General features: G+C 63.6%; 60 protein-coding genes (1 of these 60 cut by a window edge). 21 read left to right on the top strand and 39 right to left on the bottom strand.

Translation table 11 applies throughout. From position 1 onward, the window contains the following. The 4 genes from LB526_RS10520 to LB526_RS10505 form a co-directional block, all read right to left on the bottom strand. Positions 1 to 159, bottom strand: partial view of a DoxX family protein gene (locus tag LB526_RS10520; protein ID WP_224627552.1) — the 5' portion only. Its footprint begins 324 nt before the window's first position; the window shows 159 of its 483 coding nt (coding positions 1-159); its start codon is at positions 157 to 159; the stop codon falls past the left edge of the window. 174 nt (positions 160 to 333) lie between these two features. Continuing rightward, positions 334 to 795, bottom strand: coding sequence for a tetratricopeptide repeat protein (locus LB526_RS10515; RefSeq protein WP_224627551.1), 462 nt, complete (start codon positions 793 to 795; stop codon positions 334 to 336). Between the two features lie 36 nt (positions 796 to 831). Then, positions 832 to 1803, bottom strand: a complete 972-nt coding sequence (locus LB526_RS10510) for an MBL fold metallo-hydrolase (protein ID WP_224627550.1) — start codon at positions 1801 to 1803, stop codon at positions 832 to 834. 303 nt (positions 1804 to 2106) lie between these two features. Then, on the bottom strand, positions 2107 to 2328 hold the full coding sequence (locus tag LB526_RS10505; RefSeq protein WP_224605391.1) for a DUF680 domain-containing protein: 222 nt from the start codon (positions 2326 to 2328) through the stop codon (positions 2107 to 2109). 422 nt (positions 2329 to 2750) lie between these two features. Here LB526_RS10505 and LB526_RS10500 point away from each other — a divergent pair, with 422 nt between their 5' ends. Together LB526_RS10500 and LB526_RS10495 are read left to right on the top strand one after the other, a co-directional pair. Next, on the top strand, positions 2751 to 5288 hold the full coding sequence (locus LB526_RS10500; RefSeq protein ID WP_224627775.1) for an EAL domain-containing protein: 2538 nt from the start codon (positions 2751 to 2753) through the stop codon (positions 5286 to 5288). Between the two features lie 182 nt (positions 5289 to 5470). Next, positions 5471 to 6466 (top strand): transporter, encoded by a 996-nt coding sequence (locus LB526_RS10495; RefSeq protein WP_224627549.1) that lies wholly within the window; start codon positions 5471 to 5473, stop codon positions 6464 to 6466. A gap of 4 nt (positions 6467 to 6470) precedes the next feature. Here the strand turns inward: LB526_RS10495 and LB526_RS10490 are convergent, their stop codons facing one another. The 9 genes from LB526_RS10490 to cysS form a co-directional block, all read right to left on the bottom strand. Beyond that, positions 6471 to 7157 carry a glutathione S-transferase gene (locus LB526_RS10490; protein WP_224627547.1) on the bottom strand — a complete coding sequence of 229 codons (687 nt, stop codon included), beginning with the start codon at positions 7155 to 7157 and terminating at the stop codon, positions 6471 to 6473. Between the two features lie 62 nt (positions 7158 to 7219). Further along, positions 7220 to 8149: an EamA family transporter RarD gene (gene rarD, locus LB526_RS10485; RefSeq protein ID WP_224627545.1), complete on the bottom strand. Its 930-nt coding sequence runs from the start codon at positions 8147 to 8149 to the stop codon at positions 7220 to 7222. A 311-nt stretch (positions 8150 to 8460) separates the two neighbouring features. Further along, complete coding sequence (gene cimA / locus LB526_RS10480) at positions 8461 to 10077, bottom strand: citramalate synthase (protein WP_224627543.1); 1617 nt, start codon at positions 10075 to 10077, stop codon at positions 8461 to 8463. A 52-nt stretch (positions 10078 to 10129) separates the two neighbouring features. Continuing rightward, positions 10130 to 11095 carry a prolyl aminopeptidase gene (gene pip, locus LB526_RS10475; protein ID WP_224627540.1) on the bottom strand — a complete coding sequence of 322 codons (966 nt, stop codon included), beginning with the start codon at positions 11093 to 11095 and terminating at the stop codon, positions 10130 to 10132. Then, on the bottom strand, positions 11092 to 11568 hold the full coding sequence (locus LB526_RS10470; protein ID WP_224627539.1) for a GFA family protein: 477 nt from the start codon (positions 11566 to 11568) through the stop codon (positions 11092 to 11094). Before LB526_RS10470 ends, pip begins: the two co-directional genes overlap by 4 nt. Further along, positions 11565 to 12056 carry a GFA family protein gene (locus tag LB526_RS10465; protein ID WP_224627538.1) on the bottom strand — a complete coding sequence of 164 codons (492 nt, stop codon included), beginning with the start codon at positions 12054 to 12056 and terminating at the stop codon, positions 11565 to 11567. Before LB526_RS10465 ends, LB526_RS10470 begins: the two co-directional genes overlap by 4 nt. Before the next feature lie 21 nt (positions 12057 to 12077). Beyond that, positions 12078 to 12464 carry a VOC family protein gene (locus LB526_RS10460; protein WP_224627537.1) on the bottom strand — a complete coding sequence of 129 codons (387 nt, stop codon included), beginning with the start codon at positions 12462 to 12464 and terminating at the stop codon, positions 12078 to 12080. Beyond that, the gene (locus LB526_RS10455; protein ID WP_224627536.1) at positions 12461 to 12859 is read right to left on the bottom strand and encodes an endonuclease domain-containing protein; all 399 of its coding nucleotides are present in this window, start codon (positions 12857 to 12859) and stop codon (positions 12461 to 12463) included. Before LB526_RS10455 ends, LB526_RS10460 begins: the two co-directional genes overlap by 4 nt. A gap of 274 nt (positions 12860 to 13133) precedes the next feature. Further along, complete coding sequence (cysS, locus tag LB526_RS10450) at positions 13134 to 14585, bottom strand: cysteine--tRNA ligase (RefSeq protein WP_224627535.1); 1452 nt, start codon at positions 14583 to 14585, stop codon at positions 13134 to 13136. Between the two features lie 391 nt (positions 14586 to 14976). Here cysS and LB526_RS10445 point away from each other — a divergent pair, with 391 nt between their 5' ends. Next, positions 14977 to 15132, top strand: a complete 156-nt coding sequence (locus LB526_RS10445; RefSeq protein WP_095766957.1) for a hypothetical protein — start codon at positions 14977 to 14979, stop codon at positions 15130 to 15132. A 170-nt stretch (positions 15133 to 15302) separates the two neighbouring features. On the opposite strand, the gene LB526_RS10440 is transcribed toward LB526_RS10445, so the two are convergent. Beyond that, positions 15303 to 16004 carry an SOS response-associated peptidase gene (locus LB526_RS10440; RefSeq protein WP_224627534.1) on the bottom strand — a complete coding sequence of 234 codons (702 nt, stop codon included), beginning with the start codon at positions 16002 to 16004 and terminating at the stop codon, positions 15303 to 15305. A gap of 116 nt (positions 16005 to 16120) precedes the next feature. On the opposite strand from LB526_RS10440, the gene LB526_RS10435 reads away from it, so the two are divergent. The 4 genes from LB526_RS10435 to LB526_RS10420 all read left to right on the top strand — a co-directional run bounded on the left by LB526_RS10435 (position 16121) and on the right by LB526_RS10420 (position 18519). Then, positions 16121 to 16546, top strand: a complete 426-nt coding sequence (locus tag LB526_RS10435; RefSeq protein WP_140842471.1) for an NUDIX hydrolase — start codon at positions 16121 to 16123, stop codon at positions 16544 to 16546. A gap of 71 nt (positions 16547 to 16617) precedes the next feature. Then, on the top strand, positions 16618 to 16995 hold the full coding sequence (locus LB526_RS10430; RefSeq protein WP_224607704.1) for a TIGR02301 family protein: 378 nt from the start codon (positions 16618 to 16620) through the stop codon (positions 16993 to 16995). 354 nt (positions 16996 to 17349) lie between these two features. Then, positions 17350 to 17607 (top strand): hypothetical protein, encoded by a 258-nt coding sequence (locus LB526_RS10425; RefSeq protein ID WP_040984202.1) that lies wholly within the window; start codon positions 17350 to 17352, stop codon positions 17605 to 17607. Positions 17608 to 17730: 123 nt separating this feature from the next. Further along, positions 17731 to 18519: a hypothetical protein gene (locus tag LB526_RS10420; RefSeq protein WP_224525117.1), complete on the top strand. Its 789-nt coding sequence runs from the start codon at positions 17731 to 17733 to the stop codon at positions 18517 to 18519. A gap of 122 nt (positions 18520 to 18641) precedes the next feature. Here LB526_RS10420 and LB526_RS10415 read toward each other — a convergent pair whose 3' ends face one another. Together LB526_RS10415 and LB526_RS10410 are read right to left on the bottom strand one after the other, a co-directional pair. Next, on the bottom strand, positions 18642 to 18866 hold the full coding sequence (locus tag LB526_RS10415) for a hypothetical protein (RefSeq protein ID WP_224627773.1): 225 nt from the start codon (positions 18864 to 18866) through the stop codon (positions 18642 to 18644). Positions 18867 to 18916: 50 nt separating this feature from the next. Continuing rightward, positions 18917 to 20248, bottom strand: coding sequence for a dihydroorotase (locus LB526_RS10410; RefSeq protein ID WP_224607420.1), 1332 nt, complete (start codon positions 20246 to 20248; stop codon positions 18917 to 18919). Positions 20249 to 20333: 85 nt separating this feature from the next. On the opposite strand from LB526_RS10410, the gene LB526_RS10405 reads away from it, so the two are divergent. From LB526_RS10405 to LB526_RS10395, 3 genes are all read left to right on the top strand, one after another. Further along, positions 20334 to 21197 (top strand): YgfZ/GcvT domain-containing protein, encoded by an 864-nt coding sequence (locus LB526_RS10405; protein WP_224627533.1) that lies wholly within the window; start codon positions 20334 to 20336, stop codon positions 21195 to 21197. Further along, positions 21197 to 21835 (top strand): YfbR-like 5'-deoxynucleotidase, encoded by a 639-nt coding sequence (locus tag LB526_RS10400; protein ID WP_140842479.1) that lies wholly within the window; start codon positions 21197 to 21199, stop codon positions 21833 to 21835. The genes LB526_RS10405 and LB526_RS10400 overlap by 1 nt, the downstream gene beginning before the upstream one ends. Positions 21836 to 21901: 66 nt before the next feature. Then, a complete protein-coding gene (locus tag LB526_RS10395) occupies positions 21902 to 24037 on the top strand; it encodes a putative bifunctional diguanylate cyclase/phosphodiesterase (RefSeq protein ID WP_224627532.1) in 2136 nt (711 codons plus the stop codon). 13 nt (positions 24038 to 24050) lie between these two features. Here the strand turns inward: LB526_RS10395 and LB526_RS10390 are convergent, their stop codons facing one another. Further along, the gene (locus tag LB526_RS10390; RefSeq protein WP_318013262.1) at positions 24051 to 24941 is read right to left on the bottom strand and encodes a fatty acid desaturase family protein; all 891 of its coding nucleotides are present in this window, start codon (positions 24939 to 24941) and stop codon (positions 24051 to 24053) included. On the opposite strand from LB526_RS10390, the gene LB526_RS10385 reads away from it, so the two are divergent. Beyond that, entirely contained in the window at positions 24940 to 25458 is a 519-nt protein-coding gene (locus LB526_RS10385) for a hypothetical protein (protein WP_224627530.1), read from the top strand. The genes LB526_RS10390 and LB526_RS10385 overlap by 2 nt on opposite strands. Here the strand turns inward: LB526_RS10385 and LB526_RS10380 are convergent. The 6 genes from LB526_RS10380 to LB526_RS10355 all read right to left on the bottom strand — a co-directional run bounded on the left by LB526_RS10380 (position 25443) and on the right by LB526_RS10355 (position 30733). Beyond that, complete coding sequence (locus tag LB526_RS10380) at positions 25443 to 26078, bottom strand: hypothetical protein (protein WP_140842485.1); 636 nt, start codon at positions 26076 to 26078, stop codon at positions 25443 to 25445. The genes LB526_RS10385 and LB526_RS10380 overlap by 16 nt on opposite strands. Positions 26079 to 26189: 111 nt before the next feature. Further along, positions 26190 to 26462, bottom strand: coding sequence for a DUF3303 domain-containing protein (locus LB526_RS10375; RefSeq protein ID WP_224627528.1), 273 nt, complete (start codon positions 26460 to 26462; stop codon positions 26190 to 26192). Positions 26463 to 26649: 187 nt separating this feature from the next. Next, complete coding sequence (locus LB526_RS10370) at positions 26650 to 28113, bottom strand: RimK family protein (protein ID WP_224525143.1); 1464 nt, start codon at positions 28111 to 28113, stop codon at positions 26650 to 26652. Between the two features lie 4 nt (positions 28114 to 28117). Continuing rightward, complete coding sequence (locus LB526_RS10365; RefSeq protein ID WP_224627526.1) at positions 28118 to 29215, bottom strand: GNAT family N-acetyltransferase/peptidase C39 family protein; 1098 nt, start codon at positions 29213 to 29215, stop codon at positions 28118 to 28120. A 208-nt stretch (positions 29216 to 29423) separates the two neighbouring features. Then, positions 29424 to 30218, bottom strand: a complete 795-nt coding sequence (locus LB526_RS10360) for an anti-sigma factor family protein (RefSeq protein WP_224627525.1) — start codon at positions 30216 to 30218, stop codon at positions 29424 to 29426. Then, positions 30215 to 30733, bottom strand: a complete 519-nt coding sequence (locus LB526_RS10355) for an RNA polymerase sigma factor (protein WP_224525150.1) — start codon at positions 30731 to 30733, stop codon at positions 30215 to 30217. Before LB526_RS10355 ends, LB526_RS10360 begins: the two co-directional genes overlap by 4 nt. Before the next feature lie 212 nt (positions 30734 to 30945). Between LB526_RS10355 and LB526_RS10350 the strand changes: the two genes are divergently transcribed. Together LB526_RS10350 and LB526_RS10345 are read left to right on the top strand one after the other, a co-directional pair. Continuing rightward, positions 30946 to 31197, top strand: coding sequence for a prevent-host-death protein (locus LB526_RS10350; protein ID WP_224525153.1), 252 nt, complete (start codon positions 30946 to 30948; stop codon positions 31195 to 31197). Then, a complete protein-coding gene (locus LB526_RS10345) occupies positions 31190 to 31585 on the top strand; it encodes a hypothetical protein (protein ID WP_224627524.1) in 396 nt (131 codons plus the stop codon). The genes LB526_RS10350 and LB526_RS10345 overlap by 8 nt, the downstream gene beginning before the upstream one ends. Positions 31586 to 31613: 28 nt before the next feature. Here LB526_RS10345 and LB526_RS10340 read toward each other — a convergent pair whose 3' ends face one another. Continuing rightward, a complete protein-coding gene (locus LB526_RS10340; RefSeq protein WP_224627523.1) occupies positions 31614 to 34382 on the bottom strand; it encodes a DUF2339 domain-containing protein in 2769 nt (922 codons plus the stop codon). Between the two features lie 348 nt (positions 34383 to 34730). Between LB526_RS10340 and LB526_RS10335 the strand changes: the two genes are divergently transcribed. Continuing rightward, positions 34731 to 35195 (top strand): NUDIX domain-containing protein, encoded by a 465-nt coding sequence (locus LB526_RS10335; RefSeq protein ID WP_224525159.1) that lies wholly within the window; start codon positions 34731 to 34733, stop codon positions 35193 to 35195. 12 nt (positions 35196 to 35207) lie between these two features. Here the strand turns inward: LB526_RS10335 and recO are convergent, their stop codons facing one another. Then, positions 35208 to 35966, bottom strand: a complete 759-nt coding sequence (gene recO, locus LB526_RS10330; RefSeq protein ID WP_224525160.1) for a DNA repair protein RecO — start codon at positions 35964 to 35966, stop codon at positions 35208 to 35210. Between the two features lie 97 nt (positions 35967 to 36063). Here recO and LB526_RS10325 point away from each other — a divergent pair, with 97 nt between their 5' ends. Continuing rightward, on the top strand, positions 36064 to 36342 hold the full coding sequence (locus LB526_RS10325; RefSeq protein WP_224525163.1) for a DUF1778 domain-containing protein: 279 nt from the start codon (positions 36064 to 36066) through the stop codon (positions 36340 to 36342). Next, the gene (locus tag LB526_RS10320) at positions 36339 to 36866 is read left to right on the top strand and encodes a GNAT family N-acetyltransferase (protein WP_224525165.1); all 528 of its coding nucleotides are present in this window, start codon (positions 36339 to 36341) and stop codon (positions 36864 to 36866) included. The genes LB526_RS10325 and LB526_RS10320 overlap by 4 nt, the downstream gene beginning before the upstream one ends. Here LB526_RS10320 and LB526_RS10315 read toward each other — a convergent pair. The 6 genes from LB526_RS10315 to LB526_RS10290 form a co-directional block, all read right to left on the bottom strand. After that, a complete protein-coding gene (locus LB526_RS10315; protein ID WP_224525169.1) occupies positions 36858 to 37763 on the bottom strand; it encodes an aminoglycoside phosphotransferase family protein in 906 nt (301 codons plus the stop codon). The two genes, LB526_RS10320 and LB526_RS10315, sit on opposite strands and share 9 nt — an antisense overlap. Before the next feature lie 40 nt (positions 37764 to 37803). Then, positions 37804 to 38736, bottom strand: a complete 933-nt coding sequence (era, locus tag LB526_RS10310; protein WP_224525172.1) for a GTPase Era — start codon at positions 38734 to 38736, stop codon at positions 37804 to 37806. Then, positions 38721 to 39455, bottom strand: a complete 735-nt coding sequence (gene rnc / locus LB526_RS10305) for a ribonuclease III (RefSeq protein WP_411909030.1) — start codon at positions 39453 to 39455, stop codon at positions 38721 to 38723. The genes era and rnc overlap by 16 nt, the downstream gene beginning before the upstream one ends. Further along, on the bottom strand, positions 39442 to 40191 hold the full coding sequence (lepB, locus tag LB526_RS10300; protein WP_095766934.1) for a signal peptidase I: 750 nt from the start codon (positions 40189 to 40191) through the stop codon (positions 39442 to 39444). Before lepB ends, rnc begins: the two co-directional genes overlap by 14 nt. Positions 40192 to 40270: 79 nt before the next feature. After that, a complete protein-coding gene (gene acpS, locus LB526_RS10295) occupies positions 40271 to 40684 on the bottom strand; it encodes a holo-ACP synthase (protein ID WP_041009542.1) in 414 nt (137 codons plus the stop codon). Continuing rightward, positions 40681 to 41268, bottom strand: coding sequence for a DUF2062 domain-containing protein (locus LB526_RS10290; protein ID WP_095766933.1), 588 nt, complete (start codon positions 41266 to 41268; stop codon positions 40681 to 40683). The genes acpS and LB526_RS10290 overlap by 4 nt, the downstream gene beginning before the upstream one ends. Positions 41269 to 41479: 211 nt before the next feature. Here LB526_RS10290 and LB526_RS10285 point away from each other — a divergent pair, with 211 nt between their 5' ends. Further along, complete coding sequence (locus LB526_RS10285; protein ID WP_224627522.1) at positions 41480 to 41707, top strand: hypothetical protein; 228 nt, start codon at positions 41480 to 41482, stop codon at positions 41705 to 41707. Here LB526_RS10285 and LB526_RS10280 read toward each other — a convergent pair. The 4 genes from LB526_RS10280 to rpoZ all read right to left on the bottom strand — a co-directional run bounded on the left by LB526_RS10280 (position 41685) and on the right by rpoZ (position 45544). Then, positions 41685 to 42068 (bottom strand): VOC family protein, encoded by a 384-nt coding sequence (locus LB526_RS10280; protein ID WP_224525178.1) that lies wholly within the window; start codon positions 42066 to 42068, stop codon positions 41685 to 41687. The genes LB526_RS10285 and LB526_RS10280 overlap by 23 nt on opposite strands. 75 nt (positions 42069 to 42143) lie before the next feature. Further along, positions 42144 to 42722: an orotate phosphoribosyltransferase gene (pyrE, locus tag LB526_RS10275; protein WP_224525179.1), complete on the bottom strand. Its 579-nt coding sequence runs from the start codon at positions 42720 to 42722 to the stop codon at positions 42144 to 42146. Positions 42723 to 42786: 64 nt separating this feature from the next. Then, positions 42787 to 45018: a RelA/SpoT family protein gene (locus LB526_RS10270; protein ID WP_095766930.1), complete on the bottom strand. Its 2232-nt coding sequence runs from the start codon at positions 45016 to 45018 to the stop codon at positions 42787 to 42789. Positions 45019 to 45142: 124 nt separating this feature from the next. After that, positions 45143 to 45544 (bottom strand): DNA-directed RNA polymerase subunit omega, encoded by a 402-nt coding sequence (gene rpoZ / locus LB526_RS10265; RefSeq protein ID WP_095766929.1) that lies wholly within the window; start codon positions 45542 to 45544, stop codon positions 45143 to 45145. 304 nt (positions 45545 to 45848) lie between these two features. Here rpoZ and LB526_RS10260 point away from each other — a divergent pair, with 304 nt between their 5' ends. Further along, positions 45849 to 46430: an NYN domain-containing protein gene (locus tag LB526_RS10260; RefSeq protein ID WP_095766928.1), complete on the top strand. Its 582-nt coding sequence runs from the start codon at positions 45849 to 45851 to the stop codon at positions 46428 to 46430. Then, a complete protein-coding gene (locus LB526_RS10255; protein ID WP_411909024.1) occupies positions 46427 to 47098 on the top strand; it encodes a uracil-DNA glycosylase in 672 nt (223 codons plus the stop codon). The genes LB526_RS10260 and LB526_RS10255 overlap by 4 nt, the downstream gene beginning before the upstream one ends. A gap of 33 nt (positions 47099 to 47131) precedes the next feature. Here the strand turns inward: LB526_RS10255 and LB526_RS10250 are convergent, their stop codons facing one another. Then, the gene (locus LB526_RS10250; protein WP_224525181.1) at positions 47132 to 47605 is read right to left on the bottom strand and encodes an Lrp/AsnC ligand binding domain-containing protein; all 474 of its coding nucleotides are present in this window, start codon (positions 47603 to 47605) and stop codon (positions 47132 to 47134) included. Positions 47606 to 47749: 144 nt separating this feature from the next. Between LB526_RS10250 and LB526_RS10245 the strand changes: the two genes are divergently transcribed. Continuing rightward, on the top strand, positions 47750 to 48679 hold the full coding sequence (locus tag LB526_RS10245) for a DMT family transporter (RefSeq protein WP_224627521.1): 930 nt from the start codon (positions 47750 to 47752) through the stop codon (positions 48677 to 48679). A gap of 38 nt (positions 48680 to 48717) precedes the next feature. On the opposite strand, the gene LB526_RS10240 is transcribed toward LB526_RS10245, so the two are convergent. The 3 genes from LB526_RS10240 to dapA form a co-directional block, all read right to left on the bottom strand. Beyond that, complete coding sequence (locus tag LB526_RS10240) at positions 48718 to 49434, bottom strand: GH25 family lysozyme (protein WP_411967389.1); 717 nt, start codon at positions 49432 to 49434, stop codon at positions 48718 to 48720. Between the two features lie 86 nt (positions 49435 to 49520). Then, on the bottom strand, positions 49521 to 50000 hold the full coding sequence (smpB, locus tag LB526_RS10235) for an SsrA-binding protein SmpB (RefSeq protein ID WP_112095724.1): 480 nt from the start codon (positions 49998 to 50000) through the stop codon (positions 49521 to 49523). 246 nt (positions 50001 to 50246) lie between these two features. Next, on the bottom strand, positions 50247 to 51128 hold the full coding sequence (dapA, locus tag LB526_RS10230; RefSeq protein ID WP_224605217.1) for a 4-hydroxy-tetrahydrodipicolinate synthase: 882 nt from the start codon (positions 51126 to 51128) through the stop codon (positions 50247 to 50249). Positions 51129 to 51593: 465 nt separating this feature from the next. On the opposite strand from dapA, the gene LB526_RS10225 reads away from it, so the two are divergent. Continuing rightward, entirely contained in the window at positions 51594 to 53627 is a 2034-nt protein-coding gene (locus LB526_RS10225) for a lytic transglycosylase domain-containing protein (RefSeq protein WP_224627519.1), read from the top strand. Positions 53628 to 53725: the final 98 nt, after the last annotated feature.

Below are 53725 nucleotides of genomic sequence, written 5' to 3'. Positions count from 1 at the left end.
CGTGCCGACGCCGAGCGCGGCCATCGCCTTCTCAGCGCCCTCGAAATGGGTCGCCAGCTGCAGGCCTTCATGCACGAAGATCAGCGACAGCAGCAGCCGGCCGGCAAGCAGGACGACGTCGCTGGCGTGAAGTTTTTCGGCAAGTCTGATCGGTGTCATAGTCGGCTCCAGTCTTTGGAAACAGGCAGTTTGGAAAATGGGCGGTCGCCCGCGTCCATGCAGGTGCGCTTGAGATTGAAAGATCGGAGCCGGCGCGAGGGAGAGGAACGCCGGCTCCGGTTTTCGGGCGCTACCGCCGTGGCGCCCAAAAGGTGGCGAGCTCTTGCGAGCCGCCTATTTCGTCACCTTGGTGGCGATCGCCTGCTTGAGGTCGGCAAGCTCCTCGCAGCCGGCCGGACAGAGCTTTTGCAGCGAGGCGAGCTGCTCGTTGGCCTTGGCTATGTCGCCGGTCTCGACATAGAGCTCGCCCAGATATTCATGCGCCGCCTTGTGGTCGGGCTGAAGCTCCAGCGCCTTGGTGTAGTAGGTGAGCGAGGTCTGGTAGTCCCCGGTCTTGCGCAGCGTGAAGCCGAGCAGGTTGTAGACGTCGGCCTGCTGCGTGTCCTGCGCGAGGTCGCGCAGGTCGGCCAGCGCGCTTTGATAGTCCTTGGCCTCGATCTTGGCTTTCACCGCCGTCAGGTCCGGCGCGTCGGCGCCTTCGATGTCGTCCACGGCATAGGCCGGAACGGCGATGGCGATCGGGGCCGCCGTCAAGACCGCAATGGCACCGAGCACCGCGAAAAGTGCGTGTTTCATTGTAGCTGTCGCTTTCTGTTCAAGATCCGATTCAAATCAGATCTGGGTTGGGGTGAAGGCGTAGGCATTGCCGTCCTTGACGAAGCTGCCTGTGCCGGGGAACGGGAAGTGGGAGCCGCAGATGCGGACATTGTCGGCAATTACCTGGTCGATGATCCGGTGGCGCGTGGCGATCGCCATCGGCCCGTCCTGGTCGTAGGCGCCCTGCCATTCGGGATGCGGGGCGAGCAGCGCCGGCACGTACATGGTGTCGGCCGAGACGAGGAACTGCTCGGAGCCGCCATCGACATGGTAGACGGAATGGCCGGGCGTGTGGCCGGGCGCCGCCATGAGGCGGATGCCGGGCACCACTTCAGTGCCGTCGTCGACCAGCTTCCAGTTCTTCCATTTCGGGAAGTTCTCGGCGATGCGCTTGCCCGCGGGCTTGCGGCCCTCGGGCAGCTTGGCCAGCCGGCTCGGATCGATCCACCAATTATACTCGGTGGCGTTGACGATCAGCTCGGCATTCGGGAACACCGGATCGTTGGTGCCCTTTTCCATCAGGCCCCAGACATGGTCCGGATGGAAATGCGAGATCATGATGGTGTCGATCGCCTTGTAGTCGATGCCGGCCGCCTTCATGTTGGCCGGCAGATGCGTGGCGTTGGCCTGCCATTGGCCGACGCCGGAGCCGGCGTCCATCATGATGGTGCGGCCGTTCATCTTGAGCACCACGACGGTGAGCGGGATCGGCATGAACTCGGTGGTCAGTCCCGCCTTGGCGAGTGCCGCCTTGGTGTCGTCGATCGACACGTCCTTGATGAAGGCCGGGTCGTGCGGCTTGCGCCAGATGCCGTCATAGATCGCGGTGACTTCGAGTGAGCCGACCTTGTATTTGTAGAAGCCGACCAGCGGCTCGACCGGGGTTTCGGCGTAAGCCGCGGGCGCGAATTCCAGCTTGCCGGCAATGCCGAAGGCGGCAGCGGCGGCGGCGGATCCCAGCACCATGCGACGCGTCATGTTGAACATCGGAAATCTCCTCTAATGGCTGCGGGTTGTTTCAGGTTTCAGGCGGTAGTCCATTGGTTTGCCGCATGTCGTTGTCCCAAAACCGCTGCGCACTTTTGGGCGACATGCAGGGAATGGCGGAGGGCCCGGTGCTGCCCTCCGCCGAGACTGCGGAAACCGGCGCCGGCCGGTCCGACTGAAGACCGACCGGCGCCGAGGAGATCAGGACTTGTGGTTTTCCGACCCGGCGAGGCGTGCCTTCCCCGCCGCGATCAGAACCCTTCGCCCCGGGCTCCGGAGCGAGGACCTTTCGGTCCCGCCGGCTCAGTGACGCCAAATGCCCTGGCCGGGCTCTTCCGCAGCAATCCTGGCCGCCGGCTTCGTGACGTGGCGGGCCATTTCGGGCCTCGCGATGGAGGCGGTGGTGGTGGTGTCGACGACGGCAGCCTGCTGGCCGCCATTCGTCCAGGAGAAGTGGTCGCTGCCGGCAAAGGCGCTGCCGGTGACAACCAGGATGGCGACTGCGGCAAAGGCGGTTCTGTTCATGTGCGTATTCCTTCCGGGTAGGTTGATGCGTGCCTTGGGAGGATGGCCCTCGCTACAGCCAAGACCCGGAAGGCCCGGGCTTTATTCCCCGGGGGCGGAAAGAATTTTTTGGAGGCAACGGAAGATCGCGATTTTTGCGCGATGAACGGCCCGGTTAGCCGGCGTTAATCATGGCTTGAGTTTGTTGGCTCAAGGCAAGCCTCCAGGCCGCGAATGGCGCAACTTGAGGCGGGCATGGAAGTTCTAATTTAAGCACTTTCCTTTAACTCCGATCGATGGCGCATCGTCCTCCGATCGACGGAGCGTCGCCCAGGAAAGCTATTCGGGTTGAATTGACCGCGACAAATTTCAACATCGGTCGTATCAGGCAGGCCGTTTTCTCTTCCGCCAACGTGCCGGCGGCGATTGCCTTCGTCGTGCTCATGATCTGCGCGATCTTCGTCGACCAGCAGAACAAAACGGTTTCCGATCAACTCACGCGCGCCGACGTCCTCTACAAGGTCAACATCATCCGCGCCAAGCTGGAAGGAAACATCAACGGCAATCTCCAGCTGGTTCAGGGCCTCGTCTCGGCCATCGTCACCGAGCCCTATATGGGGCAGCAGAGATTTGCCTCCCTCGCTGCCAATCTCTTCAAGCAGAAATCGCAGCTGCGCAACATTGGCGGCGCGCCGGATCTCGTCATTTCGCTGATGTATCCGATGGAGGGCAACGAGAAGGCGATCGGGCTCGACTACCGCAAGAACGAGGCGCAACGCTTGGCGGCGCTTAGGGCGCGCGACCAGCGCATATCGGTACTAGCCGGTCCCGTCGACCTCAGGCAGGGCGGGCGCGCCTTCATCGGCCGGATCCCTGTCTTCGTGCCGACAGCGGGGGGCGGCGATCGCTTCTGGGGCCTTGTCTCGGCGGCTATCGACATCGATCGGCTCTACGCCGCAAGCGGCCTCACCGATCCCGGTCTCGACATAGATGTGGCGCTTACCGGAAAGGATGCGCTTGGCGGTGGCGGCCAGCGCTTCTTTGGTGGCGCCGACATCGTCAAGAACAATCCGGTGACGGCAGAAGTGCAGCTGCCGTTCGGTTCCTGGCAGATATCGGCAATCCCCAAGGGCGGTTGGCCGACCGTGCCGAAGAACGAGCGGGTCTTGCAGGCGCTCATGGCGCTCGCCGCTGTGCTGGTGGTGCTGCCCATCCTGGTGGCCGGACGGCTGTTCGGCGAAAGGCAGAAAAACTATGCCGAATTGAGGCGCCTGTCCGGGAGGCTGGAACTGGCTCTGGAGGCTTCGGGCATCGGCGTGTGGGAGCAAGACCTCGTCACCGACGAGCTGCTGTGGGACGATCGCGTCAATGAGATCTACAGCAAGCCCGCGGATGGGAAGCCGCGCGGCTACGACGACTGGGCACTGGCGATCCACCCCGAGGATATCGCGCGGGCACAGCGCGAGTTCGACCTTGCCGTGGCTGCAAAAGGTCCCTACTCGTCGCAGTATCGACTGCTTCGCCCAGACGGCACCGTCCGCCATGTGCGGGCGCGTGCAAGCTACTTCCAGGACAGCGACGGCACGCCGAAGATGGTCGGGGCCGAATGGGACGTGACCAGCGACGTTCTGCTCAACGAGAATCTGGTGCGTGAACGGCAATTGTCGGAATCGAAGAATGCCGAACTCAAGACCGCCAAGGCGCGCATCGAGCATGTTGCGCTGCACGATTCATTAACAGGCCTGCCCAATCGCCGTTACCTCGACGAGATGCTGGCCAATTCGCCCGAGGATCGCACTGCGCTGCTGCATCTCGACCTCGACCGCTTCAAGCACATCAACGACACGCTCGGCCATGCGGCAGGCGATGCCATGCTCATGCATGCCTCGAAGGTCATCAAAGCCAACGTCCGCGCAGGCGACTTCGTGGCGCGCATCGGCGGGGACGAGTTCGTTGTGGTGTGCCAAGGGCGCGATGACAATGAGCTCGCCGCGCTCGCGGACCGTATCATCGAAGAGATGCGCCAGCCGGTCGACTATAAAGGCCACCAATGCCGGTTCGGGGTCAGCATCGGGATTGCGGCGCTTAGCGGCGTCGATGCAAAGCAGCTGCTGGTCAACGCCGATCTCGCGCTCTATCGAGCCAAGAGCCGCGGTCGCAATCGTTATGAGTTCTTCAACGAAGAGCTGCAGAGCGAGATCGTCAGGACCAAGCAGACCGCGGACGAGATCCTGGGCGGGCTGGAGCGCAACGAATTCATCGCTTACTACCAACCACAGTTCGATGCGAAGACCCTCGAGATCGTCGGCGTCGAGGCGCTGGCTCGCTGGCGCCATCCAAGACGCGGCATCCTCGCCCCCGACATCTTCCTCAAAGTGGCCGAGGAATTGAATGTGGTCTCGCTGATCGACCGCACGATTCTCGAACAAACGCTGCAGAATTTCCAGCGCTGGTCGCGCGACGGTCTCAACATCCCGCGCTTTTCCGTCAACGTCTCGGCACGAAGGCTGGAGGACAAAGACCTGATCAACGGCCTGCGCAAGCTGCCGATCAAGGAAGAAACCGTCTCATTCGAGCTCGTGGAATCGATTTTCCTGGACGAAAATGACGAGCTTGTCGCTTGGAACATCGAGCACATCAAGGAACTCGGGATCGACATCGAGATCGACGATTTCGGCACGGGCCATGCATCCGTCGTCAGCCTGCTCAAACTGCAACCGAGCCGTCTCAAGATCGACCGGCAGCTCGTCACGCCGATAACCGGCTCGGCGGCGCAGCGGCGGCTGGTATCGTCAATCATCGAGATCGGCAAATCGCTCGGCATCGGCGTCGTGGCGGAAGGCGTCGAGACGATGGAACATGCGCGCATCCTGAAGGACCTCGGCTGCGACATCCTGCAAGGCTACGCATTCGGGCGCCCGATGGACGCAAAATCCTTCAGGACCTTCGCCATATCGCGCAAATGGCTGGCCACGGCATAGCGGATGATGCGAGCTGCCGTTGACAGCACCGCCGCCGGCCGCGCGGGTTGTCAGCAACAGCCCTGTCGAGAGTGACAGCAGCTGTAGTCATCGAACTGTCACACCAGGCGGCAACCTCCATGGTAGGTTTGCCGTGGCCGCCCCCGGCGACCCCGACCGCATCAAGAGCCGGCGAAGCCGCCATGAACATCGCCCTCCCCGCCGAAGGCATCGACCTCTCGCCCTATTTTCCGGACGAGCACGGGCTGTTCTTCATCTACCATTTCAAGGCCGATGGAAGCCGCACCAAGGATCCAGCGGAGGCGCATTGGAGCTGGCGCAGCTACCAGATCACCGACATGCGCGCCCGCCAGGAGATCGGCGCCGAGCAGGCCCTGCCGGCGCCGGTGCGCGATGCCTTCCTGTCGCCCAGCCATGGCTGCCAGATCGATTTCGAGGACGACTTCCTCTACGGCGACCTGCCCGACCTCAGGCACGATTTCGCCGAGGCGCGCGGGCTCACCCATTTCCGCTTCGCCTTCAACGACAGGATGCTGATCGGCGCCCGCAAGCAGCCGCTGGAATCGGTCGACAAGATCCGCAAGCTGGTGGAGAGCGGCGCGCGAAAATTCCGCACGCCGGCCGAGCTGATCGAGGCGGTGATGGGCCAGTCGCTCGACGGTATGTCGGCCGAGCTCGACAAGATGGGCGACACGCTCGACGGCATCGAGGACCGCATCGTGTGCGATGCATGGCACAATGAGCGCCAGGCGCTGGTCGACGCGCGCCGGCAGTTGGTGCTGATCCACCGGCAGATGGCGACGCTCACCAGCCTCTTTCGCCATCTCGACCATTCGCATCGCAACGAACTGCCCGACCCCATCAACGACATGGCGACCAGGCTCTCGCACCGGGCGCACACTCTGCATCACGACGGCGAGCAGTTGCAGGCGCGCACGCGCCTGTTGCAGGACGAGCTGATGGCCAAGCTGACCGAGCAGTCGAACCAGCTGCTCTACATCCTCTCCGTCATGACGGCGGTGCTGTTGCCGATGACCATCATCTCCGGGCTGTTCGGCATGAATGTCGGCGGATTGCCGCTGGTCGGCACACCGCTGGGATTCTGGGTGGTGACGGCGATCTCGGTCGTCATCGCCGGCATCATCTATATGTTCGTGCGACGGCTGGGGCGCGTGTAGCGCTTCAGGCGGTCGCCCGCAAATCCTCGACGATGGTGCCGGCGGCCTGGACTTCGGCTTCGTGGCCGGGCTCGCGCCACGTCTCGGCAAGTCCGGCCGCGTACCATTCGCGCATGGCCGGCAGGTCGAGCAGCCGCCGCGGATAGTTAGCCGCTTCGCCTTCGAAAGTCAGGCCATAGGACTGCGCCCTGAATGCAATCGGAGCAAAGAAGGCATCGACGGCACCAAAACGGTCGCCGGCCAGGAAAGGTCCGCCGAAACGCGCAAGGCCGTAGTTCCACAAATCTCCCATGCGGAAGATGTCTTGCTTCAGCGCGCCGGACATCGGCAATGGCGCGACGCGCACGCCGCAGCTCATCGGGCAGTCATTGCGCATCGCGGTGAAGCTCGAATGCATCTCGGCGGCGGCCGAGCGCGCCCACGCGCGCGCCTTCGCCTCCGCCGGCCACACGCCCTGGTGGCGTTCGGCCAGGTATTCGACGATCGAGAGCGAATCCCAGACCGCCCAGCCGTCATCGATAAGGCAGGGCACCCGGCCGTTGGGCGAGAATTGTCGGTAGAGATCGAAACTCGATCCGCTCGGGAACGGCGCCAACCGCTCCTCGAAGGGAATGTCGAGGACGCGCATCAGCAACCACGGCCGCAGCGACCAGGACGAATAGTTCTTGTTGCCGATATGCAGAACGTACATCAGTCCCCTGCCCTGTTTGATGCAACCCTAGACGGAAAACTGTCTCGAACTTTCCCTGGAAGCTACTTTATCGCGGGCTCCGGCTGGCGGACCTCGCGGCCCCTGAACATCGACCATGAATACATCGCCAGCGCCGTCCAGATCAGCGCGAAGGCTATGGCCTGGGTGGTGCCGAACGGTTCATCGAAGATCAGCACGGCGATCAGGAAGACCATGGTCGGCGCGATATATTGCATGATGCCGATGGTGGACAGGCGCAGCAGCCTGGCGCCGAAGGCAAAGAGCAGCAGCGGCACTGCGGTGACCGGACCGCAGCCGATCAGCAAGGCCGCGTCGGCACCCGTGCTGGAGATGAAATGATCCTGGCCGGTGGCGATCAGGTAGACGATGTAGCAAAGCGCCGGCACCGACAGCAAAAGCACTTCGAGCAGGAAGCCCTGGCTCGGGCCGATCGGCAGCGTCTTGCGGAAAAAACCGTAGGCGGCAAAGGAGAAGGCGAGCGCCAGCGATACCCATGGCAATTTGCCGGCCTCGACTGTGAGCACCGTCACCGCGATCGTGGCGAGCGCCACCGCGGCGATCTGCAGCCTGTCGAGCCGTTCGCCGAGCAGAACGGCGCCGACGACGACGCTGACCAGCGGGTTGATGTAATAGCCGAGCGCCGTCTCGACGGTGCGGTCGACCGCGATCGCCCAGACATAGATGCCCCAGTTGATCGAGATCAGCACCGCCGTCAGCGCCGCCATGGCAAGGCTTTTCGGCGAGCGGATCGCCGCCTTGAAGTCGGCGGTGCGGCCGGCCCAGATGAGCACCGCCGCGGCGATCGGCACCGACCAGACGACGCGGTTGGCGATCACCTCGGCAAGCGGCAGATGCGCCACCGCCTTCATGTAGAAGGGCAAGAGCCCCCAAAGGAAATAGGCGCCAAGCGCCAGGAGGAAGCCGTGGCGGCCCTTGGCGTCTTGATCGAGATCGGCTGTAGCGGTGACCATGGCCCAACGCTATGGCCCAGCGGACCGCCCAAGACCATCACAAAATTATGATGGATCAATGGAGTTTTGGTGATGGTTCAAGGAAGTCGCAGTTCCTCGCCCCACGGAGTGGGGAGAGGTGGCCCGGCGAAGCCGGGACGGAGAGGGGTCAGCGCCGCGGCTGACAATCACCGCTTCGGGTAAGCATTCTGGTGACCAACCTCGCGCCCTCTCTTGCATTGACTCTGGCTTCGCGAAGGTCGCCCCCTCTCCGTCCCGGCTGCGCCGGGACACCTCTCCCCCACCTTGTGGGGGCGAGGAAGGGCGGCGGCCTACTCCGCCGCCACCAGTCCCGCCATCTCGCGGTTCTTCATCAGCTTGTAGACGATCGAATCCATCAGCGCCTGGAAGGAGGCGTCGATGATGTTTTCCGACACGCCGACCGTCCACCAGCGGGCTCCAGTGGAATCGTGCGATTCGACGAGGACGCGAGTGATGGCCTCGGTGCCGCCGTTGAGGATGCGCACTTTGAAGTCGGCGAGCTCGAGGTCGACGATCTCGCTCTGGTACTTGCCGAGATCCTTGCGCAGCGCGATGTCGAGCGCGTTGACCGGACCGTGGCCTTCGGCCACCGACATCTTCTCCTCGCCGTCGACCTCGACCTTCACGATCGCCTCGGAGACGGTCTTCAGATTGCCGTTGGCGTCGAAGCGGCGCTCGACCATGCAGCGGAAGGAGGTGACGTTGAAGAACTCCGGCAGGCCGTGCAGCATCTTGCGGGCAAGCAGCTCGAACGAGGCGTCGGCTCCCTCATAGGCATAGCCCTCAGCCTCGCGCTCCTTGACCACTGCAATCAGCGCGTCGAGCCGGTGATCGTCCTTCGGCACGTCGATGCCGCGCCGCTTCAGCTCGGCGAGGAAATTGGCCTTGCCGCCCTGGTCCGAGACCATGACGCGACGGCGGTTGCCGACGGCTTCCGGCGGCACATGCTCATAGGTCGCCGGCTCCTTGGCCAGGGCCGAGGCGTGGATACCGGCCTTGGTGGCGAAGGCGGAGGAGCCGACATAGGGTGCCTGCGCTTCCGGCGCCCGGTTGAGCAATTCGTCGAAGGCGCGGGAGAGCCTGGAGATTCCGGTCAGCGCCTCGGTCGAAATGCCGGTTTCGAAACGATCGGCGAAGGCGGGCTTCAGCGAAAGCGTCGGGATGATGGAGATGAGATTGGCGTTGCCGCAGCGCTCGCCGATGCCGTTCAGCGTGCCCTGGATCTGACGCACGCCGGCTTCGACGGCGGCGAGGGAATTCGCCACCGCCTGGCCGGTGTCGTCATGGGCATGGATGCCGAGATGATCGCCCGGGATGCCGCCGGCGATGACCTTTTCGACGATGGCACGTACTTCCGAAGGCTGCGTGCCGCCATTGGTGTCGCACAGCACCACCCAGCGCGCGCCGGCATCGTAGGCGGTTTTGGCGCAGGCCAGCGCGTAATCCGGATTGGCCTTGAAGCCGTCGAAGAAATGCTCGCAGTCGACCATGGCCTCCTTGGCCGAAGCGACCGCCGCCTCGACCGAGGCCTTGATCGATTCCAGATTCTCCTCGTTGGTGCAGCCGAGCGCAACGCGCACATGATAGTCCCAGCTCTTGGCGACGAAGCAGATGGCGTCCGACTTCGACTGCACCAGCGCCGCCAGCCCCGGGTCGTTGGAAGCCGAGACCCCTGCCCGCTTGGTCATGCCGAAGGCGACGAATTTCGCGCTCTCAGTCCGTTTCTTCTGGAAGAAGGTCGTGTCGGTCGGGTTGGCGCCCGGATAGCCGCCCTCGACATAGTCGATGCCGAAGTCGTCGAGCAGCTTGGCAATCGCGATCTTGTCCTCGACGGAAAAATCGATGCCCGGCGTCTGCTGGCCGTCGCGAAGGGTCGTGTCGAAGAGGTAAAGGCGTTGCTTGGTCATGGCTGTAGCTCGAAAGGCTGCGATCCTTCGCAGTGGAGAGCGACGTGCATCACTATTTCCCCGCGAACCGATCCGTCGCCCGGATCAGCCGGTCCAGAATCCCGGGCTCCGAATAGGCGTGGCCTGCCCCCTCGATGAGGTGGAAATCCGCCTTCGGCCAGACCTTGTGCAGCGCCCAGGCATATTTCGCCGGGCACGGCATGTCATAGCGGCCGTGGACAATGGTGCCGGGGATGTCCTTCAGCTTCCAGGCGTCGCGCAAAAGCTGCCCCTCCTCCAGCCAGCCGGCATGGACGAAATAGTGGTTCTCGATACGGGCGAAGGCGATCGCATAGTCGTCCTGGGCGAACGGGTCGCTGGTCTCGGGCTCGGGAAGCAGCGTGATCGTCTCGCCTTCCCAAATGCTCCAGGCGCGGGCAGCTTCCACTTGCGCCTTGCGGTCGGACCCGACTAACCGCCTGCGATAGGCGGCCATCATGTCGCCGCGCTCGGCCTCCGGGATCGGGGCCAGGAAGCGCTCCCATTTGTCGGGAAACATCTCTGAGACGCCGAACTGATAATACCATTCGAGCTCGGCGCGGGTCAGCGTGTAGATGCCGCGCACGACGAGCTCGCTGACACGCTCGGGATGCGTCTCGGAGTAGGCGAGCGCCAGCGTCGAGCCCCAGGAGCCGCCGAAGACAAGCCATTTGTCGAAGCCAGCCATCTCGCGCAGGCGCTCGATATCGGCGACGAGGTGCCAGGTGGTGTTCGCCTCCAGCGAGGCGTTGGGTGTCGACTTGCCGCAACCGCGCTGGTCGAACAGGATGACGTCATAGAGTTTCGGGTCGAACAGGCGCCGGTGTTTCGGCGAGATGGTACCGCCCGGGCCGCCATGCAGGAACACGGCGGGTTTGGCGCCCTTGGTGCCGCAGCGCTCCCAATAGACGGTGTGGCCGTCGCCGACGTCGAGCATGCCGGAATCGAACGGCTCGATCTCGGGGTAGAGCGTACGCAAGGAACCGCTGTGGATCGTCATAGTTTCAAGCCCTGCTGCGGCCAGTTGGCCGTCTCGTGGTCGGGATGCTGGAAAGAGATGATCTGTTCCTGCCGCCGATAGAAGTCGGGGTCGTCAAGGATCGGCGCCTCGAAGATCTTTTCCACCCAAGGCAGGCGAACCGCGTAATTCACCTGGATCTGCGGCGCGAGGTCGGAGCGGTCGTCGAAAGCGCCGATGGCGATCTCCAGCGAGCCGGGCTGGCGATAGGTCAGCGGCGTGCCGCAGCGGGCGCAGAAGCCGCGGTCGATGTTGACCGAGGACTGAAAGTAGCTCGGCTCCTCATGGGTCCACTCGACGCCGTCCTTCGGCACCGTCACCAGCGCGCCGAAGAAATTGCCGAACTGTTTCTGGCACATGCGGCAATGGCAGATGGACGGGCGCCCGAGCTTGCCGTGGACGCGGAAACGTACGGCGCCGCACTGGCAGCCGCCTGTTCGAATTTGGTCGGTCATGGTCTTTCCTCCGGCGGCCATTGGTCGGTGTCGTGATCGGGATGCTGATAGGAGACGAGCTCGGCCAGGTAAGGCGCAGACGCGATATCGGCCATCGTGTCCTCGGACGGCAGTTTGGGGATGGCGTCGACATAGGGAAGCTTTGCTTCGATGCCCCACTGGATGGTGGGCGCGATGCCGGTCGGATCATCGAAGGCGGCGATCGCCAGTGCTGTGCCATCCGGTGCCTCGAAAGTCAGCGGCGTTCCGCATTCGGCGCAGAAGCCGCGCCAGACGGCGTTGGACGAGCGGAAGCGCTTCGGCTCGCCGCGCGTCCAGTCGAGCGCGGCGCCGCGCACCGAGACCAGCGGCAGATAGAAATTGCCGCTCGCCTTCTGGCACATGCGGCAATGGCAGACAGAAGCGTCACCTAGCGCGCCCTCGACGCGGAAGCGCACGGCGCCGCACTGGCAGCCGCCTGTATAGACCGGCCGGTTGTCGAGGCTCATCGCTCACTCCTGATCATCGGCTTACTCCGCATCATGGCAGACCGCCTCGACATTGTTGCCGTCGGGATCGAAGACGAAGGCGCCGTAATAATTGGGATGGTAGTGCGGCCTCAGGCCCGGCCCACCATTGTCCTTGCCGCCTGCGGCAAGCGCTGCCGCATGGAAAGCGTCGACCTCGGCGCGGCTGCGGGCGGTGAAGGCGACATGCTGGGTGGATTTGGGCTTGTCCGTGCTATCGCTCAGCCAGAACACCGGCCGGTCACGGCCATAGCCGCCAACCTTGGCGCCGCCGGTATATTCTTCCGGCACCATGTAAAGCAGCGAAGCCCCCAGCGGCGCCATCGCCTTGTCGTAGAAGGACTTAGACTTTTCGAAGTCGGAGACATTGATGCCGAGATGATCGATCACGGGACGAGCTCCTCCGTTTGTGGCGCGGGTGCATCGGCCAGGCCGGCCACGATGACGATGTGCTGGCAGGCATTGTCGATATCGCGGATCACGTCGTCGTTCCAGAAGCGCAGGATGGTCCAGCCGCTTGCGCTTAGATATGCACTTCTTGCCTCGTCATATCGTGAGTGTTCCGCATCGGCATGCTGGCTGCCGTCTACCTCGACTATGAGTCGATGCGCTGAACATGCGAAGTCAACAATGTAAGGTCCAATCGGCACCTGCCGTCGAAAGCTCATGCCCATCAAGCGATGCGCGCGCAACTCGTTCCAGAGCTTCAGCTCCGCATCGGTCATCGCGCGGCGCATGGACTTGGCGTTCTTGCGCTGACGGGATGGAACGCGGTCGTGGCCCATGTTCAGACCGCCTTCCGCTGGAGATTAGCGAAACCGGACGCGTCGGCTAATCTCCCCCCTTGCGGGGGAGATGTCCGGCAGGACAGAGGGGGGTGCTGTCCCGCCAGCATGGCCGCAACTCGGGAGTGCTGCGCTCTCAGAAGATGGTTGTCGCCAAAGCGAGCAAGCTGAGGCGCTGGCGTTCCTTCACACCCCCCTCTGTCCTGCCGGACATCTCCCCCGCAAGGGGGGAGATTGGCCGTCGCCGACGCTTTCGCCAACCCCGCAAGGTCGCTCACCTCTTGATCTCCCAGGTCGTCACGCGCTCGCCGGTAACCGGATCCTTGCCGTCCTTCAGCTGCACGCCCTGCGCCAGGAGCTCGTTGCGGATTCGATCACCCTCGGCCCAGTTCTTGGCAGCGATAAACTTCAGCCGATCGGCGATCGCCTTGGCGATCGCTTCCTCGTCCACCTTGGCCGCGCCCGTATCGAAGCCGAGGAAGGCCAGCGCAGTCTTCAGCGAAGCGGCGGCAGTATTCTCATTGGCACCGGTGTGCTCAACCGCCTCGCCGGCGAGCTGCGTCAGCCGCTGGAAGGCAGTGTAGGTGGCGAGGTCGTCCGACAGCGCTTCCACCACCTCGGCCGGCAATTCTTCTGCCGCCACAGGCGCGAGGTCTGCGGCGCGCTTCCATTTGCGCAGCGTGTTTTCGGCTTCCTCCAGCTTGCGCACGGAGAAGTCGATCGGCTCGCGGTAATGCGTCATCAGCATCGCCAGCCTGAGCACCTCGCCCGGCCAGGCGCGGCTGCCGAAAGTGTCGGTCTCCAGCAGCTCATGGATCGAGAAGAAATTGCCGAGGCTCTTCGACATCTTCTGACCTTCGACCTGCAGGAAGCCGTTGTGCATCCACACATTGGCCATGACCTTGGTACCGTGGGCGCAGCGCGACTGGGCAATCTCGTTCTCGTGGTGCGGGAAGATCAGGTCCAAGCCGCCGCCATGGATGTCGAAGACCTCGCCAAGATAGGCGGCCGACATGGCCGAGCATTCGATGTGCCAGCCGGGCCGGCCCCTGCCCCACGGGCTCTCCCAGCCGGGCTCTTCCGGGCTCGACAGTTTCCACAGCACGAAATCGCCGGGGTTCTTCTTGTGCGCGTCGACAGCGATGCGCGCGCCAGCCTGCTGCTCGTCGAGATTGCGCTTCGAGAGCTCGCCATAGTCCGGCATCGAGGCGGTGTCGAACAGCACCTCGCCGCCGGCGACATAGGCGTGGCCGCGCTCGATCAGCTGCCGGATCAGCGACAGCATGTCGGCCTTGCCGTCGGCGCGCGGCGCGACGAACTCGGTCGCACGCGGCTCGTAGGTGGGCTCAAGGCAACCGAGTGCGGCGACATCCTTGTGGTACTGATCGGCGGTCTTTTCGGTGACCTTGCGGATCGCGTCGTTGAGCGACAGCTTTCCGGCCGCGATGTCGCCGCCGAAGTCGCGCAGCGCCCTGGCATTTATCTTGTCGTCGACATCCGTGATGTTGCGCACATACGTGACATGGCTTTCGCCGTAGAGATGGCGCAACAGACGGAAGAGCACGTCGAAGACGATCGCCGGACGCGCATTGCCGATATGGGCAAAGTCGTAGACGGTCGGGCCGCAGACATACATGCGCACGTTGTGCGGATCGATCGGAACGAAAAGTTCCTTCGCCCGCGTCAGCGTGTTGTAGAGGCTGAGGCCCTTCGATGCGTCCGACATGCGGTCCCGGTCCTTAATTTGGGTTCACTGGAACCAGCTCTGCGCCGACGGCGCAAATCAGGCTCCAGCCTGCTGGCCGGGGCGTTTTTTCCGATCTGGGGAAAGATGAGGCGAAAACGTCCGGACCAGCGCGAAGCTAGCCAATAATGCAAATGCCACAAATGGCGAAAGACGTTTTCATGGGCGGCTTTATCGCGCCGGCGGGTGTTGCCGTCAAGTCGCTCCGCTCAGGAAAGATGTCGTTGGGTCACAGGTAAAGACAGGCCGAAACATTTTATTAAACATGTCGGCACAGTGATGAAACATTCGCCGACTAGACCGCCAGAAGTCACGATTTGGTCGGAATCAGCCGACAAACGCTGAACACGAAACCGTTATCAGGGAGAGAATCATGGCTCGCACCAAGCAGGAACAGGACCGACAAACGCAGCCGGCTCTCGCCAGCCACTACCGCGCGATCGGCCCGGCGGCCATCGTCGCAGCGCTTCTTCACACCGCGAAGAAGAAGAAGCCGACGCAGAAGATCGTCTCGCCGCGCGCCGCCTGACAAGAACGACCGGCACGGTCCCCGATCATGGGGACGCCGGCGATGAGGGCGCAAACAAGCGCCCTGGAGATGAAGGCCCCAAAGCAGCCTCTCGAGGCGAGCAGCCTTCGCTAAAAGAGCGTCATTTGGTTTTCGTCCGCGCCGGGCTTCTGGCGCCTGGGCTTCTCGGCCTATGGCCCGACGACGCCCCGTTCCTGAATCTCCGGCCCGGTGTTGGCGACCTTGTTGACCAGGTCTGAAACCGCAATCGCCTCGAAGAAATCGGGCTCGGCAGGTTTCAGCAGATCGAGCACGTCGCGCGGCTCCTGCGTGCGGCAATCGAGCCAGCGGGCGAAGTCGCACTCCTCGATCACCACGGGCATGCGGTCGTGGATATGGGCGATGCCGGCATTGGCCTCGGTCGTGATGATCGCACCGGTGTCCATCTCGGAACCGCCAGGTTCGGAGTAAGTCTCGATCAGGCCGGCGAAGGCAATCACCCCACCTCGCTTCGGCCGGATCCAGTAAGGCTGGCCCTTCTTGCCGCCCGACTGCTGCCATTCGTAAAAGCCGGAGGCCGGCACCAGAGCACGGCGGTGGCGCATGGCGGTTTTGAACGAAGCCTTTTGCAGCACGCCTTCGGAGCGGGCGTTGATGAGCAGCGGAAACGCCTTGGTGTCCTCGACCCAGGCAGGAATCAGGCCCCAGCGCACCAGCATCGCCTGACGATCCGGCAGGTTCGAGCCCGGCTCCCGCCGCGGCCCGGCAAGCGCCATAAGCACCGGCTGCGTCGGCGCGATGTTGTAGCGCGCCGGAAATTCCTCCAGCTCGGCCAGGCCGAGCAAGGCGGCGGTCTGGTCCGGCGTCGCGGTCAGGGCAAAGCGTCCGCACATGGATCGGGCTCGTCAGTTGATGTGCCATGAAAGTGGCGATGGAACCGCCAGGCCGCAACGGCTAAAGCTGGATTCGCCCAATCGATCCACAAAAGGCTGCAGAAAGATCGGCACGCATGGAACAGCGCAAGATCATACCGGCCGTTTCCGTCGCCGTCGTGCGCGGCGGCACCGTGCTTCTGGTCAAGCGCGCGCGGGCGCCGTCGCAAGGGCTCTATGCCTATCCCGGCGGCAAGGTCGAGCCGGGCGAAACGCTTGCGCAAGCCGCGGCGCGCGAGTTGCAGGAAGAGACCGGGCTCGAGGCAACAGGCTACCGGCCGCTACGCGACATCCATATCGACGGCCATGCTGAAAACCACGCGGTCGACTACCTGCTGACCGTGTTCGGCGCGGCCTATGCCGGCGGCGAGCCCGTTGCCAGCGACGATGCCGAGACCGCTGCGTTCTACACGCTGGCGGAAATGGCAGGAATGCCGCTTGCGGGCGATGTGTTCTCGGTCGCCGAGGAATTGCTTGGGTCAGCGCAAGGCACAAGGCGGTGAGCATCCAGAATGGCCTTGCAGGCGACGAAATGTTTCGCCACAAAGCCCTGCCCTTTCACCGCAAGGCTTTGATGACCCGCGCTCCCGCTTTTCTCGCCGCGTGCCTCGCCGTCAGCATGACCGTCGCAGCGTCCCCAGCGCCTGCCGCCGAGGCGCCTTTCGAGCCCGGGCTGATGCGGCTGGCGGAAGTCCTGGGATCGCTGCACTTCCTGCGCAACCTGTGTGGCGAGAAGGGCGACAAGTGGCGGGTCGAGATGGAAAAGCTGCTCGAATCGGAAAATCCCGATGCTGACCGGCGCGCCCGCTTCATCGCCTCGTTCAACCGCGGCTACCGCTCCTTCAGCGGCACCTACACGCGATGCACGCCTTCGGCGACCGAGGCCATCGCCCGCTACATGAAGGAAGGCGAGACGCTGTCGCGCGACATCGCTTCCCGCTACGGCAATTGAGACCGGCTCGACCGCTGCGCGTTTTGCCCAGATTTGTTGCGGGCAATCGGCGCCAATGTGACGTGCCTTATTGTGTCCTGTCCCGCTCTGGTGCAATCATGTGTTGCACTTGCGCAACAGTATTAATGAAACGTTAGCGCGCAGTTGTGGAATTAACTCAAACTGAAGGTTTCGATGCCCCAAGCCGGTCTAATCGGCTAAGCTTGGCATCAATTGAGGGCAGTCTCGCCCGGAATGTGGATTTCGACCGTAAAAATGTCGTATTTACAAAGACTTAAATTGAGACTGCGGACGAACTGACAGACCAAGCCGGATCCCTCGTCGGATCGACGCTTGTAGAAAGTGGATATCGCAATGGAACATGGTGTCAGCGACATCGACGCTTTGGTCAGGGAAGAAAAGCGGCTGACTGCCGTGGAGAGCCACAGCGAAGCGTGGGCCGAGGGCCTGTCGGCCGGCATCGAACCGGAAATCATCGCCGAAGCGGCGCTGGAGACCGCTTTCGGCGAGATGTTGCGCGCCAATGGCGAGACCTCGGCGCTTGCCCTGCTCGACCGCATGCGGGAAAAAGTGATCGCCGGCGCGTTCGAGCCGGAACGGCTGAAGCACTAGCCACCCGTTTTGACAGCGACTTTTTGATAGTGACTTTTGACGCGCCGTTTGGGCATCATGTCCATGCGCTCGGACATCAATGTGCCGGCCGGGCCGAGCCCGGGAACCATGGAGAGGCAAGCGGTGAGATTTTCGATGTCAGGTCGGCCGCGCGGGCTGGCCCTCAGCATCCTGATCGCCGCCTCCTGCCTGGCGCTGCCTCTGTGCCTTACCAGCACGCCTTCCTACGCGCTGAGCGAGATTCAGCGCGAGGACGTGCCTTCGCCGGTCACCCCGCCCGCCAATAGCGACAGCGCCGCGCCCGGCGCTGCCGTGCCGATGCCGGAGCCGCCCGGCACCAAGCCCGCGGACGGCCAGCCGGCCGACGACACCGACAAGTCGGAGCCGGAGACGCCGCCCGCCAATGGCGGCATCACCAGCCCGCGCGCAGACCCTGACGCGCCGCCGCCCGCGGTCGTCTACGACCTCAACACGCTTCCCGAACCAGTCAAGCGCATGCACGGGCTGCTCATCGAGGCCTGCCGGACCGGCGACATCGAGAAGCTGAGGCCGCTGATCGGCAAAGGCGATTCCATGACGCAACTGTCGCTGGGCGACATCGATGGAGACCCGGTCACCTTCCTCAAGAGCCTTTCGGGCGACGGCGACGGCCAGGAAATCCTCGCCATCCTGGAAGAGGTGCTTTCGGCCGGCTATGTGCATGTCGACACCGGCACGCCGCAGGAACTCTATGTCTGGCCGTATTTCTTCGCGCTGCCGCTCGACAAGCTCGATGCCAGGCAGCGCGTCGAATTGTTCAAGCTGGTCACCGCCAGCGACTATGACGACATGAAGCAGTTCGGCGCCTACATCTTCTACCGCGTCGGCATCACGCCGACGGGACAGTGGCTGTTCTTCGTCGCCGGGGATTGAATTTCGCCCTTACTCGGTAAGGCTGGCGGGACAGCGCCCCCCTCTGTCCTGCCGGGCAGAGGGGGGCGCGAAGAAACACGATCATAGCGGATCGTCCTACTGCCGAGGATTGTTGCGATGGCTCAGGCAGTGGTCAGAAGGATGCCGTGACCGAATTCGTCGGCCAATTTCATGATAAGCAGCTTCTCACGCGCCGTAAGGCGCTTTTGGTCGACAAAGCGCCAGTCGCGTTCGTAAAGCGCAAAGGCCTCTTTCGCGGGAATAGGGCGCGCGACATCGCGGTTCCAGGCGAGCGCCTGGAGCTCAGGAAATTCCGCAGGAATGATCGGCGCAATATTCGCGGGCATAGCCCACTCAAGATAATGCAGAGCACTTAACAAATCCAATGTCGGCGGGATCAGGCCGGCAGCGCCTCGGAGAACTCCACCGCCCTGCCCTGGCCGGGTGTCGCGATCTCGCCTTCCCACATGACGCGCGTGCCGCGCACGATGGTGCCGACCGGCCAGCCGGTGACCTCTTTGCCGTCATAGGGCGTCCATCCGGCCCTGGAGCCGGCCTGCGCGTTGGTGATGGTCTCGCGCCGCTTCATGTCGACGATCGTGAAATCGGCATCGTAGCCGGCGGCGATGCGGCCTTTCCTGGCCATGCCGAAAATGCGCTGAGGACCATGGCTGGAAAGGTCGACGAAGCGCTGCAGGCTGAGCCGGCCGGCATTGACGTGGTCGAGCATGATCGGCACCAGCGTCTGCACGCCGGTCATGCCGGACGGCGAGGCCGGATAGGGCTTCGCCTTCTCGGCCAGCGTGTGCGGCGCGTGGTCGGAGCCAAGGACATCGACGATGCCCTGCGAAATGCCGTGCCAGACGCCTTCACGATGGCGTGGCGCCCGCACCGGCGGGTTCATCTGGATGAGCGTGCCAAGCCGCGCATAGTCGTCGGCGCTCAGCGTCAGATGATGCGGCGTGGCCTCGCAGGTCGCGACATCCTTGTGCTGCTCGAGGAAGACGATCTCCTCGGCCGTCGATATGTGCAGCACATGGATGCGCGCGCGTGTCCGCCTGGCGATGCGCACCAGCCGCTCCGTGCAACGCAGCGCCGCGATCTCGTCGCGCCAGACGGGATGCGACGACGGATCGCCGTCGACGCGCTCGCCGAGCCGTTCGCGCAGGCGGAACTCGTCCTCCGAGTGGAAGGCGGAGCGGCGGCGGGTGTTGCGCAGGATCGAGGCGACGCCTTCATCGTCCTCGACCAGAAGATCGCCGGTGGACGAGCCCATGAACACTTTTATGCCGGCCGCGCCCGGCAGCCGTTCCAGTTCGCCGACATCACGAGCATTGTCGCGCGTCCCGCCGACCCAGAAGGCGAAGTCGCAATGCATGCGGCCGGTAGCGCGGCGCACCTTGTCGGCAAGTGCTGCCTCGCTGGTGGTCAGCGGATTGGTGTTGGGCATTTCGAAGACGGCGGTGACGCCGCCCAGCACCGCGGCGCGGGAGCCGGTTTCCAGATCCTCCTTGTGCTCCAGCCCCGGTTCGCGAAAATGCACCTGGCTGTCAACGACGCCAGGCAGGATGTGCAGGCCCGTGCAGTCAATGGTTTCGCCGGCCGAAGCCTGGCCGAGATCGCCGATCCGCGCGATGCGTCCGGCCTTCACGCCGATGTCGCGCCGTCCCTCGCCGTCATGGTTGACCACCGTGCCGCCTGTCAGGATGAGGTCGAAGGTGGTTGCCATGGGCAGGTCCAATCTCTTGCGGGGGGAGTGTGGCCGGCTTACGTAATGACCGGACGTTTTGCAAGATCAGGCCGATTTCACGCTCATGCCCTTTGCCCAAATCAAAGACCGCGCGCTCATTTCCGTGTCAGGCCCCGATGCCGAGCATTTTTTGCAGAACATCCTCACCACCGATCTCGACGCCCTCGGCCGGGGCCAGGCAAAACCTGGCGCGCTGCTTTCGCCGCAGGGCAAGATTCTGTTCGATTTCCTGGTCTCGCGCGCCGGCGACGATGGCTTCCAACTGGAATGCCGGGCCGACATCGCCGACGACTTCGTGCGCAGGCTGATGCTTTACCGGCTAAGGGCAAAGGCCGAGATCGCCAAGCAGGATAAGGTGCTTGTCACAGTCGCATGGGGTGATGATTCAACCGCCTCACGTTTTGATTCAACAGCGCTCTCCGACACGCGGTTTCAAAATATCACGGTTACGCGCACTTATGGCGGCGAGGCGCGGGACGGCGGCGACCCGAATGGCTGGCTGAACATGCGCATCGGCAACGGCATTGTCGAAAGCGGCAGCGACTACCAGCTTGGCGATGCCTTCCCGCATGACGTGCTGCTCGACGAGACGGGCGGCGTCGGTTTCAAGAAGGGCTGCTATATCGGCCAGGAAGTGGTCTCGCGCATGCAGCATCGCGGCACCGCGCGGCGCCGTGTGCTAATCGCTTCGGCCGACAGCCCCCTGCCCGCCGCCGGGACCGAGCTAACCGTGGCCGGCCGACTGGTGGGCACGCTCGGGTCTGTCGGCCACCGGACCGGGCTCGCCATTGCCCGCATCGACCGCGTCAAGGCGGCGCTGGATGCCGGCGAGGCGATCACGGCGGGCGAGATTCCGGTAAGGCTCGCCATTCCCGCCTGGGTGAAGTACACCTTCCCTGAAGGTGCGGTCAGCGCGGAGGGGGCCTGATGGCGGCCGACCGGGCCGGCGCGCCGCCGCGCGCCTGGCAACGCATGCTGTCCGGCCGGCGGCTCGACCTGCTCGATCCCTCGCCGCTGGACATCGAGATCGCCGATATCGCGCACGGGCTCGCCCGCGTCGCGCGCTGGAACGGCCAGACCAGAGGCGACCATGCCTTCTCGGTGGCGCAGCATTCGCTGCTGGTCGAAGCTCTCTACGGTGAACTGGCGCCTGCAGCCCCGGCCGAGGCGCGGCTCGCAGCGCTGCTGCATGATGCGCCGGAATATGTCATCGGCGACATGATCTCGCCGTTCAAATCGGTGATGGGCGGTTCCTACAAGGATTGCGAGCTGCGCCTGCAGCGCGCGATCCATCTGCGTTTCTCGCTGCCGGCGGAACTCGCCGCCTCCTTGCGCAACGACATCAAGCGCGCCGACCAGATCGCCGCCTATTACGAGGCGACGCTACTGGCCGGCTTTTCGACCGCTGAGGCGACCGAGTATTTCGGCCGGCCGCGCGGCTTCTCCGCCGATAGCTTCGACTTCACACCAAAATCCGTGACTTGGGCGCAAACAGCTTTTCTCAGGCGTTTCAAGACGCTGGAAACCAGGCGCCAGTCTTCGCGCGCGGTCAATTCCACCCCTTAATAGAACGCTAAATTAACCGGCGAGCAGGACAGTATTTGCGTTCGGTTACGATCCGAAGGCGTGCTCATGCCCCGCGCACATGTCAAGACTGGTTCGTTCGCCGGCAAGCGAAGAGCGGCCGGTGTTGGCCCGGTGCGACGAATAGCCGAAGAACTTCGCGCGCAGAACGAGCGCTTCGCGGCGGCTGTCGAGAACATGTCGCATGGCCTGTGCATGTTCGACGCCGATGAGCGGATGATTATCTGCAACCGCAACTACATCGACCTCTTCCGCCTCGACGCCAAGGTGATGAAGCCCGGCATCCGCTTCTTCGACATCCTCCAGCACAGCGTCGATATCGGCATCGCCTCGCAAAGCGCCGAGGAGCTCTATGCCGTCCGCAAGCCCTATATCGACGGCGCGAAGCCCTCGACCTATGAGGAGGCTCTGGCGGATGGACGCATCATCGTCATCTCGCACCGGCCGCTGGCTTCCGGCGGCTGGGTCTCGATCTACGAGGACGTGACCGTGCAACGGCGCGCCGAAAAGGAGCTGAAGGAGCAGCACCGCCGCTTCGACGCTGCCTTAGCCAACATGTCGCAAGGCCTGCTGATGTATGACGCCGGCGGCAAGATGATCGTGCGCAATCAGCGTTTTCTGGAGCTCTACAACGTAGCCGCGGCGGATTTCCCGTTCGGCACGACGCACCGGGACGCGCTCAAACGACTGCTGGAGCTCGGCATCTACACAAAGATCGATGTCGACAGCGAAGTCGCCAAGACCGAAGCTTGCCTGCGGGCGGGGCAGATGCATTCGACTTACCGGTATCTTGCCGACGGCAGGACATTTCTGGTTGTCCGTCAGCCGATGAGCGGCGGTGGCTGGGTGGTGACCTTCGACGACGTCACCGAGCGCCGGCGCACCGAAGAGCGCATGACGCATCTTGCGCATCACGACACGCTGACCAACCTGCCCAACCGGTCGATGTTTCGCGAAAAGCTGGACCAGGCGCTTGGCGAGGCAAAGCCGCTGGCAATCCTGTCGCTCGACCTCGACCGCTTCAAGGCCGTTAACGACACGTTCGGCCACCCGGCCGGCGACTGGCTGCTGAAATGCGTCGCCAAGCGGCTACAGCAGGCCGTGCGCAGCAGCAAGGACGTGGTGGCGCGCTTCGGCGGCGACGAATTCGCCATCATCCAGTCGGGCATCAAGAGCGTCGCCGACGCCGAAAAGCTCGCCAAGCGCATCGTCGAGATCGTCGGCAAGCCTTATCGCGACAAGGGGCGAGAGATGCATGTTGGCGTGAGCCTCGGCATCGCGCTCTATCCCGGCGACGGACACGACGCCGACACGCTGCTCACCAACGCCGACATGGCGCTCTACCGGGGCAAGAGCGAAGGGCGCAACGTCTACCGCTTCTTCGAGCAGGGCATGGATGCGCTGATGCGGGAGCGCCGGGCGCTCGAGGCCGATCTCGAGGCAGCGCTGTCCAGGCGCGAATTCGAACTCGACTTCCAGCCGATCCTCGACATCGGCTCCGGCAAAATTGTCGGCGCGGAAGCCCTGATGCGCTGGCGCTCGCGGTCGCGCGGCCTGGTATCGCCGGAAAACTTCATCGCGGCCGCCGAGGAAACCGGACGGATCGTGCAGCTCGGCGATTGGGCGCTGCGCAAGGCTTGCAACGTGGCGGCGGACTGGCCGCCGGAGATGCGCATGGCCGTCAATGTCTCGGCCGCGCAGATCAAGAGCGGGGGCTTCGCTCGCAGCGTGATCTCGGCGCTTGCCTTTTCCGGCCTGCCGGCCAACCGCCTGGAGCTCGAAATCACCGAGACGGTGATGATGGACGAAAGCGACGCGGTGCAGAAGACGCTGAGCCAGTTGCGCGGTCTCGGCGTGCGCATCGCGCTCGACGATTTCGGCACCGGCTATTCCTCGCTCGGCTACCTTCGGCGCTTCCCCGTCGACAAGATCAAGATCGACCGCTCCTTCATCCGCGACCTCGACAAGCGCGACACGGCGGCGATCGTGCGCACGGTGATCAGGCTCGGCGCCGAGCTCGGCATCACCGTCACCGCCGAAGGGGTCGAGACCGAAGCGCAGCTCGATATGCTTCGCAAAGCCGGTTGCGGCGAGGCGCAAGGCTTTCTGATCGGCGTGCCGGCCAAGGCGTCCGACATTGGCAGGCTCCTGCGCTCGCAGGCGCAGCTGCGCCAATCAGGCTGAGTGACACCGTCCGTCAGCGTAGCGTCCCGACATATTTCGCATGGAAGCTGACATAGCCTGGCTCGACCACCTTGAGATGCCGCTCGATCAGGCGGTGAAATTCCGGCAGCTGATGGAAAGGCACGCCGGGATAGGCGTGGTGCTCGGCATGGTAAGGCATGTTCCAGGCGAGCTTGCGCACGAACCAGTTGGTCAGCGTCGTGCGGGTGTTTTCCAGCATGTTGGCGACGAAGGGACAGCGGCCGTGCTCGGCCAGCAGATAAAGCCTGAGGAACGGTTGGCCGAGCAGCGCCGGCACCATCCAGACATAGAGCAGCACCGAGGCCCTGAACCAGACCGCAAGCGCCAGCAGGACGACATAGAAGGCGGTCATCGCCCGTGCCTCGGCCTTCACCTTCGGCAAGCCCTTCGGCGGCACGTAGGTGTCGCGGCAGCGCCCAATTGCATTGGTGTAGAGCGTCTTGACATGCCCCCACCACACCGGCAGGCCGGAGACGTGGACGATGTATTGCCGCACCGTCTCGGGCTTCGGGAAAGCCAGCTCCGGATCGTTTTCGGGATCCTGGGTGAAGCGGTGATGGGCGAAGTGGAAGTAGCGGAACCAGTCGGCCGGCAGCGCGAGCGCCAGGCTGCAAAAGCGCGCGACGGTATCGTTCAACCACTGCGTTTCGAACGCCGTCCTGTGCACCGTTTCATGCAGCAGCGTGAACAGGAACACGATCAGGATGCCCTGCGGCAGCATCAGGATCGGCCAGAACGGCACCTTGGCCGCGATCAGCGCGCCGAAGAGGAGGATCGCGCCGAGATGGAGCGCCAACTGAACGAGGGCCGGCCCATCCGATTTGCCGGTCAGCCGGCTGCGCTCCTCATTCGTCAGCGAGGCTATCACGGAGCGATGGTCGATGGCTGCGTCGTGGTCGATTGCGTTCATGAGATCACGATACCCAGAAACAAACCTCTCGAAAAACGAGGATTTCCACGAAAGAGGTAAGGTAATCCTATCTTTCGGATTGTCATGGCCGCCCTTCCCTCCTTGCGCGGACCGACTGAGGACCGACCGGCGCATCTTTCCCATCCTGGCGCAACTGCTTCGAGGCGACGGGGAAGCGAAGCGGACCACGCAATGCAGAGCGGTCTCTCCGCGTATTCGTCGCGGGCAGCGCTCGATCTCGCCATTTCAGGGCTGGGCATGGCGCTGGCGCAAGGCGCAAGGCGCCTACTGCGCCCAGGCGCTGGAAGACGGCCGGCTGGTCCGGCCCGTTGCCAGATCGCTGGAGTCGCGCCAGCCCTACTGCCCGACGATCCCGGAACGCGGCGCCGGACGCGATATCGTGGCGGCGTTCCGCGAATGGCTGATTGGGGAATGCGTGCGCGCGGTCGGATCGCCGGCGCTTGGCGCCGCAGCTCAGCGCCGTCTTTGACCGAATTGGCCAGGGGCACGACGCGCCGGCTCGGGTATGATTGCCTGCCGAGCCGGTTCGGCACGCGGTCCGTGGGCAAATCCACCCGGCACGAACCCAAGCACGATTATCGCGGCGATGAAGCTGTATTGCAGGATGTCAAAGGCCGGCGGCGGAAGACTGCCGGGAAGAACTGAAATTGCAAGCTTCGGCGCAAGAACGCCGAACCCTACCGCGGCCGGCCAACCAATGTCGCGCACGCGGGCGAATACCATCCAAATGATCGCGACGATGGTGGCAAAGCCCATCGCCACAAGGATGGAGATATAGACCGTGCCGATGGCGGAGCTCTTTGCCTCCATAGCGAGCCCTCTGGCGACCATGCCGGAAGCAAGTTGCTCGGCGGATTTCGGCTTATCGTGCATCCCATAGTCCGGCGTCCTCAGTTCCTCGACAAAGGACTTTTGGCTCAGGGCCATACTGTTGCCGTCAGCCGCATAGATCTGCCTTTGAATGTTCTCTTTGGTCCCGACCAGAAAATGCTGGATAGGGTCCTTGGCAAAATCAAACCCAATCAAGAAGACCAAAAGAACGAGGTAAAGAATTTGGCCGCAATTGCCCGATTGAAACAGCCTGATCATCTTTTTAGAGCCTCTGGGCAATCCACAATATAGGCGGAATAGCAAGCCGGGCTTAAGACGCAGTTAGGCAGTTCTGCGCAAATTGAAGAAACGGCGGGCCAGGATATTCGCTTAGAGATGCCCGGCCAGCGCCGCGACCATGTCCTTGCTCGTCGCTACCGGAACAATCTCGAACTCGACGAGGTCGTTCCACTCGATGGCCCAGCGCTGCAGGATCGTGACGTCATCGGCCTCCACCAACATGAAGCAGCGGCTCATATCGGCCGCGATCCAGGAGTGGTGGACAACGAGCTCATCGGGCTTCAGCCGGCCCTTGTCGCGGAAGCGGCGATAGATCTCCTTGCGGTCCGCGCCATGAAAGTCCTCGATCACTAGGAACAGCATTTGTTTCCCTCGGTTTGAGTGATTGCGACTTGGGGAATTGAGGAACTGGGGAACTAATGAACTGAGGAGATCAGGAAACGAGGAGCTGAGAAAGCGAGGACGGATGGTTCCGCCAGACACTCCATTCTTCAATTCTTCAATTCTTCAATTCTTCAATTTCAGTTCCCCAGTTCCTCTTCTCCCGCCGCTACTTGTCCGGCCTTTCCAGGCGCTCCAGGAACCACTGCGTCAGCCGCACCCAGAGTTCGTCCTTCTCGCCGGAATCCTCCCAGCCATGGTCGAGGTTGGGATTGTCGTTGACCTCGATGACGAAGACCCCGTCCTTGGTCTCCTTGAGGTCGACGCCGTAGAGCCCGTCGCCGATGCATTTTGCCGCCCGCACCGCCGTCTCGACGACATGCGGCGGCGTCTGCTTCAGCGTGAACGTCTTGATGCCGCCCTGGTCGGGCTTGCCGCTGGCTTTGTGGTTGACGATCTGCCAGTGCTTTTTCGCCATCAGATAATGCACGGCAAACAGCGGCTGGCCGCCGAGCACGCCGACGCGCCAGTCATATTCGGTCGGGATGAATTTCTGCGCGATCAAGAGATCGGAATCGTCCAGCCATTCGGTCGCGAGCTTGGTCAGCTCCGCCATGTTCTCGCATTTCTTGACGCCGCGCGAGAAAGACGAATCGGGGATCTTCAGCACCAGCGGAAAACCCAGTGTTTGCGCCGCCACCTCGAAGTCGGACGTGCCGGCAATCATCACCGTCGGCGGCACCGGCACTTTGTTGTAGGTCATCAGCTCGTTGAGATAGACCTTGTTGGTGCAGCGGATCATCGACAGCGGATCGTCGATCACCGGCATGCCTTCCTGCTGGGCGCGGCGCGCGAAGCGGTAGGTGTGGTTGGAGATCGCCGTGGTCTCGCGGATAAACAGCGCGTCGTAGTTAGCGAGTTTGGCGAGGTCCTTCCTGGTGATCGGCTCGACCTCGACGCCCATCTTCTCGGCGATTCTCGCCCAATAGCGCAGCGAGGAAATCTCCGACGGCGGCAGTTCCTCATGCGGGTCGACCAGCGTCGCGAACGTATAGCGCGCCGGCGTGCGGCCCTTGGTGTCGCGCCATTCGCGGTTGGTGTAAGTGTCCAGGCACTGCAGGAAGAACTCTTCCTCATCCTCGGACATGCGGGCAAGCGGCAGGAAGCCGATCTTGCGGATCGAGGCCCATTCGGCGCTGTCCTTGATATGGACCTCGAGCGCCGGCGCGCGGAACCAGTCGAACAACAATTTGGCGAAACGATCCCATACTTTCGACGGGCCGATGCCGAAGAAGATCGCGACCTTGGCCGGAAAAATCCCGCCGAGATCCTTGCGGCATTTGTTCAAGGCAAGCTCGAGCTCCGGCAGCGCGTGCTCGTAGAGCTTGCGCTCCGAAAGGTCGATCATGGTCTCGACGGTCGGGATCACCCTGTGGCCGCGCGAGCCCGCGAGAAGCGAGGCGTAGTAGCCGCGGCTCTGGTAGCCGTAATTGTTCGACAGGTTGATCACCTTCGGCCGCTGGCCGCGGAACAGCGCCGGATGCGCGAGATAGTCGCGGTTGGTGATGATCTTGTGGGGTGTGGCCACCTGATCGAGATCGTTCTGCCTGCCTGTCAGGATAACCCAGGTCATTGTCTCAGCGTTTTCCCAGAGTGATGGCGGCGCGCAAACCGTCGCGGCCAAACTGCGCCATGTTCATGAAGATGTCGTAGGGCACCGGAATATTCGCGGCATCGAGGATCGTTTCCTGCCTTTCATCCTCGACCCAGGGGTCGTGGATCAGGATATGGTCGCCATCGTCGCCGATGGCCAGCACCCAATGCGGCACCTTCTTGCCGAACATCAGGAAGCCGCTGACCAACACCACCACCAGCTTGCCCCCGGCGAGGGCATCACGGATGTCGCCGATGCCGAACGGACGGTAATTGACAGGGATACCGTAAAGTTCGGCACGGCGGCGGAAATCGACCTGGGCGAGTTCCATCACCCGGCGCTTTTCCTCGCTCCTCACCGACTGCAGGAACAGGGCACCGTAGAAGGATACGAATATCTCGGCGCCGAGCCCGCTCTCGTAGCCGGCGACGGCCAGGCCGAAGGGCTCGCAGCCGCCAGGGCCGGACATCATGAAGACCGTGGTGGCCTCGCGCCACAGGCGAATCTCCATGACCGGATCTGGCACGAAGCCGCGGTCGAAATTGGCCATCGCCATCATCAGGCAGCAAGGGCCGCAGGTGAACTCGCAGGTCTGCTGGTAGAACGGCACCCTGGTCGCGGTCGGCGTGTCGCCGCGCAGCGTCTTTTCGTAGCGCAGCGCGGTCGCGCCATCCTCGTAATAGTCGGGTTCGCGGCCCAATTTCCGATAGCCGGCCTCTTCGTAGATACGGATGGCGCGCTGATTGTCCTCGCGCACTTCGAGGCGCAGCAACAGCCGGTCGTGCTCGAAGGCCGCTTCCTCGGCGGCCGCCAGCAGAAGGCGGCCGATGCCGAGCCGACCGAAGAACGGACCGACGGCGATGGAATAGAGCCGCGCCACGCCGCTGCCCTTGCGAAACAGCACCACCGCATAGCCGGCGACACGGCCCTCGTTCTCAGCCACCAGCATCTCGGCGGTTTCGCGTTCGATGAACTGGCGGAAGGAGCGGCGCGAGAGCCTGTCGCCCGGAAAAACAGCCTTCTCGATGGCGGCGAGGTCATCGACGTCTGACGCACGGGCCTTGCGGATCTCGGCAGGCATGCGGGCTTGGGAGAACCTCGATTGGGTTAAAGAAAACGGCCCCGGTGGATGCGTCGCGAACACCGGCCGGACCGCCAGTATTCATCAAGCGCTATCGCTCCTTGATTAGGGCTGAATTGTGACAGTTTCCGCCCCGGCTGGAAAGGGCAAAGCGTTTGAACAGGACTGCCGTTCAAAGGGCTGCCGGCCGCCGAAAAAGGCAGCCGGTTCAGCTCGATATGCCTGCCACGAGCTGGCCATAAGCGGTTTTTGCGACATCCGACAGCCGCTCCGGCGGCAACGAGCCGACGACGGCGCAAGCATAGCCTTTATCCAGCCAGTAGACCGCCTCCGGTCCGCCCCCCTCGGCAGTATAGGTGCCTTTGGACGTCGCCGACGATTCGGCGGTGACAAAGAGCGAGATTCGCTCGCCCTTGGCGTCCTCGTAGAGCAGCATCGCCGCCTTGCCCTGGCCGCCGGCCGGCAGCAGCCGGCCACCGACCAGTTGGAAGCCCTCGGCCGCCAGGTCGGGCGCAACCAGCTTCAGCCCGACTCGGTTCGACAGCCAGGTCTGGAGATGGTCCTTGTCGCTTGCCGGGACCTCGACGGCATGGCGCTTCTCGGCGGCGTACAGGACATGGGCGGCGATCGCCTGCTCGGCGAGCTGGTCGTCGCCGTCGTCGCCGCGGCTGACGCTGTCGATGCCGGCGACATAGCCGCCGAGGCCGCCCACAGCGAGCACAACGGCGGCCGCGGCCGAGAGCCACCAGCGCGAGCGCCAGGGCGATGCTTTTGCAGGCGCCTCGCCAAGCACGACCTGCCGCAGCCTTGCCGGCACCGGCTCGTCCATCACGCCGGACAGGGCGGCGCGCATGGCGGCGCGATCGGCAATGTAGCGCGCGGACTTTGCCTTCATCTCGGGATTGGTCTCGAGCCAGGCGTCGTAAGCCATGCGCTCCTCGCCCGGCAGCTCGCCATCGAGGGCCATATGGATATCGCGTTCGGAAAAATCGCTGCGGGTCATTTCTCGACGATCCTTATCGAGCGGCGGCGCGATGTGTCGTCGAGCAATCCTCGCAATTCCTCGCGGCCGCGCGCGATGCGCGACATCAGCGTGCCGGCCGGCACGCCAAGGATGTTGGCGGCCTCGGCATAGGAAAAGCCCTCGATGGCGACCATCACCAATGCCGCGCGGCGATCGGGGCTGATCGCCTGCAAGGCATCCATGATCTCGCGCGAGGCGATGGTCTCGACCTGATCGGCGGGCGCGGCTTGGGCCTCACCGGCTTCGAGAGGCAGTATCGCCGCCTCGCCTCGCCGGTTGACCTTGCGCATCTGGTCGATGAACAAGTGATGCATGATCGTAAACAGCCACCTCCGGGGGCTCTCTCCCGTCTGCCAGTTGTCGAGCCGCACGAGCGCCCGCTCCAGGCAATCCTGGACCAGGTCGTCGGCGGAATCGCGCTCGCGCAGCAGCGAGCGCGCATAGCGCCGCAGCCGCGGTATTTCGCTCAGGATCGCTGCCTTCTTGTCGTCCATGACCGCTTGTTTCGAGGTCGCTTCCATCCGGATAGAACGCGCCTTTGCGGCGCGGTGCAAGCAGTCAGCGCAAAGCGGCCCAACCGCTGCGGTTACCCAAGCATATTCAAAACGATGGCGCAGGCCGGTTTATTCCCGACTCAAAGTGCGCAGGACGGATTGTTTAATTACGTAATATAGGTATACTAGGTATATCACGTATGAGGTGACCAATGAAGCAATTCACCTTTTCAGATATGAACCGCGCGTCGGGCGAAATCCTCGAAACGGCGATGATTGAGCCCGTCGCTCTCACAAAACGCGGCAAGGAGAAGCTGATCATCCTATCGGCCAGACAATACCGGCAACTCGTCGGTTCGTCTCATGCCGCCGCTTACACGCTGGAGGGTGCACCGGACGAGGTCCACGACGAACTGATGTCGGGGTTGGAAGCCATCATAGTCGGTGACGAGCCGGATGTTTAAACCCGGCGACCTGCTTCGATACTACTATTTGTGGGCGCGGCAGGCTGATGCTGGTGAAGAATCCGGCCGCAATGCGCGTCCTGTCTGCGTCGTGGTCAGAACTCCGACTACGCCGGCGGCGCTGTTCCTGTTCCCGCTTACGTCGCAGCAACCCGACGCGATCCGCACGTATATTGCAGTCAGTGAGATCGAGTGTCGGAGGGGCGGCCTCGATTTTCCGTCATGGCTGATCCTCGACGAGTACAACCGGGTGCGGACCGACGAAGCTTACGACCTCGTCACGGTGAAACCCATCGGTTCTTTCAGTCCAGCATTCGTTCGAAAGATTGCTGGCCTCATCAAAGAGGCAGCCGACCAGCGCCGGCTGCGCGGGATCGTTCGAAAATAGCCGCAACGACCCAAGGAGCTCCAGCCTCTCACGCTTCCCTCGCCGCCCTTGTCAGCAGCCGCTGATAGAACAGCCCTATCCCGATCAGCACGGCACCCAGACCGATGAAGGACAGCGCGCGCAGCACGCCTTCGAGTTCCGACATGTCGAAGAGGAAGACTTTCAGCACCGCAACCGCGATCAGCGCCGCCGACGCGATGCGCAATACCTGCGATTTCAGCCGGACGCCGGCGGTAAGCAGCGCAACGCCGATGACCAGCCAGAGCGCGGAGTAGGTATAGGTCTCGAGCTGGCCGAGCCCGCTCCACAGGGCGATGAACTCGCCCTTGAACAGGCGGCGCACCGAGAGCGTGGCATAGGCGAAGGCAAGCAGCGCGGCGATCAGCGCGAGCATTGCCGCATACCATCGCGGGCGCTTGTCGCGGACATAGAGTGCCAGCGCCCCGGCGGCGCCCGCCGGCAGCAGATAGGCGAGAAACAAAAGGTTGAAGACGGGAACCGTGCCGGTCGACTCGTCCGTCAGCAGCGGGTTCAGCACGACGAAATGCTGGACGGCGATCAGGCCGGCCGAAACCACGCCGGCGGTCATCGAGCCATAACGCAGGACCGAGCTCGGCGAACGCATGTCGATGGCGACCAGTATGGCGCCGGCGCCGAGCGCGATCAGCGTGTAGATCGCCTGTTCGGCAAGAGGGACGGTGCCGGTGTCGATGACGCCGCCATGCATGGCATGGCGCACCAGCATGGCAATGGTAAGCAGTGCGAACAGGGCCGACGCCGCCTCCATGGCAAGGCGCGGCCGGCCATTGGTGGTGCGGGCGAGCTGCCAGGCGGCGAAACCGAAGGCGAGCGCCGGCACGCCATAGCCCGGCAGCAGCCAGTTCAAGACCGGCGTCCTGGCGAGAGACGCCGCGCCGACGATGGCCGGATCGAAGGCGACGCGGCCGAGCACGGCGACCGCCGCGCCCACTGCGATCCAGCCCAGCACGGGGTAAGAGCGCCAGCGCGTGGCCAGCGCCGGGACGATCGCGGCAGCTCCAAGCAGCACGGTCGTCCAGCCCGAGCCGAAGGCCATGTGCAGCATCAACAGGCCGGCGACACCGGCGCCGCCGAGCGCAAATGAGACGGCCGGGCCGCCGGCCAGCGGCGGCTCCTCGGCGCGCGCGATCCATTCGCCGCCGGCGGCGAAGGCGAGCGCCAGCAACAGGGCCGGCAGCGCATAGCCGAGATCGCGGTCGATATCGCCGAAGGTCAACCACAGCGTCAGAAGCACCACCAGCGGCGCAATGACGCCCCAGGCTGCCCAGCAGGCTGCGCGCAATGGAGCGGCGGCGGCGAAGCGGCGTGCCGCCCAGAAACCGGCGGCGAGGAAGATCATGCCGAGCGCGACGCCGATGCGGAAAGTCAGCACGTCGGACGACGCCAAAGGCTGAGCGTCGAGCCCGACATCGAGCGCATTCGGGCCGATCGTGGCGGGCGGGATGATACCCAGATAGATCATCACGGTCGCGATGCCGGCGGCAAAGACGAGCGGAAGCGCGCGCGGCCGGTAGAGCGCCACCGCGACCAGCGCGGCCAACAGGATCGCCCCGTGCAAGGCATCGCCGGCGCCGGCAAAGGCCGGATCGACGGACAGGCCGAGCGCGCTCAAGGCGATGAAGAAGCCGGGCAGGATCGAAGGCCAGTCGAAGCCGCGCGCCGTATCGTCGCGGCCAGTAACCAAAAAAAGGCCGAGCCAGACGAAAGCCAGCACGGCGAGCGTCGCCAGGCTGATGAACAGGACGGCGGCGAGGTTCACCTGCGGCGCGTCGACCATATAGAGAATGGTCCAGACGCCGGTGCCGGCAAAGGCCGCGGCCACCAGCGCCCTCCAGTCGCGGATGCGGGCGATTGCCGCCGTGGCGGCAAGCACGATCGCGAGATAGACGAACAAGGCCCAGGGATTGGGTGCTTCCGAGGCGACCAGCGCCGGCGTGACCATGGCGCCGACGAGGCCGATGCCGGCCAACGCCAGGCCATGCAGGAGCGAAGCGCCAATGGTCGCGACGCCGATGACACCAAGCAGCGCGAAAGCCGTCGCCGGACCGATGAAGCCATAGATGGCGTGCGCCGCGTAGACCGTGCCGAACAGGATGAAGGCGCCCGCCCCGGTCAGAATCGCGGGGATGTAGGCGCCGGCGGCGCCCTGCACCGGCACCCTGAAGCCGGTGCGGCGGATGAATTCGGCGCCGGCAATCAGCACCAGGCCGAGGATGCCGGCCATGGCGAGGCGCACGCCAGGGCCGAAAATGCCGGCCTCGATGGTGTAGCGGATCAGAAACAGGCCCCCCAGCGCCAGCGCGATGCCGCCGACCCAGACTGCCCAGCGAGTGCCCAGCGCTGTTTCGACATCGGTTTGGCGCGCCGCCTTGGGGGCCTCGGGGGATCCGGCCGCGGCCGTCTCGGCTACGGTGGCGGGTTGCGCCGGTTCGGCGGATTGCACCGGGGCCGCCTTGCCCTTCGTCCAGGGTCCGGCCACGGCCTCGCCTTCGGCAGTCTCGGGCGTCGCGACGACCTCCTCGGCCACGATCGCGCCATCCGCCAACGGCGCGGCAGGCGCCGCGGCTGCCTTGGTCTCCTCGGGAAGACTTTCCTGCGCGGCGTCCGCCGCGCTGGGCGCCGACAGCGAAGCTCCAGGCTGCACAAGGCCGCGCAGGATACCGAGCTCGCGCTCGACCAGCGCAATGCGGTTCTGCTGTCGTGACACGATGACGAAAAGAGCTATGACGGCGGCAATGGCGATCAGGCTGAAAAACATGGCGGTTTCCCTCAAAACCAGACCGGTCGTGGCCAGAGAATGCGGCAATGAGACGGCTGGTGCAAATCAGCGTCTTGCCGGCTAAAGGCGCCTCGCGCCGAAACGGAATCAGGCGACGCGCCTTTAGTCATTGTTTTGGTGCATGTCGTTCCCCCGAACCGCTGTGCATTTTTGGGCGACATGCACTGACAAGATCGAGCATGTTTCGTCGTCGATTGCCAGCAACTTGCCGGTTTATCCAATGTCGGGCCGCCGAGGCGTCGGCATTGCCGGCGAGATTACGTGACCTCTGCCGCGGAATACTCATGCTATTCTCGCGCGGGCGAAGCAAATGCCGCGAGGTGACGGATGCCGCAAAAAAGCGCTGGCCTGCTGATCCACAGGCGCACCGCCGGTGTGTTCGAATTCCTGCTCGTCCACCCGGGCGGGCCGTTCTGGGCAAGAAAGGATGAAGGCGCGTGGACCATCCCGAAAGGACTGATCGGCGATAACGAGGATGAGCTCGAGGCCGCCAAGCGGGAAGCCGAAGAAGAGCTCGGCGTCACCGTCGACGGCGATTTCCGGCCGCTCGGCAGCTACAAGCAGCCGGGCGGGAAGATCATCATCGCATGGAGCGTCGACGCGGACATCGATGCGGATGCCGTCAGGAGCAATATGTTCACGATGGAGTGGCCGCCGAAATCGGGGACCATGAAAGCGTTTCCTGAAGTCGACAAGGCCGGCTGGTTTTCGCTGCCCGAAGCCGGCGTCAAAATTCTCAAGGGCCAACGCCCCATGCTCGACGATTTCCTGGAGCGACGCAGCGCCGAATAGGCGGCTGCCTCGCTATCCTGCCTCGCCCGCAATCGCCCTCACCGAGGCATGATGCCGGCGCAGCGCGGCGAGGAAGCCGGCGCGAGCATCGGGCGGCTCGAGGCCTCGTGGCTCGTAGACGTGACGGGTGAAGAAGAAGCCGCTCAGCCGGAACGCGTCCTCCAGGGCTGCCGCATCGGCGCGCAGGCCGGAGCCGCGCTGCAGGAAGGCGGGCAGCGCCAGCATCTTGTCGTGCCAAGGCGCGCCGGCTTCGCGCGACACGGCGCGCCCGGATTTCGGCGAGACATAGGCAAGATCCTGCCTGGTGCCGGTCGCCGCGCATTGGCTGAGATCGAGGCCGAAGCCCAGTTCATCGAGGATAAGCAGCTCGAAGCGCGCCACCAGCTCTCCCGCCGCGTCGGCATCGTCCAGGTGCGAAATCATCACGGCGAGCGCCTCATAAAGGCCGCCATGGGCGTCGCGCTCGGGCAGCAGCCTCAGATGCGCGGCCATGGTCTGCAGGCCGTAGACGGCGACGGCGCTGTCCATCAGCCGCGCAGCGTTCATCTCGATCGCTTCGGCCTGGAAGATGCCGAGATGCTCGTCGAGCCGCGCCCGCCACAGAAGATCGACGCGGTTGCCGGGCTGCAGCACCGGCTGCTGCTTGCGCGAGCGCCCGCCCCGCACCAGACCGAGATGGCGGCCATGGACACGCGTCATCACCTCGAGGATGGCGCTGGTTTCGCCATGCCTGCGAGTGCCGAGAACGATTCCCTCGTCGCGCCATTCCATGAGTAGAGCTTTTCACCCGTTGGGTGGTGAAATCAAGAGAGGGAAGAGTTGTACGCATGATGTGCGTACGCTATATTTGACGTGAAGGAAGATACCCATGCCCAAAATAGCTACCGACAAATCCGAGCGTTTCAACATCCGCATACGGCCGGCGCAAAAGGCCATGATAGCTCGCGCGGCGGCGCTGTCGAACAAGGATATGACCGACTTCATCCTCGACAAAGTGCTGCCCGAGGCTGAGGCCGTGATCAAGGCGGTCGAGAAAATTGAGGTCTCCGAGCACGATTTCAAGCGTATTCTCGATTTGCTTGAGCATCCGCCTAAGCCCAACGCGAAGTTGCGGGCTGCCATCGCAGCGCTTCCTGACACCATATGACGCTGCCAGGTTGGCACGAGGAGCCGATTTCGAAATCGCATGATCGTGCGTCCTTCGACTGCGGCGACGAGCAGATGAACGATTTTCTGCGGCGCTTCGCCAGGCAGAGCCATGAGCAAAACGCATCGAAAACGTTTTGTGCTGTCGACGGCGCAAATCCAAGCCGCATTCTTGGCTTCTATACGATCGCTCCGTCCGCCGTTGCCCACGAGCAAGTGCCAGCGACCCTGACCAAGGGGCTCGCCCGACATGAAGTGTCCGGTTTCAAGCTTGCCCGCCTTGCAACCGATCTGACCGTGACCGGACAAGGGCTCGGTGGCCAACTCCTCGCCGCAGCGGCCTTGCGCTGCCTGCGGGTTGCGGCCGAAAGCGGCGGCCTCCTGCTGATCATCGATGCCAAGAGCGAGCGCGCCGCTAGCTGGTACCGCGGATATGGAGCCGAGCCACTTTTGGAGCGGCCGCTGACGCTTGTGATGCCACTGGCGTCCTTTGCAGCTGATTTCAGCGGCAAAGGCCTATTGTAGTCCCGTAACCCAGCGCCGATGATCGGCAAGCACCGCGTCGATCACGCGGCGCTGCCTTTCGGCCTCTGCCTGGTTGGCGTCGTGGCCGGCGACGGTGATCAGCGCCTTCCACAGCGCCCAGCCGCGACCACGCGCCCAGGTGGCGTCATCGACGGCAATGCGGGTGCGAAAAGCCTCGCGGCTTTCGCCTTCGAAGAACGTCCAGCTTATAGCAAGATCGCAGGATGGGTCGCCGATGCCGCAGGTGCCAAAATCGATGACGGCGCTCAAGCTGCCGTCCTCGACCAGAAGATTGCCCGAGGCGACATCGCCGTGGAACCAGACCGGCGAGCCATGCCAGGTGGCGGCGAGTGCCGCGTCCCACACGGTGGTCGCGGCTTGCGTGTCGATCCGGCCTTCGAGCGCGGCGATGGCCTGCCGCGCCTCGCCGTCATAGACACTCAGCGATCCACCGCGATGGAAATTGTGCTGGCCGGGCGCGGGCCCGTCCGTCGGTTCGATGCCCCTCAAAGCGACAAGGAAATCAGCGAGCGCGACGGCAAACGCGGGGAGATCGGCAATGCGTGCATTCCTCGCCGTCTCGCCCTCGATCCAGCGATAGACGGACCAATGCCAGGGATACCCCGCCGCCGGCTCGCCCATGGCCAATGGCGTTGGAATGGGCAGCGGCAGGAGCGGCGCAAGTTTCGGCAGCCAGCGATGCTCCTTCTCGACCTGCAGCGAATAGGGGGCCGCGCTTGGCAGCCTGATGGTCATCTCATCGCCAAGATGGAAGGTGCGGTTATCCCAGCCGCCGAACTCGACCGGGCTGACCGGCAGATGCCGCCATTGCGGAAACTGTGCATCGACCAGCCGGCGGACGAGATCGGTATCGATGGTTATCTTTGGATTATGCAATGTCGCTGGCCCGTTGCCGGGTCCTTCTACGCGGCATGCATCAATGGGGAAACTCCAGCCCCATCTCGCGGTAGCGCTCGGGGTCGTCGCCCCAGTTCTCGCGCACCTTCACAAACAGGAAGAGGTGCACCTTCTGCTCCAGAATGCCAGCGATCTCCATCCGCGCGGCTTGCCCGATGGCGCGGATCGTCTCGCCCTTGTGGCCGAGCACGATCTTCTTCTGGCTGTCGCGCTCGACATAGATGACCTGCTCGATGCGCACCGAGCCGTCCTTCTTCTCTTCCCACTTCTCGGTCTCGATATGCGAGGAATAGGGAAGCTCCTGATGCAGTCTCAGATAAAGTTTTTCGCGCGTGATCTCGGCCGCGAGCTGGCGCATCGGCAGGTCGGAGATCTGGTCCTCCGGATAGTACCAGGGACCGGCCGGAAGCGTCTCGGCGAGATAATCGAGCAGGTCCTTGCAGCCGGAGCCGGTCAGCGCGGAGACCATGAAAGTGCGCTTGAAGGGCACGCGTTCGTTCGCGGTCGCGGCCAGGGCGAGAAGCGTTTCCGGCTTGACGCGGTCGACCTTGTTGAGAACCAGAAGCATCGGCTGCCTGACGTCCTTCAGCCGGTCGAGGATGGCATCGGCATCGCCCTTGATGCCGCGCTCGGCGTCAATCAGCAGCACTACGACATCGGCATCCTTGGCGCCGCCCCAGGCGGTGGTCACCATCGCCGTGTCCAGCCGCCGCTTCGGCTTGAAGATGCCCGGCGTGTCGACGAAGACGATCTGCGCGTTGTCATGCGTGGCAATGCCGCGCACGATGGCGCGGGTGGTCTGCACCTTGTGGGTGACGATCGACACCTTGGCGCCGACGAGCTGGTTGACCAGCGTCGACTTGCCGGCATTTGGCGCGCCGATCAGCGCTACGAAACCGGAGCGCGTCGCGGGGACTTGAGTGGTTTCCGTTTCTGTCATGCCGCGCTCCATACGCCTTCGCGCAGCAAAAGAGTAGCCGCCGCGGCCTGCTCGGCCTCGCGCTTGGAGCGGCCGCTGCCGACGGCGGGCGCGAAAGAGCCGACTTTTACGCTGACCGTGAACACCGGGTCGTGGTCCGGTCCGTCACGGCCGTCGATATGGTAGGCGGGCACGGCGCCGGCGGCGGCCTGATGCGCCCATTCCTGCAATTCGGTCTTGGCATCGCGGCGGGCAGCGCCCATCGCCTGCGAGCGCGGCTGCCAGTAGCGGTGGATGAACGCGCGCGCCGCGTCCATCCCGCCGTCGAGATAGAGCACGGCGATCAGCGATTCCAGCGCATCGGCGCGCAGATTGGTGCGCTTGCGGCCCTCGAGATTGCGCACATCGGAACCGGCGCGCACCAATTCCGGCAGGCCGATCTGTTCGGAGATTTCCGACAGCGCCTCGGCATTGACCAGCGCGTTGAGGCGCAGCGAAAGCTCGCCTTCGGCGGCATCGGGAAAGGAGGCGAGCAGCATGTCGGCCACGACGAGGCCGAGAACACGGTCCCCAAGGAATTCGAACCGCTCATAGTCAACGCCGGCATGGGTCGAACGGGCGCTGGCATGGGTCAGCGCCCGCTGCAGGCGCTGGCGGTCGGCGAAGACATGGCCGGTGCGCTCGACAAGCGCTTCGGCAAGGGCATCGGCGGTCAAACGCTTGCTGGCCGCCATCGCTCTAGTGGACGAAATGGAACAGGCGCCCGGCGCGCATCAACGACGGCCATTTCCATATCTCGAGCGGGCTCGCCTTGCCGGCGATCGAGAAGAAGATGAGGTTGGCGCGGCCGACAAGGTTCTCGGCCGGCACATAGCCGACGGCAAAGCGGCTGTCGGAGGAATTGTCGCGATTGTCGCCCATCATGAAATAGTGCCCAGGCGGCACGACGAATTCGCGCGTGTTGTCGCCGATCGAATCGGAATTGATGTCGAGCGTGTCGTAACTGACGCCGTTCGGCAGCGTTTCGCGGTAGACATCGATCGGCCGGTTTTCTTCGGTGACATCGGGATTGTCGATCTGGCCGGTCTTCACGCGCGGCACGCCGACGTCATTGATGAAAAGCTGGCCGTCCTTCACCTGAATCTTGTCGCCGGGCAGGCCGACGACGCGCTTGATGTAATCGACCGACGGATCCGGCGGGAACTTGAACACCACCACGTCGCCGCGCTTGGGCTCGGAACCCCAGATGCGGCCCGAGAAGAGATCGGGACCGAAGGGCAACGAGTAACGCGAATAGCCATAGGCCCATTTGGTGACGAAGAGATAGTCGCCTTCGAGCAGCGTCGGCCGCATCGAGCCGGACGGAATGGAGAAAGGCTGGAAGAGCAGCGTGCGGATGACGAGCGCGAGCAGCAGAGCCTGGATGATGACGGAAAAGGTCTCACCAAGCCCGCCGGATTTCTTCTGCGATTTTTCAGCCACGCTCATGTCGTCCTCGATTGTGCGATGTTGGTATAGAGTCTCGGCGGGCGCTGGGCAACGTCATGCCGCTCGTGGTCAGATGGAATCAATGTGGCGCTTGTTCGGCGGGCACTGCCTCGATGATCACAAAGGCTTGAGCAAGCGGGAAATCGTCGGTGATGGTGAGATGGATGAGGGCGCGGTGGCCTTTCGGCAGGATTTTCTCCAGCCTGGCCGCGGCGCCGCCGGTCAGCGCCATGGTCGGCGCGCCGCTCGGCAGGTTGACCACCCCCATGTCGCGCCAGAACACGCCCTCGGCCATGCCGGTACCCAACGCCTTGGCACAGGCTTCCTTGGCGGCGAAGCGCTTGGCATAGGAAGCCGCGCGGGCGGCACGCTTTTCCGACTTGGCCTGCTCGACCTCGGTATAGATGCGCTGGACGAAGCGCTGGCCGTGCCGCTCCAGCGATTTCTCGATACGTCTGATGTCGATCAGGTCGCTGCCGATGCCGATGATCATTCCGCCGGCACTTCCCGTCGGCCCTGCCGCGCTTTCTTCTCGGCACGCTCGGCCATGCGCTTCCGGCGCTGCTCGCGAAACACCGTCATGCCCCAGCGGGTGATGGCGTAGAACAGGAGCCCGAAGACCAGGCCGAGCGGCACCGCGCCGATCAGCATCGGCTCCAGAATGGGGTGCCAGAGCTTGGCGAAGGAAAGCTTGTGCATCATTTCGCCCAGATGCTCGGGCGGGCCGTGCTTCGGCAGATGCTCATGCAGGAGCAGCTTGCCGATCTCCCAGGACGCGCCCCACAAAAGCGGGAAGGTCAGCGGATTGCCGAAGAACACCGCGCCGAGCGCTGCCGCGACCAGATTGCCGGCGATGATCCAGCACAGCACGGCGGCGACGATGAAGTGGAAGCCAAGCGGGAAGAAGGAGGCGAAAACGCCCGCGGCGACACCGGCGGCGACGGAATGCGGCGTCGCCTTCAGCCGCAGGATGCGTTTTGAGAAATACTGCACGGAACGCGAGAACGAGCGGCGCGGCCAAAGATAAGTACGCACCTGTTCCAGGAAGCCATCAGGCTCTCGGCGTCGAAAAAGCACTCTGTTCCAGTTCCCGGTCCAATACGCGCTGCCCCTACCCACCGGGTCGCGCAAACACATCTTGCGCTTCGAGGGCGCAGAAAGGCAACAAGCTTTGATATAGCGACGACCGGGCCGCGCAACAACGAACGCCGCCGCGATGGTCTGCCGCAGCCTGTAACAACAGCGTCATTCTGGCGAAACTGAGGAAAACAACCCGGATGCGGAGCCGATGATGACCGTTAGACCGGCGCGGGCGGAGGACGCCGGGGCGCTGACCACGTTTCGCGCCGTCGCCTGGAACGCGCCCTTCTATCGCAAGGCCGGATTTCGCATCCTGGAAGACGCCGAGATTGACGAACGGCTGGCAAGCCTGCTCGACGACGAGGCCAGGCACGGCATGCCTACGGGCCAGCGCTGCGCCATGCGGCTCGATCTCAGCCGAGTTGATACTCGCTGACCTCGACCAGATTGCCGTCCGGATCGCGGAAATAGACCGACATCATCTTGCCGCGCGCGCCGGTGCGTTCGACCGGACCGACTTCGATCGCCACGCCATTGGCCTCGAGGCTGGCCTGGACCTCGGCAAGCGGCACTGCCGCCACGAGGCAGAAATCGCCGGAACCCGGCGTCGGCGCCTTCGCCTTCGGCTCGAAGGTGCGACCGACTTCGTGCAGGTTGATCTTCTGCGAGCCGAACAGAAGCGCGGTCGGCCGGTTCGGTTCGTCGAGCCGCCGCATGCCGAGCACCCGCCGGTAGAAATCGCAGGTCGCTTCCAGCGAGCGGACCGTCAGCACGAAATGGTCGATCCCGGCGATCATTGTCACCTCGGCGCGCGTCTCCGGCAAAGAGATTCAAGCGACGCGCTCAAGCGCCTGTTTTCATACATTGCGATGTCAGATGTTGCGGCTTCCCGGCTTAACGGCTGGAATCGCGGCAAGTTCCGGCGGCAGGCGGTCGGCGGGATAGGCCGGCACTTCATATTCGGCAAGCGCGATCAGCGGCACGCCGACATCGGTCTTGCCGGCCGAACGGTCGATGATGCAAGCGGCGGCCACGACCTCGGCGCCAAGCTCGCGCAGGCAGTCGATGGTCTCGCGGATCGACAGGCCGGTGGTGACGATGTCCTCGACGATGACGACGCGCGAGCCCTTGGCAATCTCGAAGCGGCGCAACCTGAATTCGCCCCCTTCCCGCTCGACCCAGATCGCCGGGACACCGAGATGACGCGAGGTCTCATAGGCCGGGATCAGGCCGCCGATGGCCGGGCCAACGACGTAGTCTATCCCGCCCGGCACCGCCTTGCGGATCTTCTCGGCCAGCGCCTTGCACAGGCGCTCGGTTTTGTCGGCATGCATGAACACGCGGGCCTTCTGCAGGAAGACCGGACTGCGCAGTCCGGACGTCAGGATGAAATGCCCTTCGAGCACGGCGCCGGCCTCGCGGAAAATGTCCAGCACTTCGTCGGTGTTCATTGTTCGGTCCCCCTTGGCGAGTGGTGAAGGGTGAATGGTTAATGGCAGTGAGAGCACCTTCTATTCATCCATTCACACGCCGCGCATCGCTGACACTCGAATTGTCCTTGAGCTGCGACAGCAGCCGGTTGAGGTGCTTCAGGTCCCAGACCTCGAGATCGATCAGCATCTCGGTGAAATCGGGTGCGGTGCGTATCATCGACAGCGTGTGGATGTTGGCATCGTTGGATGCGACGACCTGAGCGATGTCGGCCAACGAACCGGGCGCATTGATGGCGGTGACCGAGATGCGCGCCGGAAAACGTTCCTTGGTGCGCTCGTCGATGTCCCAGCGCACGTCGATCCAACGCTCGGGCTGGTCGTCGAAGGCCTGCAAAGCCGGCGACTGGATCGGATAGATAGTGATGCCGGTGCCGGGCTGGATGATGCCGACGATGCGATCGCCGGGTACAGCGCCCTCCGGCGCGAAACGCACCGGCAGGTCGCCGCGCACGCCGCGGATCGGCACCGCGCCGTCGCGCTGCTGGTCCTTGTCCTTCTTCGCGGCGCGGGTGCCCGGCATCTGGAACAGCATGCCGGCGGCGTTGCGGATCTTCGACCAGCCCTCCTCGCGCTGCTTGGGCGCCGCGACGGTGACACGCTCATCCTTATAATCGGGGAAGACCGCTTTCATGACATCGGTGGAACTCAGCTCGCCGCGGCCGACCGAGGCCAGCACGTCCTCGATATCCTTGCGCGCCAGCCGGTGCAGCACCGGCTTCAGGCTCTCCTTGGTGAATGTCTTGCCGGCGCGCTCGAAGGCGCGCTCCAGGATGCGGGCTCCGAGGCCGGAATATTGCTTGCGGATCGCATTCTTGGTGGCGCGGCGGATGGCGGCGCGCGCCTTGCCGGTGACCACGACCGATTCCCAGGCGGCGGGCGGCACCTGCGCCTTGGAGCGGATGATCTCGACCTCGTCGCCGTTCTTGAGCTCGGTCATCAACGGCATGATGCGGCCATTGACCTTGGCGCCGACGCAGGTGTCGCCGACATCGGTGTGGACGGCATAGGCGAAGTCGATGGGAGTAGCCCCGCGCGGCAGCGCGATCAGCATGCCCTTGGGCGTGAAGCAGAACACCTGGTCCTGGAACAGCTCCAGCTTGGTGTTCTCGAGGAAATCCTCCGGATTGTCGCCTTCGGCCAGTTGCTCGATGGTGCGCCGCAGCCAGGCATAGGCGTTGGTCTCCCTGGAGATCGCATGGCCCGCGCCGTTCATCTTGCCGCCGGTATCCTTGTAGATCGAATGCGCGGCGACGCCATATTCGGCGATCTTGTTCATCTCCCTGGTGCGGATCTGCAATTCGACGCGCTGGCGCGACGGGCCGACGATGGTGGTGTGGATCGAACGGTAGTCGTTCTGCTTGGGCGTCGAGATGTAATCCTTGAAACGGCCTGGCACCATCGACCAGGTGGTGTGGATGGCGCCAAGCGCGCGGTAGCAGTCGTCGACCGAATCGACCACGACGCGAAAACCGAAGATGTCGGAGAGCTGCTCGAAGGAGAGCGCCTTGGCCTCCATCTTGCGGAACACCGACCACGGCTTCTTCTGCCGGCTCTTCACGCTCGCCTTGATGTCGTGTTTTTCGAACAGGCCCGACAGCGCCGTCTCGATCTCCTGCAGGACGCCCCTGTTGCGCTCGAAAATCTCGGCAAGCCTTGCCGTAACGGCGCGGTAAGCCTCCGGATTGATGTAGCGGAAGGCTATTTCCTCCAGCTCCTCGCGCATGCCTTGCATGCCCATGCGCCCGGCCAGCGGCGCATAGATCTCCATCGTCTCCTCGGCGATGCGCAGGCGCTTGGCTTCCGGCATATGGTCGAGGGTGCGCATGTTGTGCAGGCGGTCGGCGAGCTTGACGAGCAGAACGCGGACGTCCTCGGAGATCGCGAGCAGGAGCTTGCGCAGGTTTTCCGCCTGCTCGGCCTTTTTCGAGACCAGATCGAGCTTCTTCAGCTTGGTGAGCCCCTCGACCAGCTTGCCCATCTCGGGGCCGAAGAGCTCGTCGATCTCAGCGCGGGTCGCGGTCGTATCCTCGATCGTGTCATGCAGCAGGGCAACGGCGATGGTCGCCTCGTCCATATGCATGTCGGTGAGGATGGCCGCGACTTCGAGGGGATGCGAGAAATAGGGATCGCCCGAGGCGCGCTTCTGATGGCCATGCTTCTGCATGGCATAGACGTAGGCCTTGTTGAGCAGCGCCTCGTTGACGTCAGGCTTGTAGCGCTGGACGCGCTCGACAAGCTCATACTGACGCATCATGGGCGGGATCTCGCGGTGCTGAAATGATTGATGCGCCGCACCGACGTGCGACGCATCTCATAGATAGCCACGAAACCTAAGATACGGAAGTCCTGGATGGTTGATCCAACCCGGACAAAAGCACTTAGTAGTCGTCGCTCTTTTCCGGCGGCACCAGACCTTCGATGCCGGCGAGCAAGTCTTCCTCGCTCATGCGGTCGAAAGTGACGTTCTCCTCGGCGTCGTCGGCGTCGGCGGCAACGGCGGTCGCGCCGGTCTGGTCGGCGATCGCCTCGCCCTCGGCTTCCGGCTCGTCGACCTCGACATGCTTCTGCAGCGAGTGGATCAGGTCTTCCTTGAGGTCGTCGGGAGACAACGTCTCGTCTGCGATCTCGCGCAGTGCGATGACCGGGTTCTTGTCATTGTCGCGCGGAACGGTGATCTGCGCGCCCTGGCTGATCTGGCGGGCGCGATGGCCGGCGAGCAGCACGAGTTCAAAACGGTTGTCGACCTTGTCGATGCAATCTTCAACGGTTACGCGGGCCATGGACTGCCCCTTTCATGCGATGGATTTGATGGAAAGCTGGCGCGCTCCATAACGCGGGCGCGGCCGAAATACAAGCTTTATGGCGCCAGCGCCGGCTTGGCGGGCCGTTGCCCGGCTCATCATCGCGCCACGCCGTGAAGCTACCCACATAGTGGCGATCACAATTGCTTGCAACACAGGGCCATGCCCTTGGATATCCACAAATTGCGCGTTATCTCGGAGGTGACGGTACAAAGGTCCATTTGCCGGACCTATTCGTCAAGCGCTTTTAGACGACAAAAATTTTCGAAAGGAATGTTTTTCAATGTTCGATCCCCGTGAAAAGATCGCTCTTTTCATCGACGGCGCCAATCTCTATGCCACGTCCCGCGCGCTGGGCTTCGACATCGACTACCGCAAGCTCCTGTCGAGCTTCCAGAAGCGCGGCTACCTGCTGCGCGCCTATTATTACACCGCGCTGGTCGAGGATCAGGAATATTCGTCGATCCGGCCGCTGATCGACTGGCTGGATTATAACGGCTTCAAGGTGGTGACGAAGCCCGCCAAGGAATTCACCGACTCGACCGGCCGCCGCAAGATCAAGGGCAATATGGACATCGAGTTGACCGTCGATGCGCTAGAGCTCGCCGATGTCGTCGACCATTATGTCATCTTCTCCGGCGACGGCGACTTCCGCACGCTGGTCGAAGCGCTGCAGCGGCGCGGCCGCAAGGTGTCGATCATCTCGACCATGGCCTCGCAGCCGCCGATGATCTCCGACGATCTGCGCCGCCAGGCCGATCATTTCATCGACCTGATGACGCTGAAGAGCGAGGTCGGCCGCGATCCGTCCGAGCGGCCGGCGCGCCGGCCGGAACCCGCCGAAGTCGACGAGGAAGATTATTGACGGCGGCGGCCTTGACCGCCGTGCCCTCCCCCGAACCCAGCCGTGACTGCCCGCTTTGCCCGCGGCTGCATGATTTCATCGCCGCCTGGCGCGAGCGTGAGCCCGGCTGGTTCAACGCGCCAGTGCCGACCTTCCTGCCGCCGGAGGGTGAAGATTCAGTCCGGCTCCTGATCGTCGGGCTGGCGCCCGGCCTGCGCGGCGCCAACCGCACGGGGCGCCCCTTCACCGGCGACTATGCCGGCGACCTGCTCTATGGCACATTGATCGCACACGGTTTTGCGCGCGGCGAATTCAAGGCCAGGCCCGATGACGGCTTGCAACTCGTCGGCACGGCCATCACCAATGCGGTGCGCTGCGTGCCGCCTGAGAACAAGCCGGTGGGCGCCGAGATCGCCACTTGCAGAACTTTTCTCAAGCCGACGATCGCGCGCTTTCCCAACCTGCGTGCCATCCTGACGCTGGGTGCGATCGCGCATCAGTCGACGGTGCGGGCGCTGGGCGAGCGCGTCGCGGCCTTTCCGTTCCGCCATGGCGGGAGGCAGCAAGCCGGCGGCATCGCGCTGTTTTCCAGCTACCACTGCTCACGCTACAACACCAATACGGGCGTGCTGACGCAGGAGATGTTCGTCAGCGTGTTCAAGGAGATTGCGGCGTTCCTGAAGAGCTAGATTCAGGCGGCTTCCTGTCGGCCTGACAGCCACTCATACCGGCAGCAGCGCATCCGGCTTCACGTCGCCGATAGAGGTATAAGTGTGCGTCTCCTTCACTCCCGGCAGCGCGAGAATGACCCGCGTCAGGAAATCCTGATAGGCGGCCATTTCCGAGATGCGCGCCTTTACCAGATAGTCGAAGCCGCCGACCACCATGTGGCACTCGAGAACCTCGGGCGCCTTGGTCACCGCCTCGGCGAAGCGCTCGAAAATATGCGGCGCCGTGTGATCGAGACGCACCTCGATGAAGACGAGCGTACCGCGTCCGATCTTTGCCGGATTGAGCACGGCCCTGACCGCGGTGATGTAGCCTTCCCGAAACAGCCGCTTCACCCGTAGGCTGGTGCCGGTCGGCGAGAGGCCGACACGCGCCGCCAGATCAAGTGTGGTGCGACGCCCATCTTCTTGCAGCAATCGCAGGAGATTGCGGTCGACGCCATCGAGGTCGCTTGCTTCAGCATTCACGCTAGATCTGCCTCCAATCTGCGAGTTTCACTCAAATTTCGAGAAAAAAGCGTATTTTGCCACGGGCTTTTCGGCAATAGCCTGCGCTTTCATCGCTTTGTGCGGAGATGATCTTCGATGGCGATGTCACGACGGCGGCGGAACATGGCGGACGCGCGAGACTCAGGAAACTCCAGGCTGGCGATCATCGCGGGCCTCATTATGATCGGCATCTACGCCATCCAATTCGTCGCCGCCCGCTTCAGCCTCAGGGAGCATCTGACGGCGACGGATCTGGCCGCCTTGCGCTTTGGCGGCGCGGGGGTGGTCTTTCTGCCGATCGTCTGGCACGGCGGCTTTGTAAGCATGAGGGCGCTTGGCTGGCGACGGGCCCTGGCATTGGCGGCGCTGGCCGGATTGCCTTATCCGCTGATCATCAATTGGGGCCTGACCTATGCCCCTGCCGCCCATGCGGCCGCGCTTTGTCCAGCGTCGATCGTCTTCTTTTCGTTCCTGCTGTCACGCATCGTCTTCAATGACGGCGATTCGCGGCAACGGACCATCGGTGTCCTCGCGATTGTCGCCGGCCTGTCGCTGTTCATCGCGCCGGCGCGCGACGGCACCGGCGGCGTTCTCTTCGGCGATATGCTTTTCATCGGATCGGGCCTGATGTTTTCGGCCTATGCCGTTCTTGTCAGGCGCTGGCGTGCCGATCCCGTTACGGCCACGGCCGCGGTAGTGCTCCTGTCCTGCCTGCCGCTGCCGGTTCTCTACTTCGTCGCACCAAGCCATATCCATGCCGCGGCCGCCACGGAAATCATCAGCCAGATCGTGATCCAGGGGATTCTGGCCGGCGCGGCAGCCATGTTCCTCTATACCTATGTCGTCGGGCAGTTGGGGCCGCAGACGGCATCGCTGTTTCTGCCCGGCATACCCATCGCCACCGTGGCTGTCGGCATGGCGGTACTCGGCGAAACGCCGATGACGATCCAGTTCGCAGCCATTGCCATCATGGCCGCCGGGATGGGCTTGTCAGCGATCGGAGGGCGGATTGCCAATAGACGTCTTAATGCACCGGCGCCGGGAGGATCGTAAGCCTTAGCGGTACGGTAAGCGATTCAAGGACCGGCAATTCAAGGCGTCGGCGCAAACAACTTCGCCAGCGTCTCGCGGCCGCCCTTCAGGACGTTGAGATCGACATCGCCTTCGATGCCGTCGACGCGGCCCATGTTGTGATACTGCCAGTAGATCCAGTCGTTCTCGCGCGGCCTCATCGCCAGCGAACGCAACCAGCGCCGGCGGTTAAGAATGCTGCCGGAATAGGCGTCTGCCGCCTCGTCGGTCAGATAGAAAATCGCCTGCTTGCCGAATGCCGTCTCGACCGGACCGAGGAATGCAGCAAGCTCGGTGTTCAGTTGCTCGGGCGACGGGCGCTGCGGGCAATTGCCGCCGAACTCGATGTCGACCACCGGCGGCAGAAGCGGCTCACCGCGCGGCACTACCGACATGAAGTTCTTCGCCTGGTCGGCGCCTGGCCGGCAGAAGGTGAAGAAGTGATAGGCGCCGACCGCCAGGCCGGCCGCGCGGGCCTCGCGCAGGTTGATGGAGAATTGCGTATCGACATGGGTGCCGCCTTCGGTCGCCTTGATGATGGCGAAGGCGACATCGTCGGCGGCGACGCGGGGCCAGTCGATCTTTCCCTGATGATGCGAGACGTCGATGCCCCGGATCGGGAATTCCTCGCGATCCGGGGAAAAGCCGCGGAACCAGAAGAAGGCGCCCGCCACGACGGCACTGGCGACAACCGCGACGGCAAGGCCCCAGAAAACAATCCGCTTCCCCAAGACCATCCCCTGCCGCAAAAGCTCGCGCGCGCCTGACCGGAGAACCGGCTGGCGGCTTTTTTCAGGCGGCCGGCGCTGCCGGCCCTGGAGGCTCAGCCGCGCTCCTTCAGCAGCCGGCCCTTCTCGCGCGACCAGTCGCGCTGCTTCTCGGTCTCGCGCTTGTCGTGCAGCTTCTTGCCTCGCGCAACGGCGAGCAGCAGCTTGGCGCGACCGCGGTCGTTGAAATAGATTTTCAGCGGCACCAGCGTCATGCCTTCACGCTCGACGCTTTGCGAGAGCTTTGCCATCTCGCGCTTGGAGACCAGCAACTTACGACGGCGGCGCGGCTCGTGATTGAAGCGGTTGGCCTGCAGATATTCCGGCAGATAGGAATTGATCAGCCAGATCTCGCCGCCCTCAGCCGAGGCGTAGCTTTCCTGGATGTTGGCCTGGCCTTGGCGCAGCGACTTGACCTCGGTGCCAGTCAGCACCAAGCCGGTCTCGATCGTGTCGAGCACCTCGTAGGAAAAGCGCGCCTTGCGGTTTTCCGCAACGGTCTTGTTGTTGGGATCCGCTTTCTTGACTTGATTCATGACGTCCAGAGTCCGTTTCGAAACTCGCTCCTGCGAGTCAGGTGAAGGTGTCAACAGAGCGCCGCGCGTTTTCTAAACGCGCAAAGGACGCTCTGCAGCCCGACTTTGCGCATGGTCCTTTCCGAAAGCGGATGCTTTCGGGGCCATGCGCGGAACCGGAGCGGAGCGTACATATAGTACGTGAGCACCGGAAGCGCAGGTGGCGCCTTCAGATGGCCGCAGGAGCAGAGTTTCCAAACGGGCTCGCTAATTAATCAAGCCGGCGTGCTTGAGCGCCGCGTCGAGCTTCTCGGCGGTCGAGGACTCGACCGTCACCAGCGGCGAGCGGACCACGTTCTCGACCTTGCCCAGCTTCGACAGCGCGTATTTGGCGCCCGATACGCCAGGCTCAATGAAGATCGCCTTGTGCAACGGCAAGAGTCGGTCCTGCAGCTCGAGCGCCTTGGCGCTGTCGCCGGAAAGCGTCGCTTCCTGGAACTCGGAGCAAAGGCGCGGCGCGACATTCGAGGTGACCGAAATACAGCCGACGCCGCCATGAGCGTTGAAGCCGAGCGCGGAGGCATCCTCACCGGAAAGCTGGATGAAATCCTTGCCGCAGGTCATGCGCTGCTCGGAAACTCGCTCGACCTTGCCGGTCGCGTCCTTGACGCCGGCAATGTTCTTGAAGTCGTGGCGCAGCCTGCCCATCGTCTCCGGCGTCATGTCGATCACCGAACGCGGCGGGATGTTGTAGATGATGATCGGCAGCTTGGTCGCCCTGGCGACGGCCGCGAAATGCTCATAGAGGCCGCGCTGCGTCGGCTTGTTGTAGTAAGGCGTGACCACAAGGGCGGCATCGGCGCCGGCCTGTTCGGCATACTTCACCAGGCCGACCGCTTCCTCGGTGTTGTTGGAGCCCGCGCCGGCCACCACCGGCACCCTACCCTTGGCTACCTCGATGGCGACCTTGACGACATGGCGGTGCTCCTCATGCGACAGCGTCGGCGACTCGCCGGTGGTGCCGACGGGAACGAGACCCTTGGTGCCCTCGGCGATCTGCCATTCGACAAACGAGCGAAAGGCTTTCTCGTCGAAGCGCCCGCTCTTTTCGAACGGTGTCACGAGCGCAGTCAGCGAGCCTCTCAGCATGTCGTCCAAACTCCTTGGAACTTTGTCGGTTTATGCATGTCGTCGTCCCAAAACCGGTTTCCGCTTCTGGGCGACATGCATCGGTGTTTCATCAGATCGGTCAGTTGCGCGCCTTCTACCCGAAAGCGAAGCCGCGCACCATAGTCTCGACATGGTTCAGCGGCAAGCATCGGTGTAATGCCAGTGTCGTGGTTTTCGATGTTCGCTAGACGTTGATATCAGACTCGGGGCGAACATCGAAAACCAAAACGATACTGGATTCGACAGTTGGCTGGTTTCCTGCGATTCTGAAATTCGCGCCGCGCCCGAGATCAAGGTCATGCGAATTTCAGAACCGGGATACCAGCAAGCGCCATTCGAACGGCCTCGATAACCTTTTGTTTACGAGCCCTTCACGACCTAAGTCTAGGCTTCGCATCGGGTTCTCAATGCCCGCGCCTGCTGGCGATGTGCTAGGATCATAAAATGCCGACGAGGCGGCCCCATCTTTTCGCGCTGTTGGGCGCGATCGTCGCGCTGACGCCTACCATGGCGATCGGTGGCAGCGTCGACGCGCGCGCGACGGCCTCGATTCCGGCGCCAGATGCGCCGCAGGCGCCGGGCCAGACGCCGATTGCCCCCGACATAGCGCAACTGAAGAGCGGGCTCGATGCGCTTGCCGCCAACAACATCGTTGGCGCGCGCAATGCGCGCGACACGCTGCCCGCCACCTCGCTCGACCGGCACATCCTCGCCTGGGCGATCGCGCTTTACGGCGGCGACCAGGTGCCGAGCGGCGAGATTGCCGACGCCGCCAAGATGCTGCCTGGATGGCCGGGCACGATCGCGCTGCGCAAGAACAGCGAGCGCGCGCTCTATCGCGAGAATCCGCCGCCGCAAGTGGTGGTGCAGGCCTTCGGCCGCAGCCAGCCGCTGACGCCTGAGGGCGTCATCATCCTCGCCCGCTCGCAAGTGGCGCTTGGCAACCAGGCCGCGGCGCGGTCGGTGCTGGTACCCTTTTGGCGCACGGAAAAACTGGAAGCAAAGGACGAGACGGCTGTCATCAAGGAGTTCGGCACGCTGATCCCGGCGGCCGACCATCGCTACCGCATGGAGCGCATGTTTTATGCCGACCGGCCGTCGTCGGCGCTGCGGGTCGCCGGCCTCGCCGGCGCACAGCCGCTGGCGGATGCCTGGGCGGCGGTCGACAAGGGCGACAAGAACGCCGCCAAGCTGTTGAAGGCAGTGCCCGCAGTGCTGCGCTCCGCCGGCTATTTCTTCGCCGAGGCGGAGTATCTGCGAAAGCAGCAGAAATTCGCCGAAGCCGCTGCTGCCGTGATGAAAGCGCCGACGAATCGCGATTCGCTGGTCGACCCCGATGCCTGGTGGGTCGAACGCCGCGTGCTCTCGCGCGAGCTGGTCGACCAAGGCGACATGAAGACTGCCTACAATATTGTCTCCATGCACGCTGCCGAAAGCCCGCCGAACGCCGCCGAAGCCGAGTTCCATGCCGGCTGGTACGCGTTGCGCGGTCTCAACGATCCGGCGACCGCCGCCAGGCATTTCACGCGCATCACCGAGCTCGCCCAGGGCCCGGTGTCGCTGTCGCGCGCCTATTACTGGCTCGGCCGGGCGGCGGAAGTCGGCGGCCCGGGAAGCGCCAAGGACTATTTCACGCGCGCGGCCAGCTACGGCACGACCTTCTATGGCCAGCTCGCCGGCGAGCGCGTGGGCTTGAGGACCCTCAACATCGCCTATCCGAAGCCGAGCGCGGCCGACCGCCAGAGTTTCGACGGCCGCGAAGCGGTGAGCGCGATCAAGCGGCTGCAGGAAGCGGGCTATGACCGCTACGCCGAGACGCTCTACCGCGACCTTGCCGGCCAGCTGACCAGCCCGGGCGAACTGGCGCTGCTAGCCGTGCTGGCCGAAAAGCAGGGCAACCATTTCATGGCGCTGAAGGTCGGCAAGATCGCCGCCCAGCGCGGCATCGATGTCGGCGCGCTTTCGCATCCGCTGGGCGTCATTCCCGATTCGGCCAACATTTCCGGATCCGGCAAGGCGCTCGCCTATGCCATCGCCCGCCAGGAAAGCGAGTTCAATATCGGCGCCGTTTCCAGCGCCGGCGCGCGCGGCCTGCTGCAGTTGATGCCGGGCACCGCCAAGCAGTTGGCAAAAAAGGCCGGCATGAATTTCTCGCAGGCGCGGCTGACGACGGATGCCGGCTATAACGCGACGCTGGGCTCGGCCTTCCTCGGCGAGCAGCTCGACCGTTTCGGCGGCTCCTATGTGCTGACCTTCGCCGGTTACAATGCCGGCCCGAACCGCGCCGCTCAGTGGGTTGCGAAATATGGCGACCCGCGCGGCAAGGACGTGGACGCCGTCATCGACTGGATCGAGCGGATTCCCTACACGGAAACAAGAAGTTACGTGCAGCGCGTGATGGAGAATTACGAGGTCTACAAGATGCGTATTTCAGGCAAATACGACATCGTGGGGGACCTTGTGAACGGACGAAGCTGAGGTTCTTCCTTCTCCCCCTGTGAGGGCTTTGCACGGGAGAGTGAATTCTGTTTGTTGGGCTAATGAGGCGTTTTTTGAAGGCCATGGGAGCGGTTTTG

This window comes from Mesorhizobium sp. CA6 (genome assembly GCF_020165035.1).
Taxonomy (GTDB): domain Bacteria; phylum Pseudomonadota; class Alphaproteobacteria; order Rhizobiales; family Rhizobiaceae; genus Mesorhizobium.
The sequence above is the reverse complement of the archived record's forward strand: the minus strand, read 5'-3'. Positions and strand labels throughout refer to the sequence as shown.

What these genes read in the sequence shown, in the direction of transcription:
- LB526_RS10515 (WP_224627551.1), bottom strand. Translation starts at nt 795, where the DNA reads ATGAAACACGCACTTTTCGCGGTGCTCGGTGCCATTGCGGTCTTGACG.
- LB526_RS10510 (WP_224627550.1), bottom strand. Translation starts at nt 1,803, where the DNA reads ATGTTCAACATGACGCGTCGCATGGTGCTGGGATCCGCCGCCGCCGCT.
- LB526_RS10505 (WP_224605391.1), bottom strand. Translation starts at nt 2,328, where the DNA reads ATGAACAGAACCGCCTTTGCCGCAGTCGCCATCCTGGTTGTCACCGGC.
- LB526_RS10500 (WP_224627775.1), top strand. Translation starts at nt 2,751, where the DNA reads ATGATCTGCGCGATCTTCGTCGACCAGCAGAACAAAACGGTTTCCGAT.
- LB526_RS10495 (WP_224627549.1), top strand. Translation starts at nt 5,471, where the DNA reads ATGAACATCGCCCTCCCCGCCGAAGGCATCGACCTCTCGCCCTATTTT.
- LB526_RS10490 (WP_224627547.1), bottom strand. Translation starts at nt 7,157, where the DNA reads ATGTACGTTCTGCATATCGGCAACAAGAACTATTCGTCCTGGTCGCTG.
- rarD (WP_224627545.1), bottom strand. Translation starts at nt 8,149, where the DNA reads ATGGTCACCGCTACAGCCGATCTCGATCAAGACGCCAAGGGCCGCCAC.
- cimA (WP_224627543.1), bottom strand. Translation starts at nt 10,077, where the DNA reads ATGACCAAGCAACGCCTTTACCTCTTCGACACGACCCTTCGCGACGGC.
- pip (WP_224627540.1), bottom strand. Translation starts at nt 11,095, where the DNA reads ATGACGATCCACAGCGGTTCCTTGCGTACGCTCTACCCCGAGATCGAG.
- LB526_RS10470 (WP_224627539.1), bottom strand. Translation starts at nt 11,568, where the DNA reads ATGACCGACCAAATTCGAACAGGCGGCTGCCAGTGCGGCGCCGTACGT.
- LB526_RS10465 (WP_224627538.1), bottom strand. Translation starts at nt 12,056, where the DNA reads ATGAGCCTCGACAACCGGCCGGTCTATACAGGCGGCTGCCAGTGCGGC.
- LB526_RS10455 (WP_224627536.1), bottom strand. Translation starts at nt 12,859, where the DNA reads ATGGGCCACGACCGCGTTCCATCCCGTCAGCGCAAGAACGCCAAGTCC.
- cysS (WP_224627535.1), bottom strand. Translation starts at nt 14,585, where the DNA reads ATGTCGGACGCATCGAAGGGCCTCAGCCTCTACAACACGCTGACGCGG.
- LB526_RS10445 (WP_095766957.1), top strand. Translation starts at nt 14,977, where the DNA reads ATGGCTCGCACCAAGCAGGAACAGGACCGACAAACGCAGCCGGCTCTC.
- LB526_RS10440 (WP_224627534.1), bottom strand. Translation starts at nt 16,004, where the DNA reads ATGTGCGGACGCTTTGCCCTGACCGCGACGCCGGACCAGACCGCCGCC.
- LB526_RS10435 (WP_140842471.1), top strand. Translation starts at nt 16,121, where the DNA reads ATGGAACAGCGCAAGATCATACCGGCCGTTTCCGTCGCCGTCGTGCGC.
- LB526_RS10430 (WP_224607704.1), top strand. Translation starts at nt 16,618, where the DNA reads ATGACCCGCGCTCCCGCTTTTCTCGCCGCGTGCCTCGCCGTCAGCATG.
- LB526_RS10425 (WP_040984202.1), top strand. Translation starts at nt 17,350, where the DNA reads ATGGAACATGGTGTCAGCGACATCGACGCTTTGGTCAGGGAAGAAAAG.
- LB526_RS10415 (WP_224627773.1), bottom strand. Translation starts at nt 18,866, where the DNA reads ATGCCCGCGAATATTGCGCCGATCATTCCTGCGGAATTTCCTGAGCTC.
- LB526_RS10410 (WP_224607420.1), bottom strand. Translation starts at nt 20,248, where the DNA reads ATGGCAACCACCTTCGACCTCATCCTGACAGGCGGCACGGTGGTCAAC.
- LB526_RS10405 (WP_224627533.1), top strand. Translation starts at nt 20,334, where the DNA reads ATGCCCTTTGCCCAAATCAAAGACCGCGCGCTCATTTCCGTGTCAGGC.
- LB526_RS10400 (WP_140842479.1), top strand. Translation starts at nt 21,197, where the DNA reads ATGGCGGCCGACCGGGCCGGCGCGCCGCCGCGCGCCTGGCAACGCATG.
- LB526_RS10395 (WP_224627532.1), top strand. Translation starts at nt 21,902, where the DNA reads ATGCCCCGCGCACATGTCAAGACTGGTTCGTTCGCCGGCAAGCGAAGA.
- LB526_RS10385 (WP_224627530.1), top strand. Translation starts at nt 24,940, where the DNA reads ATGGCTGCGTCGTGGTCGATTGCGTTCATGAGATCACGATACCCAGAA.
- LB526_RS10380 (WP_140842485.1), bottom strand. Translation starts at nt 26,078, where the DNA reads ATGATCAGGCTGTTTCAATCGGGCAATTGCGGCCAAATTCTTTACCTC.
- LB526_RS10375 (WP_224627528.1), bottom strand. Translation starts at nt 26,462, where the DNA reads ATGCTGTTCCTAGTGATCGAGGACTTTCATGGCGCGGACCGCAAGGAG.
- LB526_RS10370 (WP_224525143.1), bottom strand. Translation starts at nt 28,113, where the DNA reads ATGACCTGGGTTATCCTGACAGGCAGGCAGAACGATCTCGATCAGGTG.
- LB526_RS10365 (WP_224627526.1), bottom strand. Translation starts at nt 29,215, where the DNA reads ATGCCTGCCGAGATCCGCAAGGCCCGTGCGTCAGACGTCGATGACCTC.
- LB526_RS10360 (WP_224627525.1), bottom strand. Translation starts at nt 30,218, where the DNA reads ATGACCCGCAGCGATTTTTCCGAACGCGATATCCATATGGCCCTCGAT.
- LB526_RS10355 (WP_224525150.1), bottom strand. Translation starts at nt 30,733, where the DNA reads ATGGACGACAAGAAGGCAGCGATCCTGAGCGAAATACCGCGGCTGCGG.
- LB526_RS10350 (WP_224525153.1), top strand. Translation starts at nt 30,946, where the DNA reads ATGAAGCAATTCACCTTTTCAGATATGAACCGCGCGTCGGGCGAAATC.
- LB526_RS10345 (WP_224627524.1), top strand. Translation starts at nt 31,190, where the DNA reads ATGTTTAAACCCGGCGACCTGCTTCGATACTACTATTTGTGGGCGCGG.
- LB526_RS10340 (WP_224627523.1), bottom strand. Translation starts at nt 34,382, where the DNA reads ATGTTTTTCAGCCTGATCGCCATTGCCGCCGTCATAGCTCTTTTCGTC.
- LB526_RS10335 (WP_224525159.1), top strand. Translation starts at nt 34,731, where the DNA reads ATGCCGCAAAAAAGCGCTGGCCTGCTGATCCACAGGCGCACCGCCGGT.
- recO (WP_224525160.1), bottom strand. Translation starts at nt 35,966, where the DNA reads ATGGAATGGCGCGACGAGGGAATCGTTCTCGGCACTCGCAGGCATGGC.
- LB526_RS10325 (WP_224525163.1), top strand. Translation starts at nt 36,064, where the DNA reads ATGCCCAAAATAGCTACCGACAAATCCGAGCGTTTCAACATCCGCATA.
- LB526_RS10320 (WP_224525165.1), top strand. Translation starts at nt 36,339, where the DNA reads ATGACGCTGCCAGGTTGGCACGAGGAGCCGATTTCGAAATCGCATGAT.
- era (WP_224525172.1), bottom strand. Translation starts at nt 38,736, where the DNA reads ATGGAGCGCGGCATGACAGAAACGGAAACCACTCAAGTCCCCGCGACG.
- lepB (WP_095766934.1), bottom strand. Translation starts at nt 40,191, where the DNA reads ATGAGCGTGGCTGAAAAATCGCAGAAGAAATCCGGCGGGCTTGGTGAG.
- acpS (WP_041009542.1), bottom strand. Translation starts at nt 40,684, where the DNA reads ATGATCATCGGCATCGGCAGCGACCTGATCGACATCAGACGTATCGAG.
- LB526_RS10285 (WP_224627522.1), top strand. Translation starts at nt 41,480, where the DNA reads ATGATGACCGTTAGACCGGCGCGGGCGGAGGACGCCGGGGCGCTGACC.
- LB526_RS10280 (WP_224525178.1), bottom strand. Translation starts at nt 42,068, where the DNA reads ATGATCGCCGGGATCGACCATTTCGTGCTGACGGTCCGCTCGCTGGAA.
- pyrE (WP_224525179.1), bottom strand. Translation starts at nt 42,722, where the DNA reads ATGAACACCGACGAAGTGCTGGACATTTTCCGCGAGGCCGGCGCCGTG.
- LB526_RS10270 (WP_095766930.1), bottom strand. Translation starts at nt 45,018, where the DNA reads ATGATGCGTCAGTATGAGCTTGTCGAGCGCGTCCAGCGCTACAAGCCT.
- rpoZ (WP_095766929.1), bottom strand. Translation starts at nt 45,544, where the DNA reads ATGGCCCGCGTAACCGTTGAAGATTGCATCGACAAGGTCGACAACCGT.
- LB526_RS10260 (WP_095766928.1), top strand. Translation starts at nt 45,849, where the DNA reads ATGTTCGATCCCCGTGAAAAGATCGCTCTTTTCATCGACGGCGCCAAT.
- LB526_RS10245 (WP_224627521.1), top strand. Translation starts at nt 47,750, where the DNA reads ATGGCGGACGCGCGAGACTCAGGAAACTCCAGGCTGGCGATCATCGCG.
- LB526_RS10240 (WP_411967389.1), bottom strand. Translation starts at nt 49,434, where the DNA reads ATGGTCTTGGGGAAGCGGATTGTTTTCTGGGGCCTTGCCGTCGCGGTT.
- smpB (WP_112095724.1), bottom strand. Translation starts at nt 50,000, where the DNA reads ATGAATCAAGTCAAGAAAGCGGATCCCAACAACAAGACCGTTGCGGAA.
- dapA (WP_224605217.1), bottom strand. Translation starts at nt 51,128, where the DNA reads ATGCTGAGAGGCTCGCTGACTGCGCTCGTGACACCGTTCGAAAAGAGC.
- LB526_RS10225 (WP_224627519.1), top strand. Translation starts at nt 51,594, where the DNA reads ATGCCGACGAGGCGGCCCCATCTTTTCGCGCTGTTGGGCGCGATCGTC.